The following is a 57671-nucleotide window of genomic DNA, read 5'->3' as shown; positions in this document are numbered from 1 at the left end:
CACCACTCGAACGGCGAATGCACGCACGCACCCCGGGCACGGTCTGACGACCGCGTTCTGAAGGGGTGCCCTGCGACGGGCTGGGACTTACAGTTTCCTGCTGATCGCACCAAGTCTAGGGCAGACAGACAGGGGGCCACGGCGCACAGCCGTCAGAAGCCGTGCCACCGCGGTCGGTTCCGTCGGGGTGGCGGGATTCGAACCCGCGGCCTCATGCTCCCAAAGCATGCGCGCTAACCAAGCTGCGCTACACCCCGCTGCGCCGGACCCAAGGATCGCATCCCCGGGATGAGTGTGCGAACACCACCCCGGAGACTGTACTCTGGTCTCCGTCGGCTCCACGAGTCTAGAGGAAACTCCACGGCTCCGGCGCCATGCGGGCGTAGTTCAATGGTAGAACCCCAGCCTTCCAAGCTGGTTATGCGAGTTCGATTCTCGTCGCCCGCTCCGCTCGCGGGGCGAGCTGCAGTGTGCTTCGTACACCGCAGCTCGCCCCGCGCTACTTTCGGTCCCCGAACCCCCAGATGCGCTCGTCGGCGCTCGCACCCCTGTGGCTCAGGTGGCGCACGGCCCTCCCACGTCTGTGGTCGGGGTTCGAACCCTCGGAGGGGGCCTGTCGGGCTTACTCGGCGCCGTTCTGTGCACCGATCGAGTTCTCGGCACTTCTTCCAGCGAGCTGACGGACGCTGAGGAACGCCTCTCCCCCGGCCGCTGACAGCTCCAGGGCCCGTACGTGGACGCCTGGCCGTGGAAGGCGCTCCACGTGGTGCGCGATCGTCGGCGACTGCATCACATGCGGGTCAGGGGCGGCCAGGAAACGTGAGCGCGACCTCGACCAGGGACGCGAATCCGCTTGGCGAGGGGGCGCCGGCCAGCGCTCGCGCGCCCTCGCCAAGCGTTCCAGGGGTGTTCCGGAGGTGCTCTGGGGCCGGATCCGGTCAGACTGGGGCACCCGTGCCGGGGGCGACGTTCTCTGCGACGGTCACACGGAAGTGGAAGTCGGCGGTCGCACCGACCACACGCACGACGTACTCACTCGGCGAGACCCGGAACGCGCTCCGGTCCCGCTCCGACCACGGATGATGGGGCCGGTAATCGCGCGTCAGCCGCAGTGCAGCATCCGCAGCGCCGTCGAAGTCGGGGAACGGCCCGGCCATGACACCGGTCAATCCCCAGCGCCACCGGTCCCGTCCCAGCCCCTCGGACTCCTCGACCAACACGACCCATGCCATGGGCTCTTCCTTTCCGGAGAGTCTCTGTACCGAAGTTGGGACGCAGGGAACAAGTGTCCGGTTCGGGCCCGCACCGTTGTGATCCCGGGCACCCTCGGGGCGGTTTCGCCCGACCCGTGCACCGGAATACCCACTTCGAAGGGGTACGTTGACCTGTCGTGAGGGCCCCTCGGATGCTTCGAGAACAGGTGACGGCATGACGGAGACGAACGCGCAGCACAAGGCGGTCAAGCCCCTGCGCGCGCACTGGTTCGACCGGCCCGAGCCCCTGGAGCGTCCGGTCGTGGTCACCGGGGTCTTCGACGTTCTGCACGTGGGGCACGTGCGTTTCCTGAGGTCCATCGCCGAACGTGGCCTCCCCCTGGTCGTGGGTATCGAGTCCGACCAGAGGGTGCGCGCCTGGAAGGGCCCGGGACGCCCTGTCAACCCGGCCGAGGAACGCGCCGAGACCATCGCAGCACTGGGCTGTGTGAGCGGCTCCTTCGTCATCGACGGCGCCCCCGAGGTCGCCGACTGGTCCGCCTACGCCGACATCCTCCGCCCTCTCTCCCCCACCGCCCTGGCCTTCACCGAGGGCGACCGGTACACCCACGCCAAGATCCGCGGCGCCGAGGCCCTCGGGGCGCAGGCGTGGGAGCTCCCCTTCACCCCCGGCCGTTCCACCACCGCCGCGTTGGGACGCCTGGCCCACTCGCTCTGACGGCCCCGTTCGGGAAGAGCCGTACCCGCTCCGGTGTTGATGGTCGGCGAATCCGCGAACACGAAGAGGCTGTCCATGATGTCAGGAAGGCCCTCCTACAGGGCCTTGGTCAATGACGGGAGCGCACGGGGACAGAGGCTGCCCCCGGGGATCACACGACGCATCCTGTCCTACGCCGTCCCGCACTGGCGTTCCATCCTCGTCTTCCTCTTGGTGACGGCGCTCGGTGCGGGCATCGTCGTCGCCAACCCCCTGCTGCTGCGCGCGATCATCGACGAAGGCATCATCCCCGGTGACACATCGGTCGTGGTGTGGCTGGCGGCCGCGGCGGGCGTGCTGGCGATCCTGGAGGGTGTCATCACCCTGACGGGGCGCTGGCTGTCCTCCCGCATCGGCGAGGGCGTCATCTACCTGCTGCGCACCCAGGTGTTCACACACGTGCAGCGCATGCCGATCTCGTTCTTCACCCGCACACAGACGGGGTCGTTGATCAGCCGGCTCAACACCGACGTCGTGGGCGCCCAGCGCGCCATCACCTCGGTGCTGCAGTCGGTGGTGACCAACATGGTGAGCCTGGTGGCGGTGCTCATCACCATGGTGGCGTTGTCGTGGCAGGTCACGCTGGCGGCGCTGGCGATGATCCCGCTGTTCATCGTTCCGGCGAAGGTCCTGGGCCGCAAGCTCGCGGTGATCTCCCGGGACGCGATGGACAACAACGCTCAGATGAGCTCTCTCATGACGGAGCGCTTCAACGTGGGCGGCGCAATGCTCGTCAAGCTCTACGGGCGTCCGTCGGAGGAGTCGGCCGGTTTCGCCGTGCGTGCCGAACGCGTGCGCGACCTCGGGGTGCGCCAGGCGGTCTACGGCGGGCTGCTGTTCACGATGCTGTCCACGATCACGGCGCTGGCCACCGCGATGGTCTACGGCGTCGGTGGTGTGCTGGCGGTGGACGGGGCTTTCGAGGTCGGGACCCTCGTGGCACTGACGGCGCTGCTCGCGCGTCTGTACGGTCCCATCACCACGCTCTCCAATGTGCACGTGGAGATCATGACGGCCCTGGTCTCCTTCGACCGCGTCTTCGAGGTTCTGGACCTCGAACCGGCGATCAAGGAGAGCCCGGACGCTCGCCCGCTCCCGCAGGGGGCGCTGTCGGTGGAATTCGACGGTGTCTCGTTCCGCTACCCGAGTGCGGAGGAGACCTCGGTGGCCTCCCTCGAGCTGACCCCGCAGGTTCAGAACAGCGACGACTCCCAGGTACTGAACGAGGTCTCGTTCCGTGCCGAACCGGGCCGCATGGTCGCGCTCGTGGGGCCGTCGGGCGCCGGCAAGACCACACTCACGCACCTGGTCTCGCGCCTGTACGACCCCACGGAGGGCACCGTGCGTGTGGGCGGGGTGGACCTGCGCGAGGCCACCGGCGACTCGTTGCGCGACTCGGTCGGTGTCGTCACCCAGGACCCGCAGCTCTTCCACGACACCGTGGGTGCCAACCTGCGGTACGCCGAACCCGGGGCCACCGACGGGGAGCTCGTGGAGGCCCTACGCATGGCCCGCCTGGGCGCCCTGCTGGACCAACTGCCCGACGGGCTGGACACCATGGTCGGCGACCGCGGGTACCGGCTCTCGGGCGGCGAGAAGCAGCGTCTGGCGATCGCGAGGCTACTGCTGAAGGCCCCGTCCGTCGTGGTGCTGGACGAGGCCACCGCCCACCTCGACTCGGAGTCGGAAGCGGCGGTGCAGGAAGCCCTGGCCGTGGCGCTGGCGGGCCGGACCTCCCTGGTGATCGCCCACCGGCTGGCGACGGTGCGCGAGGCCGACCAGATCCTGGTGCTCGAGGACGGTCGGATCCTGGAACGCGGCACCCACGACGAGCTGCTGGGGTCCGACGGCCTGTACACGGCGCTGTACCGCACGCAGTTCGCCACACAGGACCGCTGAGGAGCAGGGGGCCGCTCCGTACGGGAGCGCCCCCTCAGGCGGCGCGGATGCGCTCGCGTTCCCGTTCGCGCTCACGCTCGCGTTCGGCCTCCACCGCCTCTTTCCGAGCCTTCTTCTCGGCCTTCCTGCGCTTCTTCCTGCTCTTCTCGGCGCGGTCGTCCTTCTCCTTGCCCCCGGCGGCCTTCTCGGCCTCCTTCTTCTTCGCCTTCTTGGTCTTCTTGGCCTTCTTGGGCTTCTCGGCGTCCTTGGAGGTGACGTGGCCGCGGAGGGCATCGGGCAGGGGCGCCAGGCCGGGGCCGCCCTCGAAGATCCAGTCGTCGAGGGCCTCGACCAGATCGTCGTCGGTGATGCGGCCCAGCCACACCGGGCGCCCGCCGGCCGCGCGGCCCTTGGCGGAGGGCTGCACGACCACGACGTTCGCCTCGAAACAGATGTCCAGGCACTTGGAACGGCGCACGGGCACGGTGCGCCCGGTGTGGTCGTCGATGGTACTGAGGCGGGCGAACTGGGCCTCGTGGTCGACACCGGGGACCTTCTTGGTGGTGCCGCAGCAGCATCCCCGGCAGACCGTGAGACGGCACGGGGCGTCACCGGTGGAGCTCATGTGCACCCCCTGGAAGGACGATGGTTAGGTGTGCCTCACCTATCAGCATAGGTGCCACGGGCGACCGCGCGGTGCGTCCCGACACCGGCGCCCGGACCACCGGACAACTACTTGCGGTCGTCCGTGTCGCCCTTGTCGTCCTCGCCGGAGCCGTCCTGCTCCTGTGCGCGCTTGCGCAGGTAGTCCCCGGCCGCTCCGGCACCCTTGTCGATCTTGTCGTCGTGTGCGCCGCCCGTGGCCTTCTTCGCAGCATCGGCCGCCTTGCCGACCATCCCCTCGACCTTGTCGGCGTTGTCGTCGACAGCCTTGCGCAGCTTGTCGAACGCGTCCGAGACACCGGACATCGTGGATTCCCCCTTCGGTGCTTGACCTGTCCGAGCAGATACCCGCTCGCCGGGCAACCTACCGGGGCTCAGATCCCGAGAATCATCCGGGCGATGGAGAAGTAGATGATGAGCCCGGTCGCGTCGACGAGGGTGGCGACCATGGGCGAGGAGACCACCGCGGGGTCGACCCCGACCTTGTTGGCGAGCAGAGGCATCGCCGAACCGATGATCGCCGCCCAGGTACAGATCGCGATGACCGTGCACGCCACCACCAGCGCGATGACCGTGCCCACCAGGAGCGATCCGATACCCAGCGCCAGGGCGGCCAGCGTCAGGCCCAGCAGGAAGCCGACCCGGCACTCCTTCCACAGCACCTGGGGCAGGTCGCGTACCCGGACCTCGCCCACCGCCAGCGCGCGCACGATCGCGGTCGCCGACTGGGCGCCGACGTTGCCGCCGGTACCGATGAGCATGGGCACGAACAGCGCCAACGCGGTGACCTGTTCGAGGGTCGCCTCGTAGGCCTGCATGACGTTGACAGTGAGGGTGGCAGCCACCAGCAGCACGACCAGCCACACCGCGCGTGCGCCCACCAGGCGGAACACGCTCACGGACACGTAGTGGTCACCGACCGGGCTCGCACCGGACTGGCGTGCCATGTCCTCGGAGTCGGCCGCCTCGATGACCTCAAGGGCGTCGTCGAAGGTCAGCATGCCGACGAAGCGTTCCTCGGAGTCCACCACCGACAGGGCGACCAGATTGGCCTCCTGCATCAGGCGGGCGGCACTCTCCACCTCCTCGGTGGCGCGGACCCGGGGCGCGAACACGTCGACGACATCCTTGAGCAGGCGGTTGTCGTCGGAGATGACCAGGTCGCCCAGGGCCACCGTGCCGACCATCCTCCGCGCGTCGCTGACCACCGGCAGGGTGTAGATGTTCTCGGCGTCGGCGCCTTTGGCGCGCACGACCTCGAGGGCGCGCCCCACCGTGAGGTCCCGGTGCAGGATCACCGTCTCGGGTGTCATGTACCGGCCGACGGAGTTCTCCGGGTAGCCGAGAAGCGCAGCGGTCATCCGGCGTTCGGAGGGGCTCAGGCCGGCCAGGGCACGCGTGGCGATCTTCGCGGGGGCCTCCCCGATCAGACGGGCCCTGTCGTCGGGGTCCATCTGCTCGAGGATGTCGTGGAAGGCATGGTCCCGCAGGCCCAGGAGGATGCCCTGCTGCTGGCTGGGGTCGAGCTCCTCGAAGACCTCGAGCTCGCGGTCCTTGTCCAGCAGCCGGAAGGGGATGATCGCCTCCCCCTCGTCCATGCGGGAGAGTTCGTCGGCGATCTCGTAGGGCCGATGTTCCGCCAGCCAGAGTCGGATCCCCGTCAGGTCGTTGGACCCGATCAGATCGAGCAGTTCCTCAGCGCGTTCGCCTTCTGCCATGCGAAGCACCCCCTCGCGTCTCCTGCGCCCACCGGGGCACGGGGCACCGTGGACGATCCTCTGACTTGGCCCGGGCCTGTGGTGAGGGCCCCGCTCCGTGTCCCGGTGTCGTGGTGGGGTCGTGCTGAGTTGGCGCCCGGGGGCGGAAAGGGCGGGCACGACGTGCCGGGGACGGTGTACGGCCGGGCCGTACGTGGGACGGGGAGCACCCCGAGCTTACCCCCCTCGGGGGACGCGGACGTTCCTCTGCCCCGGTGCGGAGTGTGCGCTCGGACGTCAGTCGCGCCAGAGGACGACGAGCGCGCAGTCGTCGTTCTTGTCCTTGCTGAGGGTGTCGACGACGTCGTCGGCACCGCTGGAGAACCCGTGTGTCACGAGGGTCTCGGCCGCACCCAGGAGCCGGTCGATGCCGGCGTCCAGGTCCTCGCCCGGGGTCTCCACGAGCCCGTCGGTGCAGAGCATCAGGGCGTCGCCGGGGCGCAGGCGTCCGTCGACGGGGGTGTAGGTCATCTCCGGGATCACGCCCAGGACCACACCTTTGGCTTCGGTGGTGGACCACACGCCCTTGCCGCCGTCGTAGTGCACAGCGGGCGGGTGCCCGGCAGAGAAGACTTGGTACGCACCGGTGGACAGGTCCACGCTCAGGTGCACGGCGGTGACGAACCCCTCACCCTCGCTGTGGCGCATGAGGTAGTCGTTGCAGTGGGCGAGGAAGTCGCGGGTGGACACCGCTCCGATGAGGCCGCTGAAGGCACCGGAGAGCAGCAAGGCCCGGGTTCCGGCATCCACACCCTTGCCGGAGACGTCGACGACCGCGATGTCGAGCTGGTTGCCCTGGCGGTGGGAGACCACGAAGTCGCCGCCGAAGGAGGAACCCCCGGCCTGGCGCAGGACGGCCGTACGCCCCCACCCCTGCGGGACCTCGGGGAGCTTGCCCTGGAGGCGGAGGCGGTCGCGCAGGTCCAGCAGCATCATCTCGCCGCCCAGTCCCTGCACGCCGAGGCGTTCGCGCACCCCGGACAGCAGGTAGGACAGCACACCGGTGACGCCGATGGTCACCAGGAGGCCCGGCCCGACCTGTCCGAAGTCGAGCATGTACCCGACGAAGAGCAGAACGGCGGCGACCACCCCGAGCAGGAACGCCAGGCTCTTGCGCTTGAGCAGGAGCCCGCCTGCGAGCACCGTCAGGATGGTGGAGCTGGGCGGGAACCACTGGGTGGGGCCCCAGACGGCGCCGACGCCGATCCCGACCGCTATCGCACACAGGGTGATGAGCACCAGCCGGTAGCGGAACAGCACCTTGCGCCGCAGCACTGCGACGAGCCGCTGCGCGGTCGAGCGCATCAGCCGGGTCGCCTTGGCTGTCGGTGTGGCGTTCATGGATCCTCTGCTCGGCTCACCCGCGGACGGGTGGTCGGTTCGGTAGGGGCGCGGCACCGGGGTACGGACACGGCCGGGCGGCCCGGACAGGTCCACCGGAGCACTGTGGGGAGGCCCCGGACGTTGCGCTGCGGCCGGTGCCCGCGGGCGTGGCCGCGTCACGGCCATGAGGGGGCCGCGGTCGTGCACGAACTCTAGCGCGGGGGGTACCGGCCAAGCACGTGTGGCGGACCGGGTCGACCCCCGATACCCGGGTTAACGGTTCGGCCTAAACCCGAGTGCCCGGGAGAGTGCGGGGATCGCTCGGCCGCCGGGCCAGGCTCTCACGCGGGACCGGATCGGACCAGGGCCGGAGCACGAACGGTGGGGCGCGTCGCCCCGGGGTGGGAGGTCCTCATCTGCACGTCGCGCCCCGTACCGGCACGGGCACGGGGCGCGGGGCGGACGATCGGGTCAGGGAAGCGGCGGCAGCTCGCCGCTCTCCTCGTAGCGGGAGAGCATCTCGATGCGCCGGGTGTGGCGCTCCTCGTCGCTGTAGGGCGTGGCGAGGAAGACCTCCACGAAGCGGGTGGCCTCCTCCGAGGAGTGCATCCGCCCGCCGACACCGAGCACGTTCGCGTCGTTGTGCTCGCGCGCCAGCTTCGCGGTCTCCTCGCTCCAGGCCAGGGCCGCACGGACGCCCTCGACCTTGTTGGCGGCGATCTGCTCGCCGTTGCCGGAGCCGCCGATGACCACACCGAGGGAACCCGGGTCCTTCGCCACGCCCTCGGCGGCGCGCAGCACGAAGGGCGGGTAGTCGTCCACGGCGTCGAAGACCGCCGGACCGGCGTCCACGACCTCGTGGCCCTGCTCCTTCAGCCAGGAGACGAGGTGTTCTTTGAGCTCGAAGCCCGCATGATCTGATCCAAGGTAAACACGCACGCGTCCAGTCTTGCAGGTCGCGGGCGCACAACGCGCCGCGCCCCACCCCGGAGGTCCGGGGTGGGGCGCGGCGTGCGGTTCTTCTGGTCCTGCCCGCCTCAGGCGCCGGACGCGGCGGCGGCGACGCTCAGACCGAGGGCGGCGAAGCCGGCCATCGAGAACAGGGCGATCAGGTTGTAGTTCACGACGGACTTGATGTCCTTGCTGAGAGGACCAGCCTTGGAGACCTTGGGCTTGTTACTCAACTCACACCTCGATTGGGTTCGACCGGGAAGGACCAGTCCGGATTTTTCCATACCCGTGAACGCGGTTTGAACCGGGGCCGATTCCCCGGCCCACCACTGCGGGTGTGTGAGAACGAGCACGACCCCGGGCCCAGGTGGCTACATCTGCACGGCCTTGACCTCGCAGAACTCCTCCAGGCCCGGAAGGCCCCACTCACGGCCGTTGCCGGAGCGCTTGTACCCGCCGAAGGGGACCCGGGGGTTCATGGCACCGCCGTTGACCTCCACCTGCCCCGCCCGCAGGCGCCGGGCCACGGCCAGCCCCTCGTCGGAGTCACCGGACCACACTGCGGCGTTGAGGCCGTAGACGGTGTCGTTGGCGAGCTCGACCGCCTCCTCGACACTGTCGTAGGGGATCAGGGCCAGGACGGGACCGAAGATCTCCTCCTGGGCCACGCGCATGTCGTTGCGCACGTCCGCGAGGATCGTCGGCCTCACGTAGTACCCGGACCCCAGCCCCTCGACGGGCTCGGCGCCGCCGGTCACGACACGGGCGCCCTCGGTACCGGCGAGCTCGATGTAGGAGCGCACCTTCTCGAGCTGGGCGGCGGAGACCAGCGGGCCCATGCGGGTCGAGCCGTCGGTGGGGTCGCCCGGTGCGTACTTCTCGGCGGAGGCGGCGGCCAGTTCCACGGCCTCGTCGTAGGAGTCGCGCTGGACGAACATGCGGGTGAGGGCGTTGCAGCTCTGCCCGGTGTTGCGCATGACGTCGGCGACACCGCGCTTGACCGCCTGGGAGAGGTCGGCGTCGGGCAGGACCAGGTTCGGTGACTTGCCACCGAGCTCCAGGGCGACGCGCTTGACGGTCTCGGCGGCGACCTGCGAGACGCGGGTGCCGGCGCGGGTGGAGCCGGTGAAGGAGACCATGTCGACCTTCGGGTGGGCGGCGATGGCCTCGCCCACGACCGGTCCGGTGCCCGAGACGAGGTTGAACACACCGGCGGGGAGCCCGGCCTCGTCGAAGATCTCGGTGAGCGCGTAGGCGCCCAGCGGGGCGATCTCGGTCGGCTTCAGCACGACCGTGTTGCCGGCGAGCAGGGCCGGGACCACCTTGAGCACGATCTGGTGGAGCGGGTAGTTCCACGGGGTGATCGCACCGACCACGCCGACGGCCTCGTGCACCACGAGGGAATTGTCGACGCGCTCACCGGTGAAGTAGCGCTCGCCGTGCTCCTCGACGAGGTCGATGTAGGTCCTGAACATCATCTGGGGAAGGCCGGCCTGGACCTTGCGGGAGAAGCCGGCGGGCGCGCCCATGTCCCGGGTGAGCAGCGCGGCGATGTCCTCCGCGCGCTCGTCGAAGAGTTCCAGGGCCTTGGCCAGATGGGTGACGCGCTGTCCGTAGGGGCGCCGGGACCAGGCCGGGAAGGCGGCAGCGGCGGCCTCGACCGCGCTGTCGACGTCCTTGGCCGATCCCGCGGGAACGGTGTCGATGACCTGTTCGGTGGCCGGGTCGAGGACCTCCAGGCCCTCCTCGGAGGCTGAGTCCGTCCAGGCGCCGTCGATGTAGAGGGAACGCATGGTCCCACTGTCCCAGAGCATCTCGGGCTTTGGCCAGACGGAGAGGTCGGCACCGGTGGTCCCACGGATACGGGGATCCGGTGCTCGGAGCGGGCGCCGGCCGCACGTGGGGCGGGCCGTGCCGCCGGGCCCGGGACCGACCAACAGATTCCGGGGTCGGCCCGGGCCCGCTCGCAGAGCTCAGTCCCAGTGGGGAGGGCGGTCCTCGAGCAGCCGTGCAGTGCTGTCGTCGTCGGAGTCGCCCCAGCCCGACCCGCGTTCGTCGCTCGTGGTGTCGGGCAGGATGTCGAGGTCGTCGAGGAGTTCGACGACGCGGTCCTCATCGGGTCCGGACACGGCGGTGGTCCCTTCGGGTCGGCCTTCGGTCGGGTCAGTCGAAGACGGGGTCGCGGGTGCGGGTGCGCTTGAGCTCGAAGAAGCCGTCGGTGCCGGCCACGGCACGCACGCCGTCCCAGAGCTTTCCGGCCTCCTCGCCGCGGGGGGCCGGGCTGACGACCGGGCCGAAGAAGGAGACACCCTCGACCTGCACCACAGGGGTGCCGACGTCCTCGCCGACCAGCTTCATCGCCTCGGCGTGCGAAGCGCGCAGGGGCTCATCGTATTCGGTGCTGTCGGCGGCCCCGACGAGGTCCGCGGGCAGGCCCGCCTCGGTCAGGGCGGCCTCGAGGGTGGCGGTGTCCTGGGCCTCGCCGCGATTGTGGAACCGGGTTCCGATCGCGGTGTAGAGGGGGCCGAGCACCTCGGGCCCGAACCGCTGCCCTGCGGCCGTGCACACACGCACCGCAGCCCAGGAACGCTCCATGAGCTCCTGGTAACCCTCGGGCAGGTCGCGGCCGGCGTTCAGCACGGCCAGGCTCATCACACGCCATCGCACCGTCACCGGGCGCACCTTCTCGACCTCGACGAGCCACCGCGAGGTGATCCACGCCCAGGGGCACAGGGGGTCGAACCACATGTCGGCGACGGTGTTCCGCGGCTCGTGTGCCTCACTCATCACTCACTCCTCGGACGTCATGCACAGGGGTTTCCCCCGATGGCAACCCGACGGATCGGTTGCGCATTCCGCACCCGTGCGTGGCAGGATCGATCCGTTACCGACAACGATCTCCGGCCGGCACCGACGGCGGCCGTGGAAGGAGCGTGGCGTGGCGGGCAACCTCAAGCGGGACGAGGCTCAGGAACGGGCACGCGTCCTCGGCGTGGACTCCTACACCGTGGAGCTGGACCTGACCACCGGGGGCGAGACCTTCCGGTCCACCACGGTCGTGCGCTTCTCCAGCAGCGAACCCGGTGCGCGGACCTTCATCGAGCTGGCCGCCCCGCGGGTGCTGTCGGCGACGCTCAACGGCCAGGAGCTCGACCCGGCCGAACTGTTCGACGGCGAGCGCCTGACCCTTCCCTCGGTCGCCGCCGAGAACGAGCTCACGGTCGTGGCCGACGCCGCCTACATGCGCACCGGTGAGGGCCTGCACCGGTTCGTCGACCCGGTCGACGGGGCCGTGTACCTGTACAGCCAGTTCGAGACGGCCGACGCGCACCGCATGTACGCATGCTTCGACCAGCCCGACCTCAAGGCGACCTTCGAGCTGACCGTGCTCGCCCCGCCGGAGTGGGAGGTCGTCTCCAACAGCGCCCCCGACGCCGTGCGGGAGGACACCGGCAGCGAAGGGCGTGTGCGCTGGCACTTCCCCGCGACCGAGCCGATGTCGACGTACATCACCGCGCTCATCGCAGGGCCCTACCACGTGGTGCGCGACCACCACGACGGCATCGACCTGGGGCTGTTCTGCCGCGCGTCCCTGGCCGAGCACCTGGACTCCGCGGAGCTGTTCGACGTCACCAAGCGCGGCTTCGACTTCTTCCACGAGCTGTTCGGCGTGCGGTACGCGTTCGGCAAGTACGACCAGTTGTTCGTGCCCGAGTTCAACGCCGGCGCCATGGAGAACGCGGGCGCCGTCACCTTCCTGGAGGACTACGTCTTCCGCTCCCGTGTCACCGACGCGCGTTACGAGCGCCGCGCCGAGACCATCCTCCACGAGATGGCGCACATGTGGTTCGGCGACCTGGTGACAATGCGCTGGTGGGACGATCTGTGGCTCAACGAGTCCTTCGCCACCTACGCGAGCGTGTACGCGCAGGTGAACGCCACGCGTTGGAAGGAGGCCTGGACGACCTTCGCCAACGTCGAGAAGGCGTGGGCGCTGCGCCAGGACCAGCTTCCCTCGACCCACCCCATCGCCGCGGACATGACCGACATCCAGGCGGTGGAGGTCAACTTCGACGGCATCACCTACGCCAAGGGCGCCTCGGTGCTCAAGCAGCTGGCCGCCTACGTGGGTGTGGACTCCTTCTTCGCCGGTGTGCGCGCCTACTTCCAGGAGTTCGCCTTCGGCAACACCGAACTCAAGGACCTGCTCAAGCACCTGGAGGCCGCTTCGGGCCGCGACCTGTCGGGCTGGTCGCGCGAGTGGCTGGAGACCACCGGCGTCAACACGATGCGCGCGGACTTCGAGGTCGCCGACGACGGCACGTTCTCCTCGTTCGCGGTGCTGCAGGAGGCCGACCCCGAGCATCCGACCCTGCGCTCGCACCGGCTGGCGGTGGGCCTGTACGACCGCACCGACGAGGGCATCGTGCGTCGCGAGCGGGTGGAGCTCGACGTGAGCGGCGCACGGACCGAGGTTCCGGAGCTGATCGGCAAGGCCCGCCCGGACCTGGTGCTCGTCAACGACGACGACTTGACCTTCACCAAGATCCGACTGGATGAGCGGTCCCTGGCCACCGTCGTCGAGGGCGCCGGGCAGATCCGCGAGTCCCTGCCGCGTGCGTTGGTCTTCGGCGCCGCGTGGGACATGACCCGCGACGGTGAGATGGCCGCCCGCGACTACGTGCGCCTGGTCATCTCGGGTATCGACGGGGTCGACGACGTGATGGTCGCACAGACGCTGCTGCGCCAGGCCCACGGTGCACTGGTCAACTACGCGGACCAGGGCTGGCGTCGGATAGGACAGGAGCAGCTCGCCGACCGCCTGCAGCAGCTGGTCAACGACGCCGAGCCCGGCGGCGACCTGCAGCTGGCGTACGTGAACGCGCTCGCGGCCACCGCGGTGAGCGACGCGCACCTGTCCCTGCTGCGCGGCCTGCTCGACGGGGCGCTCACGGTGGAGGGCCTGAGCGTCGACACCGACCTGCGGTGGACGATCCTGCGCCGCCTGGTCTCCACGGGCAAGGCCGGCGAAGGCGAGATCGCCGCGGAGCTGGAGAAGGACCCCACCGCGACAGGCGCCCGCCACGCCGCGGGTGCGCGAGCGGCGATCCCCACCCCCGGGGCCAAGGCCGCGGCATGGGAGCGCATCGTGGGGTCGGAGCTGGCCAACGCCGAGTTCCGGGCCACGCTGCTGGGCTTCACGGAGCCGGACCACGCCGAGCTGCTGCGCCCGTACGTGGAGAAGTACTTCGCGCAGCTGCAGCCGGCGTGGAAGGGGTGGACCGGCGAGTTCGCACAGAGCTTCGCGGAGATGGTCTACCCCAGTTCCCTGGTGGAGGAGGCCACCGTGGAGCGCACTGACGCCTACATCGAGAAGGAGGACCCGGCCCCGGCGCTGCGGCGCCTGCTGATCGAGGGGCGTGCCGGTGTGGTGCGTGCCCTGCGGGCCCGCGAGACCGACACCGCGGCCGGGCGCGAGCGCGCCTGACACCCTGCTCAGCGGACCCTGTGGCAGACTTCGGGTTCCAGCGGTGGTCACAACATCCTGGCTCTCAGGAGGTTGCGGCCACCGTGTCGTTTCCCGAGGAAGAACGGGGCGTCAGCCATCACGTTCCTGGCACCGACGGCCCGGAGCGGCGACGTCATCGGGGCCGCCTCTCCGTGGACCCCCGGGGGTTCGGGGTCAGGCGGGAGCAGCGGGGCCTCGGTAGAACTCATGGAGCGCGGCGGCGAAGTCCGCTGGGCGGCCGACGTTGAGCTCGTGCCATCCGCCCGGCACGATCCGCAGCTGCGCTCGGGGCAGCCCCGCGGCCATGGTTCGCGCGGCGGGCAGGTTGACCACGTCCCAGGACCCGCACATCACCAGAGCCGCAACGCCGACCTCCGGCAGGCGCCCCCGGAAGTCCACACGCGCCACCTCCTCCAAAGCGGCGAGGAACCGGTGCTTGTCCATACCCCCTGGCACGACGAGGCGCCCCGGCAACGCCCGGAAGATGGTGGTCTGCACCGCCAGCGCCGTCGTGGGGGGCCGCACCTGCCCGCCGGACAGCACCAGGGACGCCACACGCTCCGGGTACTCCAGAGCGGTCCACAGCGCGAGCATCGCACCGATCGACAGCCCGCACAGGTGGGCCCGGACGATCCCGCGCCTGTCGAGCCCGTCCACGACCTCCGCTGCAGCGGTGGCGAACGTGAAGAGCCCGGCACCGTCGTCGGAGAGCCCGGAGATGCGCGGCGCAAGGCCGGCGAAACCGTCCGGCAGCGCAGCGAGCTCGGCGTCCCAGGAGTCCGGGCCCGCACCGAGACCGTGAAGGAAGACCACCTGTTCGGTACCCATGCCCCCAAGCTACAGCGCCCTCTCCGGGGTGTCCGGCGGCGCTGCTGACGGGTCAGAGGATCTGTCCGTCACCGCCGACGGGGCCGACCGTGCGCCGGATGCGGGCGACCATGCGCGGGTCGGCGAGAAGCTCGTCCACCAGCACCGGCTCACCTTCGGCACTGGTCAGCGGGATCCGCCAGTTGGGGTACTCAGTACTGGTCCCGGGCTGGTTCTGCATCCGGCGGTCGCCCACGACGTCGGTCAGCGCGACCCCGACCATGCGGGCCGGGGTTCGGGCGAGGTAGGCGTGCATGGCGGCCACGACCGCAGCAGGATCGGCGACGGGGTCGACGTCGCCGTCGAGCAGACCGAGCTCCACGAGCAGGGCACGCCAGCGTTCCACACGTTCCTCGGCGTCGGCGCGCTCCTCCTCGACGGGACGCTCGAGCAGGCCGAGCCGGTCGCGCAGCTCGACGTGCTCGGTGGACAGGAAGGAGGCCACCGGCGGCAGGTCGTGGGTGGCGACGGTGGCCAGGCAGTCGGTGCGCCAGCGGTCCGGGGGCAGGGGCCTGCCGTGGCGGTCCTGCTCGAACCACATCACCGACGTCCCGAGCACACCGCGGTCGTCGAGGTGGTCACGCACCCACGGTTCGACGGTGCCCAGGTCCTCACCGACCACGACGGCGTCGGAGCGGTGCGCGGCCAGCAACAGCGATCCGACGGTGCCCTCGTGGTCGTAGTGCACGTAGGTGCCCTGGTCGGGCGTTGCGCCCTCGGGCACGCACCAGACGCGGAACAAGCCCATGACGTGGTCCATGCGCACCCCGCCGGCGTGGGCCAGGGATTGCCCCAGTACCTGGCGCAGGGGTGCGTACCCGAGCTCGGCCAGGCGGCGCGGGTGCCAGGGCGGCTGGCCCCAGTCCTGTCCGCGCCGGTTGAACTCGTCCGGGGGCGCGCCCACGTGCAGCCCGGGCACGAGGGCGTCGCCGTACATCCACGCGTCGGCGCCCCCGGGCTGCACACCGAGGGCGAGGTCGTGCACCACCCCGACGGCCATCCCGGCATCGAGGGCCGAGTGCTGGGCGTGGGAGAGCTGCTCGTCGAGGATCCACTGGAGCCACCGGTGGAACTCCACGGTCGGCCACCGGCGCAGTGCTTCCTGGCCAACCGCGTGACGGCTCACGTCCCGCAGGTGTTCGGGCCAGACCCGGAAGTCGGTCCCGTACTCCTCGGCCAGGGCGCTCCAGGTCGCGAACTCGACGAGGGGCCGGCCCTCGCGCTCGAGGTAGGCGCGCAGGGCGGCCTCGCGTCCCGGGGCGCGCTGCACCTGGAAGAGCACCTCCAGGGCCTGGCGCTTGGCCTCCCACACGGCGTCGCGGTCGAGCAGGTCCGCGGTCCGGCCGCGCTCGCGCAGGGGACGGGCCAGGCGCTGGATCCCCTCGCGCTGGGCCGGGTCCAGGCGTGCGTACTCGGGCACGTCCTCGATGCGGATGTAGAGCGGGCTGGCGTAGCGGCGGCTGACCGGCAGGTAGGGGGAGGCCTCAACCGGGGGCAGGGGTTCGGTCGCATGGACCGGGTTGACGAGGGTGAAGTCGGCGCCGAGGTCGCGGGCGCTCCAATCGGTGAGTTCGGCCAGGTCGCGCAGGTCCCCGGTTCCCCACGATGCGCGCGACCGCACGCTGTAGATCTGCGTCATCAGGCCCCACAAGCGGCGCCGGCGGCGCAATGCGCTGGGCTCGATCCGGTCGGGCACCACGAGCAGGGGCGCCTGGTGTTCGTCGGCGGCGGCGGTCACCCTCAGGGTGTGCGCACCCAGGGGCAGCTCGGGGCCCAGGGGCAGCAAGGCGCCGTCGGCGGTCTCCACGGTTCCGTGAGCGCCGTCGGGCAGGGTGAGTTCCGGTGCCTTCCCCTCGCGTACGACGACGGCCGGGGGCAGCCTCCGGTCGCGTTCGCGCGCGGCCGCCGCCGGATCGGTGGTGTCCACGCCCAGAGCGGTGAGCACGGCGCGGACGGTCTCGGGGCTCACGGCGACCCGCTGCCCTCGCCAGTCCTCGTACTCGGTCGCGACACCGTACTGCTCGGCCAGGTGGGCCAGCTGAACGTCCCTCACAGCAATCGATCATGCCCCACTGCGCTGCGATCACACAGGAGGCGGACCCGGCGTGGGACGTGCCCGGCGGGCGCCCCTCGACCTGCGTGCGGTGTGAACCATGTGGTCGGATCACCGGAGGTCTGGGATCATGGCGAGCGTGTTGGACAACTACCGGCGCCTCTTCGGTGTCCCCCACGTCCTGTCCCTGTTGGCCTGGTCCCTCGCCGCGCGCTTCTACCTGCCCGGACAGATGATCGCGGTGACCTTCCTGGTCGTCGAGTGGACCGGCTCCTACAGTTACGCAGGGCTGGTCGCGGGGGCCTTCACGCTTGGTATGGCGCTGGTCGGGCCGTTGCGGGGCCGCATGGCCGACCGGGGCGCGAGCGACCGCCTGGTGCTGGTGTGCGGCGTGGTGTTCTCGGTCGGGCTCACCGCGATGGCGCTCATGCCGGGCTCACTGTGGTGGGCGGCGGTCCCCCTGGCCCTGGCCACGGGGGCTTTCGGCAGCCCCGCCAACCAGGTGGTACGGGGTCTCTGGCCCCGTCTGACCCGCGGCCCGGAACGCCAGGCCATCTACGCCGCCGAGGCCACCACCCAGGAGCTGCTGTTCGTCTTCTCCCCCATCGCGACCGCCGCCGTGGTCGCCTGGGCCGGCCCCCGGGAAGCGATGCTCGTGCTCGCGGCCCTGGCGCTGGCCGGTTCCGTCGGGTTCTGTCTCGCGCTGCGCCGGGCCGGCGTCACCGGGCCGGCGCCGGCCGAGGAGGCCCCGGAGGAGGCCGGGCGTCCGCGCCGGAGCCTGGTGCGCATCCCCGCACTGGCTCTGCTGTTCGTCATGGCGTTCCTGACGGTCGGCGGGGTCATCGGCATGGACCTGACCATCGTCGCCTGGGCCAACGAGCTCAACGCCCCTGAGTACGTCATGGTGCTGGCATCGGTGTGGGCACTGGGCTCGCTGGTCGGCGGTGCTGTCGCCGGAACCTTCCCGGGCCGCCCCCGGTTGTCGAGGCGTGCGCTCGCCGCTGCAGCAGGCCTGGTGCTGCTCGTACCGTTCGCGCCGCCGATCCTGTACCTGACCACACCACTGTGGGCCCTGCCGGTGCTGTTCCTGTCCGGTCTGACGCTGGCCCCGCTGCTGGCCGCGGTCATGGGGCACATCGGGGACCTGGCACCCTCCAACCGGCGGTCGGAGGCCTTCGGGTGGATGGCCAGCGCGTTCGGCGCAGGCGGTGCCCTGGCGAGCCCGATGGTGGGGGCGATGATCGACGGTTTCGGGATCGCCGGAGGGATGGCCGGTGCCGCCATGATGCTGTTGGTCTCGGCGGGCACGAGCCTGTTCGTGCCCCTGCCCGCCGAACCGGACGATCGGGTCACACGCCCGGCGGAACCCGGTGCTCCCACGGACGGGCCCGCTCCAGCTGGGCCGACAGGGACAACAGGGTCCCCTCGCCCCCGGCCGGAGCGCTGAGCATCGACCCGACGGGCAGGCCGTCCGGGCTCCAGGACAGGGGCACGTTGACCGAGGGCTGCCCGGTGACGTTGTAGAGCGAGGTGAAGGGCGAGAACTCGGTCATCAGCTCGAAGGTGCGCTCGGGGCCCTCCTCGGTGAAATGCCCGACCGGGACCGGCGGGCGGGCCAGGGTCGGGGTGAGCAGGGCGTCCAGGTGCGCGGTGGCGATCATGAAGGAGCGGACCCCCTGCTGGAGCCGGCCCAGCGCCTCAACCAGGCGGGGAGCGGAGGCGGCGCGGGCGCGTTCGCGCAGCCAGCGGTTGAGCTCGGTCAGTTCCCCCTCGTGCTCGGGCGGGACCGGCGCTGCAGAGGCCATGGCCGCCCACAGCACCCCGAAGTCCTCGGCGAAGAGCCCTTCGAAGTGGGTGTCGTAGGGGACGGGGACCTCTTCGATCTCGTGACCCAGCCCGGTGAGCAGGGCGATGCTCTCCTCATGGGCCGCGCGCACGTGGGGGTGGAGCTCCACGCCCGCCGATCCGGTCCCGGCACAAGTTCCGATGCGCAGGCTGCCGGGTTCCTCGTCCAGGTGGCGAAGGAAACTGCCCCGGTGTTCGGGGGCACGGAAGGGGTCGCCGGGGGCGCTGAAGGCCATGGTGTCCAGCAGCAGGGCGGCGTCGGCGACGGTGCGGGTCAGTGGACCGGAGGTGGACAGCCCGAGCAGGTCGGCACGGGCCGGGGCACCGGAGATCCGCCCACGCGTGGGTTTGAGACCGAAGAGTCCGCACGCACTCGCGGGAATGCGGATCGATCCTCCGCCGTCGCTGCCGTGCGCGACCGGAGCCAGGCGGGCGGCGACCGCGGCGCCCGCTCCCCCGCTCGAGCCTCCCGGCGTGAGCGCGGAGTCCCACGGGTTGCGGGTGGGCGGCGCGATCCTGTTCTCGGTGTAACAGCTCGAGCCGAACTCCGGGGTGTTGGTCTTGCCGGTGAACACCGCCCCGGCCGCGCGCAGCCGGGCGACGACGCCGCTGTCTGCGGGGGCGACGGTGTTGCGGTACAGGCGGGACCCGTGGGTCACGGGTGCGCCTGCGACTGGTTCGAGGTCTTTGACCGGAATCGGGACCCCGAGCAGGAGCGGAAGGCCGTCGGGCGCCTCGGACATGACCCGCTTCTCCGCATTCAGCGCCTGCTCCAAGGCCATTTCTGGCATGACCGAAATGAAAGACCCGAGAGCCGGGTCGTGCTGTTCCGTCCTCCGCAGAACATGCTCAGTGATCTCAACAGGGGACAGTTCACGACTGCGGACCAATGCAGCCAACCCCTGCGCCGTCTGGTCGTGGATCTGGGTCATGGTGCCTCAGGTTAGCGGGCACCAGAGGGGGCACCACTGGAGTTGGCGGCCGCTTCTCCAGAGAGACCGACGAAGAAACGATCATGCCCCGTTTCCTCGCACGCACACGCGTGCACACAGAAGAGCGAGGAAACAACTGTGTGAGATGTCAGGCACTAGGACTCGGATATGGATGGAACTAACCTGTCCGACGTGGAAACGGCAACGCGAGTGAACGGCCCCGAAGAGGCATCGGAGAACCGGAAGACGGACAACCCCGAGACCCTCTTTTTCCCCAACCAACGTAAGAACCAGGACGATTCGGGCGCATCGGTGTACGGCGCGCTCAAATCGAGTCAGTCCGCCCGCAAATGGGGCGTGCGTACCGGCGCGGCCGCGGGCATCATCGCTGTATTCGGCCTGCTCACCTCGGAATGGGCAGTCAGCGCGACACTGGGCATCATCGTCATGATCGCCTGGACCATCTACAGCTCCCGGCGCGAGTCGGAGATCCCCCACTGGCGCAAGCCCTCCGCTGCACAGCGGCGCACCGAGGTCCAGCTCAAAGTCATGAAGCAGCTCGGATACCGGGTACTGCACGCTCGTGCCGTCCCTGGCGGCAACGGGCAGATCGACCACTTCATCGTGGGGCGGCGCGGCGCCTTCTCCATCGACTCCGAGGCGTGGGACAAGCGCCTGCCCCTGCGTAACAAGCTGGAGAAGCTCTACCACGGCCGGTTCTCCAAGAACGAGCGCATCGACGAGGCCCTGGAGGAGGCCAAGCGCGCCGAGGAGCTCGTCAGCGCCGAGCTCGGCCGCGACATCAAGGTCCGGGCCTCGCTCGCCATCTACGGCCCCGGCATGCCCTGGGACAGCCACCGGCTGCGCGGGGTGGACATCATCCAGGGGACCAAGGTTCGCAAGTGGCTTCGCACCGGACGCGACCGCTTGACCGAGACTGAGATCGAGGAGATCTATCAGGCCGCACAGAAGGCCCTGCCGCCCCGTTACTGAGGGCCGCTCGAGAGCACGCAGGACACGGGCCCGGGACCGGCCACGACGCGGTGGCACCCGGGCCCTCAGTATGTCCGGGGCTGTGAACGGGGAGCGGCTCGTGCGCGGCTGTGCCACCCGGGTCGCCCTCGACCCAACACGACACAGCGTCTCATTATTCGGACAATCCGTCTTCATTCATGAGACCGAAGCGCCCCTCACGGGGGATTACCATCGATACACGCACACCCCGTAACGATGGGAGTCTCCCCGATGCCAGCCCTACGCTCACGCACCGTCACCCACGGCAGGAACATGGCCGGCGCGCGTGCCCTCATGCGCGCCACCGGTGTGGAGCGCGAGGACTTCGGCAAGCCCATCGTGGCCGTGGCCAACAGCTTCACCGAGTTCGTTCCCGGACACGTGCACCTGCGCGAGGTCGCCGAGGTGGTGGCGAACGCGATCCGCGAAGCAGGGGGCGTGCCCCGCGAGTTCAACTCCATCGCCGTGGACGACGGCATCGCCATGGGCCACGGCGGCATGCTCTACTCCCTGCCCAGCCGCGAGCTCATCGCAGACTCCCTCGAATACATGGTCAATGCGCACTGCGCCGACGCCCTGGTGTGCGTCTCCAACTGCGACAAGATCACCCCCGGGATGCTGCTGGCCGCCATGCGCCTCAACGTCCCCACCGTCTTCGTCTCCGGTGGGCCCATGGAGGCCGGCAAGGTCACCGTCGTCGACGGCACCGCGACCAAGGTCAAGAAGCTCGACCTCATCAATCCGATGATCGCCTCCGCCGACGAGAGCGTCTCCCAGGAGGAGCTCGACGAGATGGAGGAGAACGCGTGCCCGACCTGTGGTTCCTGCTCGGGCATGTTCACCGCCAACTCCATGAACTGCCTGACCGAGGCGATGGGTCTTGCGCTGCCGGGCAACGGCACCGTGCTCGCCACGCACACCGCCCGCCGCGCTCTGTACGAGCAGGCCGGACACCGCGTCGTGGAGGCCGCGCGCCGCTACTACCAGGACGACGACGACTCGGTCCTGCCGCTGTCGATCGCCACCCCGGCGGCCTTCGAGAACGCCATGGCGCTCGACGTGGCCATGGGCGGCTCGACCAACACGATCCTGCACCTGCTCGCCACCGCCACCGAGGCCGGCGTCGACTACGGGCTTCCGCAGATCGACGAGGTCTCGCGCAAGGTCCCGTGCCTGTGCAAGGTCGCGCCGAACACGGAGAAGTACCACATCGAGGACGTGCACCGGGCCGGCGGCATCCCCGGGATCCTCGGCGAACTGGCCCGCGGTGGCCTGCTCGACACCAGCTTGCCGACGGTGCACGGCAAGACCATCGGCGAGTTCATCGAGGAGTGGGACATCGCCGCCGAGTCCCCGCTTCCCGAGGCGGTCGAGCTGTTCCACGCCGCGCCGGGCGGCAGGCGCACCACCAAGGCCTACTCCCAGAGCACCCGGTGGGACAGCCTGGACACCGACCGGGAGCAGGGCTGCATCCGCTCCTACGAGCACGCCTATACCAAGGACGGCGGGCTCGCTGTGCTGTTCGGCAACCTCGCCCCGCAGGGCGCGATCGTCAAGACCGCCGGTGTGGAGGAGGAGCTGTGGACCTTCTCCGGGCCCGCGAAGGTCTTCGAGTCGCAGGAGGACGCCGTCGACGGGATCCTGCGCAAGGAGATCGAGCCAGGTGACGTCGTGGTGATCCGCTACGAGGGCCCCAAGGGGGGTCCGGGCATGCAGGAGATGCTGTACCCGACGAGTTTCCTCAAGGGCCGCGGCCTGGGCAAGGCGTGCGCGCTCATCACCGACGGCCGTTTCTCCGGCGGGACCTCCGGGCTCTCCATCGGGCACGCCTCCCCCGAGGCGGCCGCGGGCGGCGATATCGCGCTCGTGGAGGACGGCGACACGGTCAGCATCGACATCCCGAACAGGGGGATCGTGCTGGAGGTGCCCGAGGACGAACTCGACACCCGGCGCGAGCGGCTGCTCAAGGAGCTGGGCCGGTTCCGCCCGGTCGACCGCGAGCGCCCGGTGACGGCTGCTCTGCGCGCCTACGCCGCGATGGCCACCTCGGCCCACACCGGTGCGGCGCGGGACGTGAGCCAGATCGAGAAGTAGTCGGTGACGGGGCCAGGGTGCCCTCAGGAGGCCTCGGGGCCGGGGCCCGGTGTGAGAGGCCCCCGCCGGGCCGGCTCGGGACGGGCCCGGCGGGGGTGCGTACTCGGGCCGGCCGGGACGCAGGACGGGCCGGCCCCTGAAGCTCAGGCTGCCAGGTGCCCTGTGTAGGGCTCCCACTGGGGATCACCGTGCACGTCGCCGTTGATCAACCGCCAGTGCGGACCCTTGGGCACCTTCGGGGTGACGTTGAGTTGCCAGCCGATCTCGTCCAGGAACTTGTCGGCCTTTCGGTGATTGCAGGGCTTGCACGCAGCCACCACGTTCTCCCACACATGCGCGCCTCCGCGGCTGCGTGGAATGACGTGGTCGATGGTCTCCGCACGCTTTCCGCAGTAACCGCACGCGTGCCGGTCCCGCCGCATGAGCGCCACCCGTGTCAGCGGTACCCGCCGCCCGTGGGGGACGTTGATGTACCGCCGCAATCGGATCACCGAGGGTACTTCGTAGGCCCTGGTCGCCGAATGGAGCAGCGCCCCCGCCTCGTCCCTGTGCACGACCTCGGCCTTCTCGCGTAGAACGAGAAGGACCGCCCTGCGCAGCGGCAATGTCGTGAGCGGTTCGAAGCTGGCATTGAGCAGGAGCACATGCCTTCTGGCGGGTGCAGAGGCGTCCGCCCCGCCGTGCCGGGCACTCATCGTCCCACCCCGGCCGCCGGACGCGACGGCCGTGTCTCATCCCCGGCCAGCCGATCGGCCAGCCAGGAGACCTCCTTGTGCACCGACCCGAGGATCGGTGGTTCCGTTCGCCTTGCCACACGGACCTCCCGGTGGTTCCCGCCGAGTTGCGTCCCGCATTCAGTCTGCTTGTTGGGACCGTCCCGGCGCCACCCCAATTTACGCCGGACCATGCAGAAACCGTGTGTTCTCCGCATTCACCGGCCATTCCGTGTCGCTCAAAACCCTTTCCTGTTCGGTTCCGAGGACTGGATAGGCTTCGAGCATGCACGAACTCCGCTACCCCTCCGCCCAACGGCTGGACCTCACCGAGAACCTGCACGGCCACATCGTCTCCGACCCCTACCGGTGGTTGGAGGAGGCCGACTCCTCCGCGACCAAGGGGTGGGCCGAAGCGCAGGACTCCCTCTACGAGCGCGCGAGCGCCGAGTACAGCAGCCGGGACCGGTTCGCCCTCCACCTGCGCGCCCTCATGGGGTCGGGCGGAGTGGGCGCCCCCGTCCACGTCGGCGACCGGTCCTTCTACCTGCGGCGCGACCCCGATCAGGAACACGCTGTACTGATCATGTGCGAGGACGGGCAGGAGCGGGTGCTCGTCGACCCCGGCGCGCTCGACCCCGAGGGCCTGACCACGCTCGACGCCTGGAAGGTCGACCCGGGCGGGCGCCTGTTGGCCCACCAACTCTCCGAGGGCGGGGACGAGGAGTCCGTGCTCCGGGTCGTCGACATCGACACCGGCGAACTCGTGGACGGCCCCATCGACCGCGGCCGCTACTCCCCCGTCGCCTGGCTCCCCGACTCCTCGGCGTTCTACTACGTGCGCCGGCTGCCCTCCGAGGAGGTCCCCGACGGCGAGGAGCACTACCACCGGCGCGTGTACCTGCACCGTCTGGGCACCCCGGCCGAGGAGGACGATCTGGTCTTCGGCACGGGCCGGGACATGACCGACTTCCACATGCCCTCCCTCAGCCGGGACGGGCGCTGGCTGACGGTCACCACCTCGCGCGGCACCTCCGCCGCCACCGAGGTGCGCCTGGCCGACCTGAAGGTGTCGCCACCCCACGCCCCGGCGTTCGCGGTCGTGCAGGAGGGCGTGGACGCCGCACTGAGCCCGCACGTGGGCCGGGACGGGCGCCTGTACCTGTTCACCGACCGCGACGCCCCGCGCGGGCGCCTGTGTGTGGCCGACCCCGCGTCGCCCCGTGACTGGAACGAGCTGGTACCGGAGGACCCCGAGGCGGTCATGGAGGACTACGCGATCCTCGACGGCCCCGAGCTGGACCGTCCGGAGCTGCTGGTGGCCTGGGCGCGCCACGCGGTCAGCGAGATCACCCGTCACGACCTGGCCACCGGCGAACTCCTGGGCGCACTGGAAATGCCGGGGCTGGGCGCGATCAGCGGGATCGTGGAGCGCCGGGAGGGCGGGCACGAGGCCTGGTTCGGTTACACCGACACGACCCACCCGTCGTCGGTGTACCGATACGACGCTCTGGCCGGCGAGGTGACGGCGTGGGCGCACGCTCCGGGCGAGATCGAGGTCCCGGAGGTCTCGGTCGAGCAGGTGACCTACACGTCGCAGGACGGGACCCCGGTGCGCATGCTCGTGGTGGCGCCGGCCGACACGGGCGAGGGTCCGCGTCCGACCATCCTCTACGGCTACGGCGGGTTCCGGATCTCCCAGCCTCCGGCGTTCTCCCCGACGGCGCTGGCCTGGGTGCGTTCGGGCGGTGTGCACGTGGTCGCGAACCTGCGCGGCGGCCTGGAAGAGGGCGAGGAGTGGCACCGGGACGGAATGCTCGAGCGCAAGCAGAACGTCTTCGACGACTGCATCGCTGCGGGTGAGCACCTGGTCGCGACCGGCGTCACCACGCCCGGGCAACTGTCGGTGCTGGGCGGCAGCAACGGCGGACTACTGGTCGGTGCGATGGTCACACAGCGCCCGGACCTGTTCGCCGCCGCCGTGTGCTCGGCGCCCCTGCTGGACATGGTGCGTTACGAGCACTTCGGCCTGGGGCAGCTGTGGAACGTGGAGTACGGCACGGCCGACGACGCCGAGCAGCTGGGCTGGCTACTGGGGTACTCGCCGTACCACAACGTGCGCGAGGGGACCCGGTACCCGGCGACGCTGTTCACAGTCTTCGACAACGACACCCGCGTGGACCCGCTGCACGCCCGCAAGCTGTGCGCGCAGATGCAGTGGGCCACGTCTGCAGCGCCGGAGGAGAGCCCGGTGCTGCTTCGGCGCGAGTCCGAGGTCGGGCACAGTGCTCGTTCGGTGAGCCGGCGTGTGGCGCTCAGCTCCGAACAGCTGGCGTTCCTCGCGCATCACTCGGGGAAGGCGGCGGTCTGACCGGTAGGTCCATGGCGCCCGGGCCAGACCCTCTCACCACCCTGGCAGGCAACTGACCTGCAAGGCGGGTTCCCGAGAGGAACAACACAGCTTTGCTCTACTCGGGAGTAACAATCTCTCCAGGGGGTGTTGAGACAATCGGAACCGTCCGACACCCCCCGGAGAGCACCCACGAGAGGATCCCCGACGTGACACAGACCGAGGCCGGGTCGGCGGCGAGCGAGACACCGCAGCGCCACGTGCACCTGCAGCAGGTCCGCTACGCCGACCTCGACCCGCAGTTCCACGTCAACAACGTGCGCATGCTCACCTACCTGGAGGACGCCCGCATCTCGTTCCTCCACTTCGGTCAGGGCCACACGGAGCAGATCTTCGGGGCAATGGTCGTCGCACGCCAGGAGGCCGACTACCTCGCCCCGCTCCTCCCGCGTACCGAACCGGTCCGGGTCGAGCTGTGGGTCACCGAGGTGCGCAACTCCAGTTTCACCCTGGCCTACGAGGTCCTCGACGAGAACACGGTCTACCTGCGCGCCCGCACCGTGCTCGTCGGTTTCGACGTGGAACAGCAGAGCGCCCGGCGGCTCAACGCCACCGAGCGCGCCTTCCTCGCCGACTACACCTAGATCGTTGATGGGGTTTTGTGCCTGGTCAGTGCTCGTGAGCGATCAACGACCGCTCGACCGGGCCCACCATGCCCCCCGCGGGCGGGGATCTTGCTACCAGAGCAGGGTTCAGCGCCGATATTGGCTCTGGTAGCAAGATCCCCGACCCAGAACCGGACAGGCACATCCAGCCCCACGAGCAACAGCGAACAGGGCCCGGTCGCCCGCGGCCGACCTCGCCCGGGCCCTGCCCGGCCGGGCGTCACTTCAGGGAGATCGTGACGGTCTCGCCGCCGTCATCGTCGTCGCCGGAGCCGGGTTCGGCGGAGACCGACACCGAGGTCGGTTCGGACACCTGTGGGGCCATAGTCTCCTCGGGCACGTTCACCATGCTGTGCGCGGCCATGACCATGTACTCCCACAGCTGGCGCTCCAGCGGTTCGGGGAGCTCGACCGAGTCCACGGCGGCGCGCATGTGCTTGAGCCACAGGTCGCGCTCGTAGGCACCGATACGGAACGGGAAGTGCCGCATGCGCAGACGCGGGTGGCCGCGCTGTTCGTTGTAGGTGCGCGGCCCGCCCCAGTACTGGATGAGGAACAGGCGCAGCCGCTCCTCGGCCGGCCCGAGGTCCTCCTCCGGGTACATGGCCCGGAGCTCGTCGTCCTGGGCCACGCCCTCGTAGAAGCGTCCGACCAGACGGGTGAAGAACTCCTCCCCGCCCACGGCCTCGTAGAACGTCATGCTTACCGGCTGCTCGCCCTGGCTCTGGTGGTCATCACGCGCGGAAGTCATCGCCCCCAGCGTATGCGACGGCCTGTCGGCACAGGAGGGCCAAGGCCGCGGCGGTGGTCACCTCTGCGCGCGCCAGGGCACGCCCATGGGCCGTGCGCCTCCGTCCATACGTGGCCTGTACGGACCCTTCACCACAGAGGTGCCGGAACGTTCCCCGCACGCACGTCGGGGGCCCGGCCGCATCGGCCCGGCCCCCGAACGCTCAGCCGGAGGCCCGTTCCCGCCATGGCGGGAACGGGCGTTGCTGTGCCCGATGCAGCCGTCCCGGACTCCACGCCCGGGACGACCACCGGACCGTGTCAGCCGCGGGTGAGCTTGCGGTGCGTGACAGCGTGCGGACGGGCGGCCTCCTGGCCCAGGCGCTCGACCTTGTTCTGCTCGTAGGCCTCGAAGTTGCCCTCGAACCAGAACCAGTTCGCGTCACCCTCCCAGGCGAGGATGTGGGTGGCCACGCGGTCCAGGAACCACCGGTCGTGGGAGGTGATCACGGCGCAGCCCGGGAAGTCCAGGAGCGCGTTCTCCAGCGAACCCAGGGTCTCGACGTCGAGGTCGTTGGTGGGCTCGTCCAGAAGCAGCAGGTTGCCGCCCTGCTTGAGGGTCAGCGCCAGGTTCACACGGTTGCGCTCACCGCCGGAGAGGACCCCGGCCGGCTTCTGCTGGTCCGAACCCTTGAACCCGAACGCAGCCACATAGGCACGGCTGGGGATCTCGACCTTGCCGACCTCGATGAAGGTCTCGCCGTCGGAGATGGTCTCCCAGACGTTCTTGGTGTCGTCGATCCGGCCCCGGTACTGGTCGACGTAGGAGATGTCGACCGTGTTCCCGATGTTGATCTTGCCTTCGTCGGGCGTCTCCTCGCCCATGATCATCCGGAACAGCGTGGTCTTACCGACACCGTTGGGACCGATCACACCCACGATGCCGTTGGGCGGCAGGGAGAAGCTGAGGTCCTCGATGAGCACGCGGTCGCCGAAGCCCTTGGTCAGGTTGCTGACCTCGACGACGGTGTCGCCCAGGCGCGGACCCGGCGGGATCTGGATCTCCTCGAAGTCCAGCTTGCGGGTCTTGTCGGCCTCGGCCGCCATCTCCTCGTAGCGCTGGAGACGGGCCTTGGACTTGCTCTGGCGCGCCTTGGGGTTGGAGCGCACCCACTCCAGCTCCTCCTTGATGCGGCGCTGGCGCTTGACGTCCTTCTGCCCCTCGACCTTGAGGCGGGCCTCCTTGGTCTCGAGGTAGGTGCTGTAGTTGCCCTCGTAGGGGTAGAACTGGCCCCGGTCCAGCTCGAGGATCCAGGTGGCCACGTGGTCCAGGAAGTACCTGTCGTGAGTGATGGCCACGATGGTGCCCGGGTAGCTGGCCAGGTGGGATTCGAGCCAGTTCACGGACTCGGCGTCCAGGTGGTTGGTGGGCTCGTCGAGCAGCAGCAGGTCGGGCTGCTCGAGCAGCAGGCGGCACAGGGCCACGCGGCGCTTCTCCCCACCGGAGAGGCTGTCGACCGACGCGTCCTTGGGCGGGCAGCGCAGGGCGTCCATGGCCTGCTCGAGCTGGCTGTCGAGGTCCCAGGCGCCCCGGTGGTCGAGCTGCTCCTGCAGCTTGCCCATCTCCTCCATGAGATCGTCGGAGTAGTCCGTCGCCATCTTCTCGGCGATCTCGTTGAAGCGGGCCATCATGTCCTTGGTCTCGCGAACGCCGTCCTCGACGTTCTCGAGCACCGTCTTGTCCTCGTCCAGATGGGGCTCCTGGGCGAGCAGCCCGACGGTGAACCCGGGCATCAGCCGTGCTTCTCCGTTGGACGGCTGCTCGATGCCGGCCATGATCTTCAGAAGCGTCGACTTACCCGCCCCGTTGGGGCCCACGACGCCGATCTTGGCTCCGGGCAGGAACGACCCCGAAACGTTGTCCAGGACGACTTTGTCGCCGTGCGCCTTGCGCACGTTGTTCATGGTGTAGATGTACTCCGGCATGTCTCCAGCCTAGGGTGTCGGGGGCCGTGCCAGGGCCGCCCGTGAGCGCCGCCTCACACCGGTATCTCCCGGTGTGCGCGCACGCCGCGCCGTACGCAGCCGTGGGAGCCAGAGCCCGGGAGCCGCCCCGAGCGGCGCACTCACCGAGGTCCACTCATCAGCACCAGCATCAGCAATCGGGTTGCGACTGCAGGGTTATAGCTTAGAATCTTCGCATGAATGAAGATAATAAGGTTTGCAGGTTCGGGCTCGACAGTCCTTACGTCGACCTGGCCGTAGAGGTGTTCCGGCTGCTCTCGGACGCCACCCGGATCCGAATCGTCCTGGCTCTGCGTGAAGGGGAACGCTCGGTCAACGATCTGGCCGAAGCTGTGGGCAAGTCGCCCACCACCGTCTCCCAGCACCTGGCCAAGCTGCGCTGGGGCCGCGTGGTCGCCACCCGCCAGGACGGCACCCGCGTCTATTACCGGCTGCAGGACGAGCACGTGCGGGAGCTGGTCGCGCAGGCGGTCTTCCAGGCCGAGCACGCCTTGGACGAGACCCCTGCCCACCACCGCGCCGGCGTTCCCGCGGACCCCCGCAAGAGTTCCACCCGCCCCAACGGGGCCACCTCGGACGCCCCGGAAGAGCAGACATGACTCGGATGCAGGCCCCGCCCGCAACCCAGGACGGCCGCGTCCTGGCCCGGCCCCCGTCGATCTTCACGACCGCGCTCACCCTGTCCGAGGTGCGCTGGGCCCTGGGCGCCCTGGTCCTGTTCTTCCTGGGCTGGGGCCTGCAGCTGGGCGGAGCACCCGAGGTCCTGTGGTGGGCCGCCTACCTGGCCTGCTACGGCGTCGGAGGATGGCAGCAAGCGCTGTCGGGCCTGAACGCCCTGCGCGAGAAAACCCTCGACGTGGACCTGCTGATGATCGTCGCCGCCATCGCAGCGGCCTCCATCGGGCAGGTCTTCGACGGTGCGCTGCTCATCGTCATCTTCGCCACCTCCGGGGCGCTCGAGGTGATCGTCACCCGTCGCACCGCCGACTCGGTCAACTCATTGCTCGGGCTTGCCCCCGAACAGGCCGAGCTGCTCCACGAGGACGGCAGCACGTCCACGGCAGCCGGCCGGGACCTGGAACCCGGACACCGAATCATCGTGCGTCCGGGCGAACGCATCGGCGGTGACGGGATCGTCGCCGAAGGGGTCAGCGAGGTCGACCAGCAGGCCATCACCGGTGAATCGGTGCCGGTCACCCGGGAGGCAGGCGACGAGGTGCTCTCCGGAACCGTCAATGGCACCGGCACCCTCATTGTCGAGATCACCCGTCGGGCTTCGGAATCGGTCATCTCGCGCATCGTCACCCTCGTCGAAGAGGCCTCCGAGACCAAGGCGAAGACCCAGCTGTTCATCGAGAAGGTCGAGCAGCGTTACTCCCTCGGCGTCGTCGTGGGCACTCTGCTGGTGCTGACCGTGCCGATGATCTTCTTCGCCCACACCTTCGAAGAGGCCCTACTGCGCGCGATCGTGTTCATGATCGTCGCGTCCCCCTGCGCCGTGGTGCTCTCCACCATGCCGCCGCTCCTGGCCTCCATCGCCAACGCGGGCCGGCACGGCGTCCTGGTGAAGTCGGCGACCGTCATGGAGACCATCGGCCGCGCCGGCGTGGTCGCCTTCGACAAGACCGGGACACTCACCGAAGGCTCCCCCGAGGTCAGTACCGTCGAGCCCGGCGCCGGCCACGACGCGGACCAGGTCCTGGCCCTGGCCGCGGCCGTCGAACGCTACAGCGAGCACCCCCTGGGCCGGGCCGTCGTGCAAGCAGCCACGCAACAGGGGCTGCCTCTGCCCGAGGCCACCGGCTTCAAGGCGCTTCCCGGCCACGGGGTCACCGGCCGTGTCTCCGGACGAACGGTGACCGTCGAACGGGCCGAGAGTGGTTCCTCGACAACCGGCACCCGTGTGCAGGTGCGGTGGGGGGAGGAGGTCGTCGGGACCGTCCTGCTGGTGGACCGGTTGCGCGCCGACGCACCCGATGCCGTGCGCACGGTGTCCGGCCTGACCGGGAACCCTGCCGTGCTGCTCACAGGGGACAATGCGTCCACCGCGACGGCCGTGGCCCAGCGCACCGGGATCGGGACGGTGCACCACTCCCTGATGCCGCAGGACAAGGTCGGCATCGTCTGCGAGCTGTCCGCACGAGGTGAGCACGTCCTGCTGGTCGGGGACGGTATCAACGACGCCCCGGCCCTGGCAGCAGCCGGTACCGGGGTGGCCATGGGGCGCCGCGGTTCGGACCTGGCTCTGGACACCTCGGACGTGATCATCGTGCGGGACGAGCTCGGAGCGTTGGAGAACCTGGTTCGTCTGTCCCGGAAGGCACGTCGCTACGTCATCGCCAACCTGACCATCGCCGCGAGCTTCATCGTGACGCTGGTGACGCTGGATCTTGTGGCCACGCTGCCCCTGGGTCTGGCCGTGGCCGGCCACGAGGGGTCCACGGTCCTGGTCGCCCTCAACGGCGCCCGGCTGCTGCGGCGTTCGGCCTGGGAGAGGTGACCGGGTGTGCACGGTGCCCGGAGAAGCGGGTGCCGTGCACGATCCCAGCCTCTGCGGTGGTTCAGCACGGCCCGTTCCGGCACATCCACTCCCCGTGAGCCGGTCCGGCGGCCGATCCCAGGGGAGCCGGGCCTCAACCGGAGCGGTCGTGGAGGTGGTCGATCCACCGCTCCGCGGGCAACCCCACGTCGAGGGCCTGCTGCATCAACAGCGCCATGGAGTACTGCGGATCCGCTTCCAAGGAGGTCTCCAACGCCGCCCGGGCCAGGACGAGCTCCTCGAGTTGCCAGGCCGCGACGGCGACCAGCGCGGCAGGCGCGGCACGGTCGGTACGTGCGTGTCGGACCGGGGCGGCGCGGTCGGCGGCGGGGACGAACGCCGCATCGGCGCCGTGGTCGCGACCGCCGTGGTCGGGCGGTAGGGACGCCCGGGTGACGCGCGACCACAGGTCCAGGTGAGTACGTGCGGTCTCGGGGGTGATCGTCGCCCAGACGGTGTCCCGCACCGGACGTGCCCGCAGGAACACAGCGAGCCGGACCAACTCCTCCACCCCGTGGGGCCCTGCTCCGGTGCGTTCGGCCTCCACGGCGGATCGCAGGACCGCCGCTCCGCACCGCCGCAGAACCCGCTCTCCCGCCCGGAGCAGGCGCTCGGCCTCGGCCTCCGCACCGACGAGCGCCGCCCGGACCGTCTCGGCCCTGAGCGACCCGGGCGGGTCCAGGGTCCGGCGTGCCCGCGCGATCTCGTCCATGACGGTGCGCAACGGCGGACGCGGCGTCAGCCCGCGCAACACCGCCTCGGCGGGCCCGGTGGAACGGTCGGCGTCGAGCCCGCTCCCCTCCGGCGGGCAGCATCCGGGACGCACACACAACTGCGACCAGTACCGCCCGGCGTGCACCCTGAAGGCCTCCAGGACCTTGAGGCCCCTCCTCCTGGCCGACGTGGCAAGACCTCCCACATGCCCGGAGACCTGGTCCGCGGTTCCGTACCCGACCACGATGACGGCATCCGCCCCTTCGGTGACCGCGCTGTCCACGGGCGGTCCCGCACAGGCGAGCGGATCGGCGGCCTCGGTGCGCCCGAGATCGCGGCACAGGACCGAGCGCACGCTCCTGCCGCACAGGGTGAGTACCACCAGGCCGGGTACGGGCGGCTCCCCCACCAGGTAGGGCATGGTCGCCACGACGTCGTTGGGCGAGGACAGGCTGATGCGCTCGGGCGGGGTCCCGTTGGGGCGACCCGTACCGATCGGTCCGCTGTCGGTGGAACCGGTGATCGGTTCACCATGGGCCCGGTCGGCCTGCCCGTACTCGGGCTCATGTTCGACATGACGCTCACGCTCGTGGCGCTCGGGGTCGCGGTCGGAGTGGTCGTCGGGATCGCTCGGGTGAGGAATGTGATGTGAGGCCATGACCTCACGGTGAGTGACGCCGATTCGCCCCGCAATGGCGTTCCCACGGCCTGTGGACAACGCTGGTCGGCAGTCCGGCCCTCTGCGAGAGGAAGCCCGCCCGGTGCCACCGGTCCGACCGGGTCCGGCCCTCTGTCGCCCCGGAACTCCCGCAGGTGCTCCGGGGCGACAGTGACGACCCGGTCGGTGTGCTCCCGGTCAGGGGACCTGGACCCCGGAGGCACCTCCAGAAGGGCTTCCGGGCGGTTCTGCCGGCGATGCCCGCGGGTCCGGGGCATCGCCGGCGGGATCCCCAACCGACGGTTCCGACCCCCCTGATGCCGTGGACGCTCTGGACACGGGGGGATCTGCGCACTCCCCGACCGGGACGGGCGAATGCGGATCAGCCGTCACGGAATGCGTCGACGCCCCAGCGTCGGCAACGACCGACTCGGGCACACCGCCCTCACGTGGCCCAGGAATCCGCCCGACCGAACACGGGTGCTCCGCCGCACGGTGCACCGATGCGCCGTACCCGGGATCCCAGTGCGACGCCGGAGCGAGCCCCTCCTCAGGAGAGGCGTTCCCCGGCCGACCGGGCAGCTGCCCTCCGCACCCTGCGGGGCAGCTCTGCACCCCGCGTATCTCCACAGGAGCAGGGTTGTCGGCAGAGGCGTCCACGTCGTCGGATCCACGACCGTCCACAGGACCGGGATCGCCCGTGCCCTCGGGTTCACCCACGGCATCCGCGCCGGGCCCGGACCGCCCGGCAGGCAGGCACACCCGGTTGCGCCCGGTCTCCTTCGCGCGGTAAAGCGCCAGGTCGGCAGCGGTCAGCAACTCCACGAGGTCGTTCCCGTGCTCCCCCGTGACCGCCAGGCCGACCGAGACGGTGATCGCCACGGGTACATCGTCCACGGCGATCTCCATCCCGCCGACGCGGGCGCGCAGGCGCTCGGCGGCCCGGGAAGCCTCACCGACGTCAGCCCCGGGCAGCAGGACCACGAACTCTTCCCCGCCGAACCTTCCGAGCAGGTCGGACTGGCGCAGCTGTTGGGCGACGGTGGTGGCGACCCCGAGCAGCACCTGGTCGCCGAAGAGATGTCCGTGGCTGTCGTTGACCCGCTTGAAGTGGTCGATGTCGATGATGAGCACGGCTGCACGCCCCCTCGTGCTGCGTGCACGCGCGATCGCGTTCACGGCGGCCTGTTCCCACGTGGGGGCGTTGAGCAATCCGGTCTTGGGATCGGTGCGCGCCGCTGCCCGGAGCTGGTGGTACTGCAGGCTCCGCTGCAACAGAAGGATCGGCGGCAGAGCGATCACCAGCAGCAGCAGCGAGAGTTGGGCCAGGATGGCGACGGTGATCCCGACACATAATTCGACGGCGTCCACCATGACCGCCTCGCGGTCGGCGTTGGTACGCCGGACCCGCTCGGGGCCGTTGCTGATCCGGGCGGCGACAGCGACCAGCCCTGTGTTGAGCCCGGTGAAGGCCAGGCAGCACAGCACCGCCAGCAGGACCCCGCCGACCGTCAGGAGCGAGGCGGCCGAACCGGTGGAACCGCCCACCCCCGCGATCGGGTCCCCCGCGTGTACACCGTGCCAGAACACCGAGGCCAGGAACCCGCAGAGCGCGACCGAGCACGCGTTGAACACCCGCCGGTGCACCCACGCGCGCCGAACGCGGCACTGCAGCAGCATGAACACCGGGAGCGGCACGAGGAGGGCATAGACCGGCGGCAGCAACACGACCACGGGGAACCACCAGGCCCCCAGCAGGTCGTGCGAGAGCCCGCGCGGCTGTCCGAGGCGGCGCACGCCTTCCACGGAAACACCGGCGCACAGGGTGAGCGCGGCGAAGGTGACCACGTCCGATGTGGTGAGTGTTGTCAGGGCCGCGGCCACGCCGATGAGGAACAGCACGGCGCACACCAGCAGCCCCAGGTAGACCACGAACCCCGGGGGTTGCTGCAGGATCGGCCAGCCGGGGCGTTCACCGTGTTCCCGTTCCGCCGCCGGTTGCTCCGAGATACTCACGTCTCCCGCCTCCCTCCCGAACTCACTCCGTGTCGACTGCCCCATTCACCCCTGTGATGGGCCGACCCTCTCCAGAGGTTCTCCTTCAGACGGAACGTGATCGCACTGAGTCCCCCCGCAGTGCCGGAACGCCACCCCCCATGGCACCTCTGCTCCTGCGCGCCCTAGAGCATCATCCGCATCCTTGTCGACCACACACTACCCACTTTACATTACGTTGAGTAATTCATTTATTGCTCATTGTACTGCCAGCGCAGGCAGGAGCAAGGTTCCTCGGGCAGCTCCTCCGGGGAAGGGGTTGGGATCGCCCGCGAACTCGGGCATCCTGCGTGGAACGGACGCCCGACCGGGGAGCCGGAAGGCTGTCACTCACCGGTCGGCCGACCCCGCACGTGCCCACCCCACCGGACACGGAGAACGCTCATGAGCAAGGGTCTGACCTGGGTCTGAGGACCGGCGCAAGAAACCGGGGGCGGGCGGCATCCGCTGTGCCGCCCGCCCCCGGGCCGGTTCGAGCGCCCGGTCGGCCACCGGGCGCTCTCGTGTATCGCATTCTCTGGATCCGGGCCGGGCCTGGGCCTTCGGTCCCGGTTTCGGGTCCGGGCAGCATGGGGCCGCATCCGGCCGCTGCCCGGATCAGTCCCCGGAAGCGTGCTCGGAACCGTCCCCGGCGGGCCCCCGCGCGGTCTCGTAGGCCCGGCGGAAGGACCGGAACCGTTCCAGCTCGGCCTCCAACGGTCGCACGACACGTTCCCCTGCGGTCTCGCGCAGGCTCGCGTCCGCGGTTCGTTCGATCTCCTCCCGCCGCTGGACGGCCGCGACCTCCACGAGGTTCCCGCAACCGACCCCCGTGAGCCAGCCGACCACCAGCGAGGCGGCCACAACCGCGCCCGAGTAGGCGATGAAGACCGGGTCGTCGAACATCCGGAGGCCGGTGATGCCACCGCCCGTCCAGCTCACGGCCGACACCAGTGCCCAGGCCGCGCCCACGCCGGCAACGCCCAGCAGCACGTACTGCACCAACCGTGCGAAGCCCCACCAGGAGGGGGTCCGCTCCGATCCGCGCACCGCGGCGTCGACGGTCTCACCCAGCTCGGTGGGCAGCTCCCCCACGCCGGAACGAGCCGCCGCGCGCAGACGTCGGCGCCACATCGACGGCATGCCCTCGGAGACGCTGTCGGCAGCCTCCACCAGGGACTTCTCCAGCTCGGCCTCGTGCGCGTCGACCCGGCCGGACACCCCGTTCTCGGTGTCGCGGCGCACGAAGTCCAGCTGCACCGCGGCCAGGGGATCCTTGCGCAGCTTTGCGAGTCGGCGCGCCACCGGCCACCCGACCCGGCGTCGACCGCGACGCACGTCGTTGGCCTCGGTGACGTCGGCGACCGCGCTGACCCCAGCAGCGTTCGACAACCCGTTCTGCAGGGAGGATCGCACTTCGGCGGAGACGGTCGTGGGGATCTCCCCCTCGCCCCGGAACGGTTCGAAGTCCCCGATGACGACGTCGAGGTCGGCGTCGAGCCGGTCGACCAGGGCGCGGCGCTCGTGCACGGTCTCGACCAGGAAATCGCGCAGATCGTCCACGCCCTGGTCGATGGTGGTCGAGGTGGTGACGATGCGCGGGTGCACGCCCGACTCGCTCTCCAGCAGGCGCCGCAGGTCGGTGAGCAGCTCCTCGAGCTCGTCGTTGCCGACCCGGTCGACCTGGTTGAGCACGGCCACGGTCACCGCACCGTGCCCGGCCATCTTGGCCAGATAGCGATGGTGGACAGCGGCATCGGCGTACTTCTGCGGGTCGAGGACCCACACGAGCAGGTCGACGGAGCCGATGAGCCGGTCGGCCTCGGCGGTGTGCATGCTGCGCACCGAGTCGTGGTCGGGCAGGTCGAGCAGGACCAACCCGTTCATCTCGGAGTTGCCGGAGTCGAGCACACCCGTGCGCGAGTGGCGGTAGCGCTCCGGGACCCCCAGCCAGCCCAGGAGTTCGTCGGCGCCCTCGTGCCCCCACACGCAGGCGTGCGCCTTGGAGGTGGTGGGGCGGGTGATGCCGGTCTGCGACAGTTCCAGGCCGCACAAGGCGTTGAACAGGGAGGACTTGCCGCTGCCGGTGCCACCGGCCAGGGCGACGACGGTGTGGTCGCCGGACAGGTTCAGGCGCGCACCGGCGTGCTCCAGGAGCTGGGTCGAGCGTTCGGTCACGTGGGAGGGGAGTTCGCCCTCGCCGAGTTCGTGCAGGGAGCCGAGTGCGTCCAGGCGTTCGACCAGTTCCTCTCGGGTGGAGGTGCGGGCCGGGCGCCAGGTGTCGTGGTTGGTCGGGCGGTACTCGTGCTCGTCGGAGCCGGCGTCCGAGCGGTCGTCGGAATCGCCGTCGGGGTCAGAAGCGCTCTCGAGGTCACCGGTGGCGCTGTCGTCGGGGCTCACGGCCCGGAAGGCGCCCGACATCGGCGAGGTTCCCGGCACGCGGTGCGGCAACGGCTCGGGCTCGTCCGGACCGCGCTCCGCGCCGCCCGAGTCCTGCGCCGACGCGTCGGAGACCGCGGAAGCTGCAGACACAGCGGCACCGTCGGAGCCATCGGGGTCGTCGGCGAGCAGGTCACCCGCTGAGTCCCCCGAAGACCGTCCGCCCTCCGCGGCCAGTGAACCGGAGGCATCCCGGCCGGCCGCGCCGGTGGGTTCTGCGGGCTCCGCGGTCCCGTTGGCACCAGTGGGTCCGGTCGTCTCGTGGGCCCCGTTCGCAGCGACCGGGGTGTCCGGACGCCCAGCGGCCTGCCCACCCGTGGTCTCGGAAGTGTCCGAAGGAACAGGGGTTCCTGTGACGCCTGTGGCCCCTGCATCCCCACCCCCGGTTACCCAGGGCCCCTCGTGCACACCGTCGGAGCTGCCGGTCCCGGACATCGCCCCGGTTCCAGCAGCGCCCGTGGACCCGGCCGGCCCGGCACCGCCCGCTCTTGCGGCGGAGTCCTCGGGGCGGGCCGCCCAGGGGCGGACCGTCTCGGTCCAGGACCCCTCCGCGGGGGTCGAACCGGACCGGGACCGGGACCGGCCCTCGGGCCGAACCGTCTCGGTCCAGGAGTCCTCCGCCCCGGGCTGTGCCGCGGCCGCATCGCGACCGGACACCGCGGGGAACGACCCGGTCGACCGGCCCGCGATCCGGGCGTCGTCCGCAGCGTCCGTGAGACTGCCGACCCAACCCGCGAGACCGTCGGGATCGTCGTCGCCGCTCTCGGGACCGGGCCCTCCTCCCGGCCCCGCCGGACGTGCGTGACGGCCGGTGGAACGCGGCTGTGGCTGCTCCCCCGGACCACCGGGACCCGCAGGGGCCGGATAGCCGGTGATCCCGTCGTAGCCGGGTTCCTCGGACTCGGACTCCGTGCCCGTCTCACCACTGTGATCCGGGTGCTCGGGCACCGGCATCGTGTACACGCGCCAGGGGCCGGGGTCGGGTTCGGCATCGGCACGCTCGGGGGCCGGATCCGGGTCCGCCGCCGGAGACTGCGCGTCCGATCCGTGCTGGGCCACGCGGTCCGTGCCGGCGCCCGCGTCCTTCCCGTTGCCGTTGCCGTTGCCGTCCGCGCCGGGCTCGCCCTGGTGCCCCGCAGGGTTCCACTGAGTCGTCATCGTGTTATCTCAAGGTTGTACGTGGCCTGGTAGAGCTGGACAGCGGCGTCCTCCGACGGGACCCCCGCCGACGCGAGCGCGGTGTCGAAGGGCAGGCGCTCACGACGGAGCAGCCCCTCGATGCGCTCCCGGAGGTTGTCGCGTGCGGTCGCGCCCATGCTGCGCAGAGACGGCGCTCCGAACAACCCCTTGAGCAGGCGCTGCGGTGAGGGTCCGGAGGTCTCGGCGGCGTGGGCTCCGCCCCCCGACTGGCTGCGCTCGTAACCGAGCAGGTCGATGATCAGGACCAGGGCCACAACGTCGTGGTCGAAGGTGACGAACCGGGCCACGGAACGCTTGGTGGCGCCACTCGCCGCGGTCATCTCCGCGATCTCGCGCTGCCACTCGGCGATCTCCTGCCGGATCTGCTGCGTGAGCATCCCGGTCCCGGGCTGTTCGAGCGCCTTCGCCGCGAGGTCCCCGCCGCCGGAGACGGTGCGCCACTGTTCCCCGACCTCGTCGGAGGCGCGCTCGCTCGCCGAGACCACGAGGGCCTCCAGGGCGTCGCGCACCGCACGTTCCAGGGAAGCCACACGCTGCCCGCGTTCGGCCTGCTGCGCCTTGGCCTTGCGGCCGCGCTTGCTGCGCATCTTCAAGGTCTTGGCGAGCTCACCGCTGGCGGCGACCTCGTGCCAGCGCGCCAGCAGGGTTCCGCGTAGGAGGGAGCCGTCCCCCAGGCCGGAGTCAATGCGACGGGCGGCACCGGCGTAGGCCTCGTCCACGACCGTCTCCAACTGCCGGGAGAGCTCGATCTGCCCCTCCACGCAGCGGGCGAGCTCGGGCACGCGCTGGGCGAAGCTGTCGATGACGCCGATGAAGGTGCGGCGGGAGACGCGGTCGCGCTGCTCGGCCTCGCCCGCGACGTCGGCGAGGTAGTCGCGCACCGGGTCGGCGACGTTGGAGGTGAAGCGTTCCGCGGAGATCTGATCGGTCTCGGGGACGGCGAACCGGGTGGCGTTGCCCAGCCCGTTGGCCTCCAGCATCGCGCCGAAGTGGTCGAGGAGCTGGCGGCGGCCCTTGCGCGGAACCCGGGAGAGCACCACGGCCAAGGAGGTGTCGCGGTCCCGGGCCACCTGCAGGAACTCCCACACGCGGGCGTCGGCGTAGCGGGTGCTGGTGGTGACGAACACCCACAGGTCGGCGGCGTCCAGGAACTTGGACGCGAACTCGTGGTGGGCGGCGACGGCGGAGTCGACGTCCGGGGTGTCCAGCAACGCAACCCCGGGCGGCATGGCCTCGCTCGCGGCGAGCACGAGCATGCCGTCCTTACCGGGCATCGCCAGGCCCTGCTGGCGCACGCGCGGCAGGGTCGGGATGAAGTGCGACTCGCTGAACCAGTCGACGTCGGCCGGGTTGCAGGCCAGCACGGGGCTGTTGGTGGTGGGCCTGCGCACGCCCGTGGTCGTGACCTGCTCGCCCACCAGGCTGTTGACCAGGGTGGACTTGCCCGCGCCGGTGGACCCCGCCACGGCGATCAGCAGGGGGATGTCGGGGCGGCGCACACGCGGCAGCACGTAGTCGGAGAGCTGGGCCAGGACGTCGGCCTGGAGCTCGGCGCCCTCCTCGGCACCGGGCAGGCCCTCGGCGAAGCGGAGGTCCCGGATCTGGGTGCGCAGCGACTCCAGGACCTTTTCGAAGCGGCCGTCGTCGGCGGACGGAGCGCGGTGCTTGGCCGGCCCGGCGGGGATGGGGACGGTCGGCCCCCGGCGCCCGGCGGCGTGCGGGGGCCCCGCCTCGGGCACGTCGTGGTGCCCTTCGGTGGTCTGGTCGGAGGTGGCGGCCGGTCCTGGGTCGAACCGGTCCGAGGCACCGGAGCCGGTGGCGTTCGGTGCAGCCGACGGCCGGGTCATGATCGGTATGCCCTCCTCATCGGTACTGATCTGTCCCCACCGGCTCGGACGGACGCCGCCGGAGGGGTCTCACTGGAGATCGCGCCCGGTCGCCAGTCGACGGGTCTCGAACTGGGTTCCCGTGTGCAGTATGTCAAGTTCCCGCGCTGTTTTGACCACTTCTCCGATGATCACCACCGCCGGGGGCCGCACGTCGGCCGATCGGGCCTCGGCGGCGATGGTGGCCAGAGTACCCGTCACGGTTCGCTGCCCAGGCAGCGTTGCCTCCTGCACGACAGCGACGGCGGTTCCGGGGTCGCGACCGTGTGTGACCATCGCCTCGGCGACCTTGTCCAGGCGCTCCACACCCATGAGTACGACGACAGTACCGCCCGAAGCCGCGAGCCCGGCCCAGTCGACGGTCGAACGCGGATCGTCGGGCGCCACGTGGGCGGAGACGACGTGCGCGCTCTGTGAGACGCCGCGGTGGGTGGTGGGCACACCGGCAGCAGCAGGGGCTGCGAGTGCGCTGGTCACACCCGGCACGGCCAGGACCGGAACCCCGGCCTCGGCGCAGGCCGCGGCTTCCTCCCCGCCGCGGCCGAACAGGAAGGAGTCGCCGCCCTTGAGCCGCACCACGAACTTGCCCTGTTTCGCGCGGTCGACGAGGACCTCGTTGATGGCCTGCTGCGCCATGGAACGACCGTAGGGGATCTTGGCGGCGTCGACGATCTCCGCGTCGGCCGGGAGGCTGTCGAGCAGGGATGTGGGTGCGAGCCGGTCCACGACCACGACGTCGGCTTGGGAGAGCAGTTGCTGTCCGCGGACCGTGATCAGGCCCGGGTCGCCGGGGCCTCCACCGACCAAGGCCACACCGGAGTGGCGTTCACGGCCGCGGCGGGCGTCCAGAGTTCCGTCGGCGAGCTGTCCGGTGACGGCGTCGCGGAGCCCGGCCGCACGGCGGGGGTCACCGGAGGCGACCACACCCACGGTGACGTCGCCGACGCTGCCGCTGGCCGGGGTCCAGGCCGCGGAGGCGTGCCGGTCATCGGCGCGCACGCACCACAGGCGGGCGCTCTCTGCCTCCTCGGCGACGGCGGCGTTGACCGCGGGGTCGTCGGTGGCGGCGTGGACCAGCCAGTAGGCGGCGGCGTCCGGGCCCGCGACGTCGCCGGGTTCGTAGCCGCGCGCGTCCCACGTGAGGTGCCCGGCGGCGGCGAGGTCCTCCAGCACCGTTGACACGGCAGGCGAGATGAGGTGCACCCGGGCGCCCGACTCGATGAGGACGGGGATGCGACGCTGGGCGACCCTTCCCCCTCCGACCACGAGCACGTCGCGTCCGGCCATGCGCAAACCAAGGAGATAGGTCATGGGCGCTCCCCTTCGGTCGTCCGGCCGGCCCCCGGCGACGTCGGCGGGGTACGTGTGGGTCGGAGACCCACACCGCCGGCGCTGATACGGCGATTCCTATGTATCACCTTGTCAGAGAGGTGTAACACACAGGTAAATCGGGGCACTTCGGACGGTGTGACCCGCCCCGCACCCGGGGGCGGGCACGGGGCGGGACCGCACGTGCGGCCGGCCGCGCGGGGTCACTGGGCAGCGGTGATCCCGGAATCCTCGAAGGTGGCCACCGAACGCAGGGCGCGCGCCGAGGCCTGGAGCATCGGCAGAGCGAGCAGGGCGCCCGAGCCCTCCCCCAGCCGCATCTCCAGGTCGACCAGGGGGCGCAGGCCCAGGTGGTCGAGGGCGACGGCATGCCCGGGTTCGGAGGAACGGTGCCCGGCGAAGCAGGCGCTCACCGACTCCGGGGAGATCGCCGCGGCGGCCAGGGCGGCCGAGCCCGCGATGACACCGTCCAGGAGGACCGGAACGCGCGTGGCGGCACCGCCGAGCACGAACCCGGCCAGAGCGGCGTGCTCCAGTCCTCCGAGGGCAGCGAGGGTTCCGACCGGGTCGGAGGCGTCCACCGGGTTGGCCTCCAGGGCACGGCGGACCACGTCGACCTTGTGACGGTGGGCCGCCTCATCGGCACCGGTGCCCACGCCCGTGGCGTCCTCGGGCGAAGCGCCCGTGTAGGCGCACACCAGGGCGGCGGACGGGGTGGTGTTGGCGATGCCCATGTCGCCGGTGATCAGGCACCGGTGGCCCGCGGCGACCATGTCGCGGGCCACCTCGATCCCGGTCTCCAGGGCCTGGAGGACCTGCGGGCGGGTCATGGCCGGGCCCTGGGTGGGGTCGGCGGTGCCGCGGGCGACCTTGCGGGGCAGCAGTCCGGCGGACGGCGGGAGATCGGCGACCACCCCCACGTCCACGACGGTGACGTCCGCACCGACCTGCGCGGCGAAGGAGTTGACGACCGCTCCGCCCGACAGGAAGGTCTGCACCATCTGCGCGGTGACCTCCTGCGGCCACGGGGTGACCCCCTGGGCGTGCACGCCGTGGTCGCCCGCGAACACCGCAACAGCGGCGGGTTCGGGGATCGGCGGCGGGCACTCGCCGGAGAGGCCGGCCAGGCGCACGGAGACCTCCTCCAGGACACCGAGGGAGCCCGGGGGTTTGCTCATTCTGCTCTGACGGTCTCTGGCCTCCTCGACGGCGCGGGCGCTGAGCGCTCCGTTGGCGGCGATGGTCTCCTCCAGCAAGCTCGTGGGTTCCCGGCCCGGCAGGCCGCGGCGGCCGTAACGGTCGTGGTGGACCGCCCAGGACAGGGGACGTCCCTTCGCCCAGCCTCCGAGGCCGAGTTCGGGTTCGGTGGGGAACTCGTCGACGTGGCCCACGCACAGGTAGGCGACGACGTCGAGGTGAGGGGGCAGGTCGAGGGCGCGGGCGACGTCGCGTTCGTCGAGGAACGAGACCCAGCCGACCCCGAGGCCCTCCGCGCGGGCAGCGAGCCAGAGATTCTCCACGGCCAGTGCTGCGGAGTAGGGGGCGCTCATGGGCCGGGAGTCGCGGCCTGCGGAGGGCTGGGGCCCCCGCGTGGGGTCCACGGTGACGGCGATGTTGAGCGGGGCCTCGAGGATCGCCTCGACCTTGAGTCCGGAGAAGGCGTGCGCGCGGGTGCCCGGGAGGGAGCGCGCATGGCCTTCGCGTTCGGCGCGGGCGAGATCGTGTACGCGGGTGCGCAGGGCGCGGTCGTCCACGACGAGAAAGTCCCAGGGTTTGGCGTGGCCGACACTGGGTGCCTGGTGGGCGGCCTCGAGTACACGGGTGAGGAGGTCGTGGGCGACGGGGTCGGGGCGGAACCCGACCCGGACGTCGCGGCGTTCGCGGATCGTGCGGTAGACCGCCTCGCGCTCGGCGTCGGCGTAGGCCTGGCCGGCGGCGGTGCGGACGCGGTCTCCGGAACCGCGGTGGGGTGTTGGATCGGCGTGCGTTTCCCCGTCGCCATGCGGTGCTGCATCGGCACCCGGTTCGGCCGGGTTGCGCGGTGCCGCACAGGATCCGCTCCGCGCGCCCTGCCGCTCGTGCTCGCCGTGCGCTCCGTCCGCAGCGGGCGCGGCATGCGCGCCGGATGCGGGCGCAGGAGCCTCGGCCTCGTCCACTTCACCGGGCACGACAGGCCCGTGCTGCATCTCCGGGGCAGAAGGCACCGCAGCGGTCGCGAAGCGCTCAGCAGCCCCGGGGACCGCGGGCCGGTCAGGAGACTCCGGGGACGCAGAAACGTCGGAATCCTCAGGGGGCTCCGGAACGTCCGTCACCTCGGGCCGTCGAAGGGCGTCAGAGCTCCCCTGCGTTCCTGACGCGCCGCTGAGGTCGGCGCCGGCGTCCTGACCGTCGGCCGCAGAGGCGTCCTGCGCCGCACGGGGGCCGTACTCGGCGCCCGCGGCGGCCGACGGGTCATCCGCACCCTGCACGCCGCGGGTGGCCTGAGCTTCGTGCTCACCCTGCGCGTCACGCGCGCCATCCGCGACCTGTGCATCACGTGTGGCGTGTGTGTCATGTGCGGACCTCTCGGCGACACCGTAGGGCTCGACGTTGAGGTCGAAGCCGGTCGCGTGCCCGCCCGCGGCGGACGGAACCGTGTGTCCTCCTGCACCGGTCCTGCTTCCGGTACCGGTGTCGGCGCCTGCGTTCTCGTGGTCCACGCCGGTTCCCGCACCGGCCGCGTTCGCCGGCACCTGGCTGTGGGCGCCGGTGTCGCCCCCATCGGCACCCATGGCGGCGGCAGCGGCTTCACCGGTGCTGCCGGAGCCGGCCGAAGCACCGGCCACCGGGGCGTCCGTCCGGGCGTGTGCCCCCCGCGCACTGCCCGTTGCATCGGCACCGAGCGGTTCACGTGCGCCGAGGTCGTCGGGTGCACGGTCTTGCTCTCCGAGCGCCGGAGGCGCTTCCCGTGTTCCGAGCGGATCCGGCTCGGCGGACCTCCGGGGTTCCTCGGGAACGTGTCCGCCGGAGGCCGATGCCCCGGGGAGGGGTCTCTGCGGCCCCTCCGGGGCAGGAGAACCGGGTTCACCGGAGACCCCGTGCACAGCTCGGCCGGGCGCGGGGTTCTGCTCAGGCGCAGTACCGACGGACGAGTCGTCCTCGGGCGCCCGGGCTGCCGGAGCCTCCGGGGCTCCTTCGGATGCCGAGGGGCCCGGGGGGCCCGTGGCAGAGACCGGCCCCAAGGGGTCGGCGTCGGTACTCACCGGCGGACCGGTGGGCGGGGGTGCATCCGCCGGGGCCACGCCGGGCGGGGGATCTGCGGCACCCCGGGCGGCGTCGCGCGGAAGGCCCGAGCTGCCGGGCTCCTCCGCCTCGGCCTGCGGGCCCGGCTGTGCACCGGAGCCCGGATCCGGCGTCCGGAAGGGGTTGGCAGGGGCCGTCTCACCGACGTCCCCGATGCCGCGTCCGCTCTCGGGCAGTCCGTCCAACAGCCCGCCGAGGAGCGCTCCGGCCTCTCCCTCACCGTGAGCGACAGCCGGGGCGCCGTCCGAAGCGTTCGCCGACGCATCGGCGTCACCGGCCCCAGGATCCCCGGCAGCCCTCGCGCTCCCCGGAAACCCGGAGAACCCCGGCTCCGGACGGCTGCCATTGCGGTCGTCGTCGGTCATGTTTCGCTCCCCGGAGAGGTCGACCGCTGCCCGTCACACCCGTTCCGGCGCGGGGAAAAGATGGAGGAAGGAAACCCGCGCCCCGGGCAGCGCCACCCGGCCCGTCCGGGTGCCCAAGTCACCCACAACTGTGCCAGAGACCGCCCGCGCCCGTTCCTCCGAGACCACCACGAACGGGACGAAGCAGGCAGCGGGCGGCCGAGGAAAACCGGATGCGCTGCCCATTTCCGCCCCATAGCCTGACCCCCACCCCCACCGCCGGAACGAAGGGAACCCACCCGCCGTGAGCGATCTCCAGGAGAAGAAGATGCTGCCCTCGGTCGTGCTCGAGACGGACCGGCTCCTGCTCCGGGCCTTCATCGAGGACGACATCGATGACGTCCTGGCCACGTGCAGCGACCCCGAGCTGCAGAAGTGGATCCCGATCCCAGCGCCCGACACCCCCTACACCCGCAAGGACGCCGAGGAGTGGTGCCGTGAGGTCTCGCCGGGCATCCGCACGCGCGGCGAGGGCCAGCAGTGGGCAGCGACCGAGGCCGGCGGCGGCCGCCTGGTCGGGGCGATCGGCCTGATGCGCGTCAACTGGGCGGCCATGAACGCCGAGCTCGGGTACTGGACCTCACCGTGGGCGCGCAATCGGGGCTACATGACCGAGGCGGTCGTGGCGGTGTCACGGTGGGCGCTGGACCAGGGGTTCCGGCGCATCGAGATCAAGGCGGCAACAGCGAACACGCCGTCCCGCAGGATCCCGGAGCGCACAGGCTATTCGTTCGAGGGCGTGGAGCGCAGTGCGATGCCGGGCCACGGCGGGACCCGGCACGATCTGGCCGTCTACAGCCTGCTGCCGTCGGATCCGCGCCCTTGAACGACTGCTCCGGGATCGACGGATCTCGCGGCCCGACGCCGTCGGCCCCGCGAACGGCAATCGGCCCGAGCCCGCGTTCGGGGCCGCGGTCACCCTGAGCCACAAAACCGCGGGCCCACCGGAACCACCGGCTCCGCGCCGATCCACGCATCCCCGACCCGTGTTCCGGGTGTTCGGGGCAGGCCGGCACCCCGAGCCGGTTCCACCCTGCCCCATGCCACGGCCGCCCGGCCACCGTCAGTCCCACACCCGCGAGAGCGACCACTGCCCGCTGGCGGTGTCCTTGCGTAGTTCGTACACCCCCTGCGCCCGTACGGTTCCGGCCTCCACACGCCAGTGCCACCGCTCGGGCACACCGCCGCCGGGCACGGGCGCCCAGTCCATACGCACGTTGACCCAGTGGTCGATGATACGGCGTACCCCGTACACACGCCCGTCCCAGGTGAACCTGGCCGGCCGCCCGTCGTCCTCCACGACCGTGATCTGGGCCCCGTAGTACCGGCTCATGTCTCCCCCATGTCTTGCTGTCTCCGGATTTCGTCGGACTCCGGCCCGGGGCACGCTCGACGCACCCGGCAGGCCCGGCCGCGGGGAAGGACGACCGTTCGAACAGGTGTTCCCATGGTAGCGAAATCGGGTCGGCCTTGAAACTGTTTCCACAGGCTCGGCATCCTCCTTCTCGACACCGTCTTCTCCACGCACGCCCACACGCCTCCCCACATACGCCGAGACCAGCACCGATCCCGCGCGACCGCCGTCGCGCCCCATCCCGAACCGACCCCCGAGGTTGCAGCAGTGACGTCGAACAGCGCCGGTCCCCCGCCGGGGGGACCCCCCGGCTCCGCGGGTCCTCCCGGCCCCTACGGCACCCCTCCACACCCCGGACCCGACCCCCGGAACCCGCCACAAGGGCCGTCCGCCCACGCCCGTGCGCCCCGCCCACCGGCAACACCCGGGCGCCGGCGCCTGTGGGTCTTCGGCGCAGGAACAGCAGCGGTGGCCCTGCTCGGCGCCACCGCGTTCTTCGTGTTCTCCGGGGGCGAGGGACCTCCGGAAGACCTCACGAGCCTCTACGCGACCGACTTCGCCACGAACCCGCAGTGGAGCGACAGCGTGCACGAACCGGAGGAGGACCCCTACGCCTCAGGACACCTCCCGGGCGAGGGTCAGGTGATGGCCTACGACCCGGCCGAGGAGTCCGACCCGTGGTCCGGCGCCGTGTTCGGGGTCCCGAGCGTCGACGGCGGCGACCTCCCGCCTTCCCTACTGGTCGAGGCGGACGTGCGGATCCTCGAGGGGTACGAGTACCTCTCCTTCGGTGTGGAGTGCACCGACGAGTACCACGAGCCCGACACGGACCCGGAGGGCACCTCGGACGATCCCGTACACCACGCCACCTACCGGCTCTCGGTACGCGCCGACGGCGAACAGGCGGACCTGACCCGGAACACCCCCGACACAGACGGCTCGGAGGAGCTCGCGAACGGCCCCGTACCGGACTTCGAGCCCTACCCGACGGTGGCCGGCGGAGCAGACGAGGACGACGATCCGGCCTCGAACAACATCAAGCTCTCCTGCGACTCCGACACCCGCGACGGCGACCGCCCCGGCCGCACCACCGTGAAGGCGTGGGTCAACGACCGGCTCGTGGCGCAGGCGGTCGACGAGAACACGGCGCCGACCGACCACGGCGGCCACGAGCTGGTGCGCAAACAGCGCATAGCCTACGACCGGGGTCAGGGCGAGCAGCCGTTGCGGGTGCTTTTCGAGGACTACAGCCTGTACGAGGTCGGCGGCTGAGCACCTGCGCGCCCCGAAAGACGTTCCCATCCCCGGGGAACGCCCCGGCTCCGGGCTCCCGAGCATGCCGCAGCAACCGCCTCGGTACCCTGTTGACCGCGAACCCGATCGATGATGCGAGGAACCCCCCACCGTGATGTCCAACGGCCACAACAGCGGCAAGCCTCTGCGTGCCGGCGATCCGCACGAGCTGAACGGCTACCGCGTGGCGAGTCGGCTGGGGCGCGGCGGCATGGGCACCGTCTACCTCGCCGAGGACGGATCCGGGCAGAAGGTCGCGCTCAAGCTCATCCACCCCGACCTCGCCGACGACGAGGACTTCCGCCGCCGCTTCGCGCGCGAGGTCGAGTCGGCCCGGCGGGTGGCGCGCTTCTCCACTGCAGGGGTCATCGACGCCAGGCTGGAGGGTGAACCGCTCTACATCGTCTCGGAGTACGTACCGGGCCCTAACCTGGACGAAGCGGTGCGGGCCGACGGCGCGATGTCGGGCGGCACCCTGGAGAGCCTGGCGATGGGCGTGGCCGCGGCGCTGACGGCCATCCACGGTTCAGGGATCATCCACCGCGACCTCAAGCCCGCGAACGTGCTGTTGTCCCCGGTGGGCCCCAAGGTCATCGACTTCGGGATCGCGCGCGCCCTGGACGACTCCGCGGGTTCGGTGACCCGGTCCAGCCAACTCATGGGGACACCCTCGTACATGGCCCCGGAGTTGATCCTGGGCGAGCAGCCCACGGCGGCAGCGGACATCTTCGCCTGGGGCTGCCTGGTGGCCTTCGCAGGCATCGGTTCGGCGCCCTTCGACGCCCCGACGGTGCCGGCCGTGCTGCACAACATCTCCTCCGCGCCGCCGCGCCTGGACGGGCTCGACCAGGGCCTGTCGGAGCTGGTGGTCGCGGCCCTGGACAAGGATCCACGCAACCGGCCGACCTCCCAGCAGCTCCTGGCCAGGCTCACGGGGCAGCCGCAGCCGGAGGAGGCCGAGGTCAACAGGACCATCTCGACATCGTGGTCCCCGCCTGCCAGCGCACCGGTCCCGGGAACCCCTCCTCAGGAGACAGCCGCGCACGGGGCCGGGGCCCCGGCCGCACCCAGCGGGCCCCAGCACCCCCAGAGCGGGCCGAACCAACCGCCGAGCGGCCCGCACCAGCCGGTGACGGGGCTGCAGGGGCAGGAGACCACCCCGTATGCGACCCCGCCGACCCGGGCCTACACAGCGCAGCAGGGGTTCGCGCCGTCCGGCGCTCAGCCTCCGCACCATCCGCCGGGCGGGCCGCAACAGCCCCACCAGGTTCCGCATGGCCACCAGCCGCACGCCGGGCCCCACCCCCAACAGCACCCGTACGCGCACGCCTCGCCCGCGCACGGACAGCAGGCATTCGCTGCGCCGGCCGGCCCCGGAGGCCCCGGTGTCCCCGGTGCCCCCGGGCACCCGCAGCCCGGCCCGGGCGGCCCCTCCGGTGCCGAGCGCCGCAAGCGCATCACGCTGCTCGCCGGAGGTGCCGCGGTCCTGGTGATGGTGCTCGTCGCCGTGTTCGTGCTGACCCGGCCGCCGTCGGTTCCCGACAACACCCTGTCGCTGTACGACACCGATTTCTCCACGCAGCCGGACTGGATCCAGGGTTCGTTCGACAACGGCACCCCGGACGACGACGGTTACTGGCCACAGGAGCAGGCGGCCCTGCTGCACGTGGACCCCACCAACCAGGAGACACGGGGCGAATGGCTCACGCGGGAGGACGAGGCCCTGCCCGACCGCGTGCTGGTCACGACCGAGGCACACGTGTTGGAGGGCCCCGGCGAGTCCACGTTCGGTGTGCGCTGCTGGGGCAACGACGGCGAGGACGAGTTCACGCACTACGACGGCGTGGTCCGTGCCGACGGGCAGCAGGCCGAGATCCGGCGTTCCTCGGACGAGTCCGGGGACAACGCCCTGGCCTCCGCAACCGACGTGTCCGGGTTCGAGGAGTACGAGCACCTCGAGGAGCTCGGGACCACCGACCCCGACAGTGACGAGCGCGCCGGGATCGCGGCCTACGACGCCTCCGAAGCGGTGACCAACACGGTCGCGCTCGCCTGCGAGTACGACGACGAGGAGGACACCCTCGAGCTCAGCCTGTGGGTCAACGACGACTTCGCGGTGTCCGCGGTGGACGACAACCCGCTGCCCGACGACGCCGAGGACGAGGAGGACCGCCGCCGAGCCGGGATCACGGCGCGTGCCGCCCCGGGGCACGAGGCCACCAGCGACGTGCTGTTCCCTTCCTTCACGGTCCACGAGATCTCCGACGAGAACTGAGCGGACAGCGGCCGGGAGCCCCGCTGTCCCCGACGGGCTCCGGCGGTCCCGGCCTCCTCTGCCCGAGCCCCGGCCACCGGTGCCCGGAAACGGCCCGCCTGCCGGGGGACCGGGACCGCGTCCCGCCGACCGTGACCGCTACTCGCTGTCGCTGTCCCCGTTGCGGGGCGCGGGCGTCGGCCCGCCACGGGCGTCCCCGGCCCTGCGCACGTCGTCTCGGGCGTCGGCCACGGCCTTCTCCGCGGCCTCGGCGGCGTGCATCGCAGCCTGCGCAGCGGTCGAACGTCCCGGGTCGGCCGCGGTGATGCTCCGCTGACCGTGTTCCTCCGCTCCCTGTTCCTTCTCCGTGGAGGGCGTGGCCTGCGCGGCGTCCCCGGCGAAGGCATGGGTGACGTTCTTGACCGCCTCGGTGAACTCGCCCGGGATGACCCAGAACGTGTTGCCCTCGCCCTGTGCCAGCGCAGGCAGGGTCTCCAGGTACTTGTACGCCAGCATCTTGGCGTCGGCGTCGTTCTCGTGCACCGCCTGGAAGACGCGCTCGACGGCCTGGGCCTCACCGTCGGCGCGCAGGATCGCAGCCTGCTGGTCACCCTGGGCCTCCAGGATCGCCTGCTGCCGGGCACCCTCGGCCTTGAGGATGCGGGACTGCCGCTCACCCTCCGCGTGCAGGATCGCCGCCCGCTTGTCGCGGTCGGCCCGCATCTGCTTCTCCATCGCCTCCTTGATGGTGGGCGGCGGGTCGATCGCCTTGATCTCGACCCGGTTGATGCGGATCCCCCACTTGCCGGTGGTCTCGTCCAGAACTCCGCGCAGGCGTGTGTTGATCTCCTCGCGGGAGGTGAGCGTGCGTTCGAGGTCCATGGAACCGATGACGTTGCGCAGCGTCGTGACGGTGAGCTGGTCGATGGCCTGGATGTAGTTGGCGACCTCGTAGGCCGCTGCCTTCGGCGCGGTGATCTGGTAATAGAGCACCGTGTCGATGTTGACGACCAGGTTGTCCTCGGTGATGACGGGCTGCGGCCGCGAACTGAAGACCTGTTCGCGCAGGTCGAACTTGCTGTTGACCCTGTCCACACCCGGAACGATGAAGTTCAGTCCGGGGTTCATGGTTCGGATGTAGCGGCCGAATCTTTCGATGTTGTAGGCCCGCGCCTGCGGCACGATACGGATCGCCGACAGCGCCAATGCGACGAAGAGGACCGCGAGGATGATGAAAGGAATGGCCGGATCCATCGTGTGATCACCTGGCTTCGGTTGGCTTCGGTGCCGCTCTGGTCCGGCACCGCCCTGAGTGCGTCAGGCACGCCCCGACTGGTTGTTGTCGTCGGTCCCCTCGGGTGCGGGCCCTTCGGGAAGGGCCTCGCGCGGGTAGACAACGGCCGTGGCTCCGTCGATCTCGACGACGTCCACGTGGGCGCCGACCGGAATGACCAGGTCCTCATCGATGCAGCGGGCCGACCACTCCTCGCCGGACAGCTTGACGCGCCCCTGGTCACCGTCGACGGGCTGCAGGACCACGGCCGAGCGACCCACGAGCGCGTCCGCGCCGGAGCGTGCGTCCGGTGTGCGGTCCATCTGGCGTTTGATGAGGGGGCGGACGAAGACGAGTCCGGCCGCGGTGGCCGCGGCGAACCCGATGATCTGCACCGCGACGGGCAGGCCGATCGCACCGAGGAGCGCAGCGACCAGCGCCGCGGTGGCCATGAGCCCGAGGACGAAGGTCAGTGTGAAGAGTTCGGCCACGCCCAGGCCCGCGGCGAGGATGAGCCAGATCAACCAGGCCGGCATTGTCGTCTCGACCCTCCCGCCTTCTTGTCGGGTACTGGTGTGCCTACCCACGCAAGCCGGGCGTAGCACCCGATTGCGGGTCTCCGTTGCCTTCCCGGGACCGCGGGCGGAAAAACACGTGGCCCGCGGCACGCCGCCCGGTGCCGCGGGCCGGGCCCCGGGCGTCCCCGAGGCCCGCGTCCGTCCCTCTCCTGCGCCTCCTATCGTCCGCCGGAGAACTGGTAGACGAGCTGGAACGTGGGTCGGTTCTGCCAGTGCACGGGCCACATGTCGATGCCGCCCACGGACTGGTGGATCACCGTGTCCGCGCAGAGCTGGTCGCCCGCGTCGCAGTGGTCGTCGCCCGGGTAGACGTCCTCGGCCGGGGTCTCGGCTGCCGCGGCCAGGCTCTCCAGCAGGACGGTGCGGCAGGTGTCGACGTCGCCCTCGCCGCAGTAGGCCTCGGGCAGGGCGCCGTCGACGTCCTCCCCCAGCACCGTGCGCAGATCCTTGTCGACGTAGGACCACCAACCGTGTTGGAAGGACGATCCCTGGTGCGGTTGTGCCTGAGTGACGTTGTCCGGCTCTCCACCGCCGAGCTGCCCCGAAGGGGACTCGTCGACCGAGACGGACGAGGTGATCTCCTCGAAGAGATCCTCACCCAGCCCCGGTTCGAACTGTGCGCGCACCAGCAGCGGCCACCACGCGTCCAGGACACGGATCGCCTCGGCGTGGTCGTAGGAGCCGGCGTCGCGCTCGGGTTCCTGGCGCCGGGCCCCGTCGTCGACCCAGGCGCGCAGTCCCTCAACGGTCTCGGCCAGCTCGGGGTCATCGACCTCGACAGAGTCGATGACCTCCAGCAGCAGCGGAAGTACCTCCTGCGCCCGCAAGTCGCCCACCCCCGCTTCGATGGACAGCGCGGTGAGCGAGGCCGGGGTGAAGGAATGGCCCTCCTCCATCGCCGACTCCACGCGGGCCTCCAACAGGTCGTTGCGGTGCACCGACCCGTGTGCCCAGTCCGCGGTGTAGCCGTCAGCGGGTTTGTTGTTCCAGTTGAGCAGGTGGTCGGGGTTGATCTCCTGCGGGTGGTCCTCCGGCGGGTGGTAGTCGGCGAGGTTGGTCTCGGGGTCCCAACCCGACCATCCGGCCTCGGAAGACGCATCGATGGGCATGTTCGGGTTGGTGCCCTCGGTCCGCACCGGGTTGGCCCCGGAGTTGACGAACGCGATGTCCTCGCTGTCCACGTAGTGCCAGTTGAACGTGTACTCGATGTCGTAGGCGGCCTCGGTGAAGCTCTCCGCCGAGGTGATCTCGTCCGGGTCGTTGAAGCGCTGGAACCCGACGATCGAGTCGACCTCCCGCATATAGGTCGAGCGCAGGCTCGTGTGCGCAACGGGGGTGCCGTCGACGGTCGCGAAGGACTCCACGAGCCCGTACTCCGACCGCAGGGACGTGAGCGTGTAGCCACCCTCCGGTGTCTGGTCGGCGACGGTGGGCGACCACTCGTTGGTGACGCTGAGCTCCTCGAACTCGGTGCACTCGCCGGAGGTGTCGATGTAGGCGCGCGAGTCGGTGGTCGGGTCGGACCCGTCGGTCTCACACAGCGGGACCGCATAGGTGTCGGTGATGTCGTGGTGAGCGGAGGTCGCGCTCCACGCGTAGTCGGCGCCGCGGCCCATCTGGACGTAGAAGCTCACGCCGGCGAAGGAGGCGCCGCGGGCGCTGATCCCCGGGCCCTGCAGTTCCTGGAGCATGAGCAGCTGCGGGGAGAAGTAGCCGGTCTGCGGTCCCATGACGGCGACGGGGTTGCCGCTCTCGGTGTGCTCGGCCGAGACGAGGAGGGCGTTGGACATCCCACCCGGGTCGAGGAAGTCCTCGGGCAGGACACCGTCGTTGAACAGGCCCTCGGCGACGGAGAGGTCGTCCTCCTCGATCATGCGGTCGAGCTCGTCGCGCTGCTCGTCGGTGAGGTCGCCGACGGTGCCTGCGCCGGCTCCGGCCTCCTCCGCGCCGGCAGGCGCAGGCGGATCGGCCGTCTCACCGCTCTCCGCGGAACCGTGCTCGTCGTGCACGATGTCGTACTCCTCGACCGAACCGCTGTCGGGCACGGATTCGCCCACGGCCTCGTCGGGGGTCTGGCTGTAGGGGAACTCACCGTCGACCGTGGCAGGGGCTTCGGGGTCGTTCTCCATGCGCCAGGCGTCGTAGGCGGCGAGGCCCTCCTCGGCCCCGTACTGGTCCTGGAACCCGGCGCGGGTCAGGGCGGACTGGACCTCGCCGCCTCCCCCACCGCCGAAGATGCCGCCGACCATCGCGGCGATGCCGACCACGTCGGTGGCGGTGAACGGCTCGATCTCGCCCTCGTTGGTGATGGCGTCCTTGTGGCCGGTGAGCACGTACTCTCCGGGGAAGCTGCGGTCGGAGTCGGCTTCGTCGATGTAGGTGTTGATGCCTACGAGGTAGTCCTCGACATCGTCCAGGGCCTGCTCCCCGCGTTCGCCCGAGGAGGCGACCCGGTCGATCTGTTCCTGCTTGTCCTCCTCGGTGTAGGGGGCGGTGCGCCACAGATCCTGTTCGAGGCCGCGGTTGTCCTCGGCCCCGCCGGCGAAGGAGGTCAGCTCACCGCGGCCGACCCGGCGCAGCACGTCCATGAGGAAGAGGCGATCCTCGGCGGCGGCGTACCCGGCGCCGTACATCGTGCCCTCGCGGGTGTCCCCGTGGATGTGCGGGATGCCGTGTGAGGCGTCGCGGGTGATCGTGACGTCCTCGCGCGGCTGATACTCCTCTCCGATGTCGTCGGAGTCGGCACCGAACCCTGCATCGAGGAAGTACTCGTCCAGTTCGTCGTCGGTGAGCCCTTCGTAGTTGTGAACGATGTCGTCGTACATGTCCAGCTGGCCGGAGGAGTGCTCCGGGCGGGTGCCGAACGCCTGGTGGGCGAGGATCTCCACGAGGGTGGCGTCGCCGTTCTGCCCGGGCGGCAGGATGTCGTGGCATCCGTCGGGAGCGCAGTAGTCCTCGAGTTCCTGGGCGGCGGGGAGCACGGGGGCATGTGGGGACTCGGGTGCCTGAGCNCGTGGCTGCTGCCACGGCCAACGCCACGCCCGAGGCGGTCGCGCCCAGGCGTCGCCTGCGGGAGGGAAGCATGTGCTGTTGTCACCACCTGGGGGGTGAGGGGCGATGGATCAGCGGCATGCTACCCAGCAGTAACCGAAACGCGAAAGAGTTTCATGTTTTTCGAGGAGCACGAATGAGCGTGGACACGAGGACCTGCACATTCACAGGTTTGACGTGATCGTGCTCGCACGCAGCGCCCACAGCCCGGCCGGTCGCACGGAAGCCTGACCCGGAACCTGGCCACATCCGGCCATGTGGGAACCCCGTACCTGCCGAGACCAGGACAAAAGCCGCGACGCCTCATCGACCCCCTGCAGAACCGCTCCCTCGCTGCCACAATCGAGCCATGTACCAGCAACCGGACCCCCACTCNGGCCTGCCGCCCAGCGCGGACGGCGGCGCCCTCCAGCCGTACGGCGCCGGCGACCCAGGCCCGCAGCTGCTCACACTCGGCGACATCTCCGTCTCCCAACACATGGTGGTGACGCCGGGTGGCCGTTTTCCGCTCCGGGGCAGCGTCTGGACCGTGACCGACATGAGCCGGACCGAACGCACCACCCCGGCCTGGGCGATCGTGGTCGCCATCCTGACCTTCCTGTGGACCTGCCTGCTCGGCCTGTTGTTCCTGCTCGTCAAGGAGACAAGGACGACGGGGCACATCCAGGTGACGGTGCAGCGGGAGGGCCACTTCCACGCAGCGACACTGCCCGCGAACTCGCCGATGGATGCGCAGCGCGTCCAGCAACAGGTGAACTACGTGCGCTCCCTCAGCGGCTGAACGGCCGGCGCGGACCAGCCCCCGATCAGGCGGCCACCACCGGCGCGCCAAGCACACCGTGCCCAGGGGCAACTCACACTCGGCCGCCACCCAAGGCCCCGCAAACCCGCGTTTGCTACTCAACGCGTTCGCCCATACACGTAGGGCATCCTAGAGTCGAGCGCGAAGAAGGCACGAGCATGCTGTCCACCCTGGCTCACCTACTGGTGATCGCAGGCCAGTGGTGGGTCTTCTGACCCGCCCGGGGCCGCCCGCGCGGGCGGCCCCGTCGACTTCACGAAACGCCGCAGGGGCAGCACGCCCGCCTGTGTTAATCACCGGTAACGTGGTGCGCGAGGCCCATAGCGACCGATTTGGTGGAACACACGTGGTAACGAGACGCAACTACGAATGACGGTAGTTGAGAGGCTTTGCCCTCCCGTGGGCGACATCTACGGAATACCCTAGAATGTCTGCCTGGTAGCCCTGGCACCGCGGAACGGACCCCGACCGCAGGACCGCCACCGGCTCCTCACCACCCGGCGCACGGCATCCACCCCGAGCCGACGAAGCGGCCCAGCCGGCCCGCCTCGCCCGCCGCCGCTGTGGAGACAACTTCAAGCGAGCACCCGTAGCTCAGTGGATAGAGCACCGGACTTCTAATCCGATGGTCGCAGGTTCGAACCCTGCCGGGTGCGCCAGTCCGGACATTGCGCGAACCTCCCTCCCCCTGGCGGAAGGGGGTTCCGCTTCGTCCTCGATCGGGACTCGGAAGACGGGCTGGATGCGCCTCGACCCAGTGACCCGGACCTCAGCAACCAGGTTCTGCACAAAGCTCTTCCTGGCCGAAGGGTTACCCTGAGTAAGCGCATCCCTTATCTGCGTACGCATCGCCATGGCTTCCTCCTCAGTCGGCTCCTGCTGCGGCGCCTCGCACGACTCGTTCAGTTCGCTCTCCCGATGACGCAGCTGCCCCACCGTGTCAGCTAGCTCCTTCAGCCGCGTACCGCACACCGACTCAAGCATGCTTCCTTCTTCGAACGATCGCAGGTACTTCTCGGTCGAGGCCTCAGTGGCCAGCTCGGTACGCACGCTTGCCAGCTCAGCGACGTGCTGCTCGACCACGATGGCATCGTCCCCCTCGGCGACCCGCAGCACAGCATCGACCGGAGGAGACTGCGTGCGCACGACACTCACCTCGTCGGTCACTGCCACCCGACGAAGTACCACGCGGTCCGGTCCTCGCCCGGCTCGTAGACCGCGCGCCTGTCCGAATCCGGGCGC

Annotated in this window: 39 protein-coding genes, 3 tRNA genes and 1 pseudogene; 16 read left to right on the top strand and 27 right to left on the bottom strand. The window is 70.5% G+C overall.

What is annotated here, in order from left to right; all coding sequences use genetic code 11:
- Window positions 1-182: 182 nt before the first annotated feature.
- Window positions 183-257 (bottom strand) — tRNA-Pro (locus tag D474_RS0104835).
- Between the two features lie 119 nt (window positions 258-376).
- On the opposite strand from D474_RS0104835, the gene D474_RS0104830 reads away from it, so the two are divergent.
- Window positions 377-447 (top strand) — tRNA-Gly (locus D474_RS0104830).
- A gap of 491 nt (window positions 448-938) precedes the next feature.
- Here D474_RS0104830 and D474_RS0104820 read toward each other — a convergent pair.
- Window positions 939-1232 carry a hypothetical protein gene (locus D474_RS0104820; RefSeq protein WP_017612467.1) on the bottom strand — a complete coding sequence of 98 codons (294 nt, stop codon included), beginning with the start codon at window positions 1230-1232 and terminating at the stop codon, window positions 939-941.
- 196 nt (window positions 1233-1428) lie between these two features.
- Between D474_RS0104820 and D474_RS0104815 the strand changes: the two genes are divergently transcribed.
- Together D474_RS0104815 and D474_RS0104810 are read left to right on the top strand one after the other, a co-directional pair.
- On the top strand, window positions 1429-1932 hold the full coding sequence (locus D474_RS0104815) for an adenylyltransferase/cytidyltransferase family protein (protein WP_017612466.1): 504 nt from the start codon (window positions 1429-1431) through the stop codon (window positions 1930-1932).
- 75 nt (window positions 1933-2007) lie between these two features.
- A complete protein-coding gene (locus D474_RS0104810; RefSeq protein WP_026118174.1) occupies window positions 2008-3870 on the top strand; it encodes an ABC transporter ATP-binding protein in 1863 nt (620 codons plus the stop codon).
- A 34-nt stretch (window positions 3871-3904) separates the two neighbouring features.
- On the opposite strand, the gene D474_RS0104805 is transcribed toward D474_RS0104810, so the two are convergent.
- From D474_RS0104805 to D474_RS0104765, 9 genes are all read right to left on the bottom strand, one after another.
- Entirely contained in the window at window positions 3905-4474 is a 570-nt protein-coding gene (locus D474_RS0104805) for a hypothetical protein (protein WP_040703087.1), read from the bottom strand.
- 107 nt (window positions 4475-4581) lie between these two features.
- Complete coding sequence (locus D474_RS0104800) at window positions 4582-4818, bottom strand: Rv0909 family putative TA system antitoxin (RefSeq protein WP_017612463.1); 237 nt, start codon at window positions 4816-4818, stop codon at window positions 4582-4584.
- A gap of 68 nt (window positions 4819-4886) precedes the next feature.
- Entirely contained in the window at window positions 4887-6230 is a 1344-nt protein-coding gene (mgtE, locus tag D474_RS0104795) for a magnesium transporter (protein WP_017612462.1), read from the bottom strand.
- A 276-nt stretch (window positions 6231-6506) separates the two neighbouring features.
- Window positions 6507-7610 (bottom strand): PP2C family protein-serine/threonine phosphatase, encoded by a 1104-nt coding sequence (locus D474_RS0104790; protein WP_017612461.1) that lies wholly within the window; start codon window positions 7608-7610, stop codon window positions 6507-6509.
- A gap of 453 nt (window positions 7611-8063) precedes the next feature.
- Complete coding sequence (locus D474_RS0104785) at window positions 8064-8531, bottom strand: ribose-5-phosphate isomerase (RefSeq protein WP_026118173.1); 468 nt, start codon at window positions 8529-8531, stop codon at window positions 8064-8066.
- Between the two features lie 98 nt (window positions 8532-8629).
- Entirely contained in the window at window positions 8630-8776 is a 147-nt protein-coding gene (locus D474_RS32590; protein ID WP_017612459.1) for a hypothetical protein, read from the bottom strand.
- A 138-nt stretch (window positions 8777-8914) separates the two neighbouring features.
- On the bottom strand, window positions 8915-10336 hold the full coding sequence (locus D474_RS0104775) for an aldehyde dehydrogenase family protein (protein WP_026118172.1): 1422 nt from the start codon (window positions 10334-10336) through the stop codon (window positions 8915-8917).
- A gap of 180 nt (window positions 10337-10516) precedes the next feature.
- On the bottom strand, window positions 10517-10672 hold the full coding sequence (locus tag D474_RS32585; protein ID WP_017612457.1) for a hypothetical protein: 156 nt from the start codon (window positions 10670-10672) through the stop codon (window positions 10517-10519).
- Window positions 10673-10706: 34 nt separating this feature from the next.
- Entirely contained in the window at window positions 10707-11330 is a 624-nt protein-coding gene (locus tag D474_RS0104765; RefSeq protein ID WP_017612456.1) for a mycothiol-dependent nitroreductase Rv2466c family protein, read from the bottom strand.
- Between the two features lie 151 nt (window positions 11331-11481).
- Between D474_RS0104765 and pepN the strand changes: the two genes are divergently transcribed.
- Window positions 11482-14031: an aminopeptidase N gene (gene pepN / locus D474_RS0104760; protein WP_017612455.1), complete on the top strand. Its 2550-nt coding sequence runs from the start codon at window positions 11482-11484 to the stop codon at window positions 14029-14031.
- 195 nt (window positions 14032-14226) lie between these two features.
- Here the strand turns inward: pepN and D474_RS0104755 are convergent, their stop codons facing one another.
- Entirely contained in the window at window positions 14227-14880 is a 654-nt protein-coding gene (locus tag D474_RS0104755; RefSeq protein WP_017612454.1) for an alpha/beta fold hydrolase, read from the bottom strand.
- A gap of 52 nt (window positions 14881-14932) precedes the next feature.
- Window positions 14933-16972, bottom strand: coding sequence for a 4-alpha-glucanotransferase (gene malQ, locus D474_RS0104750; protein WP_017612453.1), 2040 nt, complete (start codon window positions 16970-16972; stop codon window positions 14933-14935).
- A gap of 139 nt (window positions 16973-17111) precedes the next feature.
- On the opposite strand from malQ, the gene D474_RS0104745 reads away from it, so the two are divergent.
- Complete coding sequence (locus D474_RS0104745) at window positions 17112-18419, top strand: MFS transporter (RefSeq protein WP_026118171.1); 1308 nt, start codon at window positions 17112-17114, stop codon at window positions 18417-18419.
- On the opposite strand, the gene D474_RS0104740 is transcribed toward D474_RS0104745, so the two are convergent.
- Window positions 18322-19749 carry an amidase gene (locus D474_RS0104740; RefSeq protein ID WP_026118170.1) on the bottom strand — a complete coding sequence of 476 codons (1428 nt, stop codon included), beginning with the start codon at window positions 19747-19749 and terminating at the stop codon, window positions 18322-18324. The genes D474_RS0104745 and D474_RS0104740 overlap by 98 nt on opposite strands.
- Window positions 19750-19959: 210 nt before the next feature.
- Here D474_RS0104740 and D474_RS0104735 point away from each other — a divergent pair, with 210 nt between their 5' ends.
- Complete coding sequence (locus D474_RS0104735; RefSeq protein ID WP_017612450.1) at window positions 19960-20742, top strand: nuclease-related domain-containing protein; 783 nt, start codon at window positions 19960-19962, stop codon at window positions 20740-20742.
- 252 nt (window positions 20743-20994) lie between these two features.
- A complete protein-coding gene (gene ilvD / locus D474_RS0104730; protein ID WP_083931738.1) occupies window positions 20995-22857 on the top strand; it encodes a dihydroxy-acid dehydratase in 1863 nt (620 codons plus the stop codon).
- Window positions 22858-23000: 143 nt separating this feature from the next.
- On the opposite strand, the gene D474_RS0104725 is transcribed toward ilvD, so the two are convergent.
- Window positions 23001-23501, bottom strand: a complete 501-nt coding sequence (locus D474_RS0104725) for an HNH endonuclease (protein WP_017612448.1) — start codon at window positions 23499-23501, stop codon at window positions 23001-23003.
- 355 nt (window positions 23502-23856) lie between these two features.
- Between D474_RS0104725 and D474_RS0104720 the strand changes: the two genes are divergently transcribed.
- Both D474_RS0104720 and D474_RS0104715 read left to right on the top strand, forming a co-directional pair.
- The gene (locus D474_RS0104720) at window positions 23857-25941 is read left to right on the top strand and encodes a prolyl oligopeptidase family serine peptidase (RefSeq protein ID WP_017612447.1); all 2085 of its coding nucleotides are present in this window, start codon (window positions 23857-23859) and stop codon (window positions 25939-25941) included.
- Window positions 25942-26129: 188 nt separating this feature from the next.
- The gene (locus tag D474_RS0104715) at window positions 26130-26564 is read left to right on the top strand and encodes an acyl-CoA thioesterase (protein ID WP_017612446.1); all 435 of its coding nucleotides are present in this window, start codon (window positions 26130-26132) and stop codon (window positions 26562-26564) included.
- 241 nt (window positions 26565-26805) lie between these two features.
- Here the strand turns inward: D474_RS0104715 and D474_RS0104710 are convergent, their stop codons facing one another.
- Both D474_RS0104710 and ettA read right to left on the bottom strand, forming a co-directional pair.
- A complete protein-coding gene (locus D474_RS0104710; RefSeq protein WP_083931737.1) occupies window positions 26806-27336 on the bottom strand; it encodes a globin in 531 nt (176 codons plus the stop codon).
- Between the two features lie 299 nt (window positions 27337-27635).
- Window positions 27636-29300, bottom strand: coding sequence for an energy-dependent translational throttle protein EttA (gene ettA, locus D474_RS0104705; protein WP_017612444.1), 1665 nt, complete (start codon window positions 29298-29300; stop codon window positions 27636-27638).
- Window positions 29301-29515: 215 nt separating this feature from the next.
- Between ettA and D474_RS0104700 the strand changes: the two genes are divergently transcribed.
- On the top strand, window positions 29516-29938 hold the full coding sequence (locus D474_RS0104700) for an ArsR/SmtB family transcription factor (protein ID WP_040703080.1): 423 nt from the start codon (window positions 29516-29518) through the stop codon (window positions 29936-29938).
- Window positions 29935-31839, top strand: a complete 1905-nt coding sequence (locus D474_RS0104695; RefSeq protein WP_026118168.1) for a heavy metal translocating P-type ATPase — start codon at window positions 29935-29937, stop codon at window positions 31837-31839. Before D474_RS0104700 ends, D474_RS0104695 begins: the two co-directional genes overlap by 4 nt.
- A 133-nt stretch (window positions 31840-31972) precedes the next feature.
- Here D474_RS0104695 and D474_RS0104690 read toward each other — a convergent pair whose 3' ends face one another.
- The 6 genes and pseudogenes from D474_RS0104690 to cobT form a co-directional block, all read right to left on the bottom strand.
- Window positions 31973-33250 carry a DUF4192 domain-containing protein gene (locus tag D474_RS0104690; RefSeq protein ID WP_017612441.1) on the bottom strand — a complete coding sequence of 426 codons (1278 nt, stop codon included), beginning with the start codon at window positions 33248-33250 and terminating at the stop codon, window positions 31973-31975.
- Between the two features lie 675 nt (window positions 33251-33925).
- A pseudogene (locus D474_RS27690) lies at window positions 33926-35266 on the bottom strand (GGDEF domain-containing protein); the annotation flags it as partial.
- A 636-nt stretch (window positions 35267-35902) separates the two neighbouring features.
- Window positions 35903-38881, bottom strand: a complete 2979-nt coding sequence (locus D474_RS0104680; RefSeq protein WP_017612439.1) for a GTPase — start codon at window positions 38879-38881, stop codon at window positions 35903-35905.
- Complete coding sequence (locus tag D474_RS0104675) at window positions 38878-40770, bottom strand: dynamin family protein (RefSeq protein ID WP_017612438.1); 1893 nt, start codon at window positions 40768-40770, stop codon at window positions 38878-38880. The genes D474_RS0104680 and D474_RS0104675 overlap by 4 nt, the downstream gene beginning before the upstream one ends.
- 69 nt (window positions 40771-40839) lie before the next feature.
- The gene (gene cobA / locus D474_RS0104670; protein WP_040703079.1) at window positions 40840-42120 is read right to left on the bottom strand and encodes a uroporphyrinogen-III C-methyltransferase; all 1281 of its coding nucleotides are present in this window, start codon (window positions 42118-42120) and stop codon (window positions 40840-40842) included.
- 221 nt (window positions 42121-42341) lie between these two features.
- Window positions 42342-44324: a nicotinate-nucleotide--dimethylbenzimidazole phosphoribosyltransferase gene (cobT, locus tag D474_RS30875; protein ID WP_449289340.1), complete on the bottom strand. Its 1983-nt coding sequence runs from the start codon at window positions 44322-44324 to the stop codon at window positions 42342-42344.
- 1744 nt (window positions 44325-46068) lie between these two features.
- Between cobT and D474_RS0104660 the strand changes: the two genes are divergently transcribed.
- Window positions 46069-46650, top strand: coding sequence for a GNAT family N-acetyltransferase (locus D474_RS0104660; protein ID WP_017612436.1), 582 nt, complete (start codon window positions 46069-46071; stop codon window positions 46648-46650).
- A gap of 237 nt (window positions 46651-46887) precedes the next feature.
- On the opposite strand, the gene D474_RS0104655 is transcribed toward D474_RS0104660, so the two are convergent.
- Window positions 46888-47157, bottom strand: coding sequence for a DUF6504 family protein (locus tag D474_RS0104655; RefSeq protein ID WP_017612435.1), 270 nt, complete (start codon window positions 47155-47157; stop codon window positions 46888-46890).
- A gap of 489 nt (window positions 47158-47646) precedes the next feature.
- Between D474_RS0104655 and D474_RS0104650 the strand changes: the two genes are divergently transcribed.
- Together D474_RS0104650 and D474_RS0104645 are read left to right on the top strand one after the other, a co-directional pair.
- Entirely contained in the window at window positions 47647-48450 is an 804-nt protein-coding gene (locus D474_RS0104650) for a hypothetical protein (protein ID WP_017612434.1), read from the top strand.
- 136 nt (window positions 48451-48586) lie between these two features.
- Complete coding sequence (locus D474_RS0104645; protein ID WP_017612433.1) at window positions 48587-50746, top strand: serine/threonine-protein kinase; 2160 nt, start codon at window positions 48587-48589, stop codon at window positions 50744-50746.
- A gap of 138 nt (window positions 50747-50884) precedes the next feature.
- Here the strand turns inward: D474_RS0104645 and D474_RS0104640 are convergent, their stop codons facing one another.
- The 3 genes from D474_RS0104640 to D474_RS0104630 form a co-directional block, all read right to left on the bottom strand.
- Window positions 50885-51979 carry an SPFH domain-containing protein gene (locus tag D474_RS0104640; protein ID WP_017612432.1) on the bottom strand — a complete coding sequence of 365 codons (1095 nt, stop codon included), beginning with the start codon at window positions 51977-51979 and terminating at the stop codon, window positions 50885-50887.
- 63 nt (window positions 51980-52042) lie between these two features.
- The gene (locus tag D474_RS0104635; protein ID WP_017612431.1) at window positions 52043-52534 is read right to left on the bottom strand and encodes an NfeD family protein; all 492 of its coding nucleotides are present in this window, start codon (window positions 52532-52534) and stop codon (window positions 52043-52045) included.
- Window positions 52535-52734: 200 nt separating this feature from the next.
- Window positions 52735-55557 (bottom strand): penicillin acylase family protein, encoded by a 2823-nt coding sequence (locus D474_RS0104630; RefSeq protein WP_017612430.1) that lies wholly within the window; start codon window positions 55555-55557, stop codon window positions 52735-52737.
- Window positions 55558-55976: 419 nt separating this feature from the next.
- On the opposite strand from D474_RS0104630, the gene D474_RS0104625 reads away from it, so the two are divergent.
- Window positions 55977-56408: a hypothetical protein gene (locus tag D474_RS0104625; protein ID WP_017612429.1), complete on the top strand. Its 432-nt coding sequence runs from the start codon at window positions 55977-55979 to the stop codon at window positions 56406-56408.
- A 604-nt stretch (window positions 56409-57012) separates the two neighbouring features.
- A tRNA-Arg gene (locus D474_RS0104620) sits at window positions 57013-57088 on the top strand.
- The last annotated feature ends 583 nt before the right edge of the window (window positions 57089-57671 follow it).

It is taken from the genome of Nocardiopsis salina YIM 90010 (genome assembly GCF_000341025.1).
GTDB lineage: Bacteria > Actinomycetota > Actinomycetes > Streptosporangiales > Streptosporangiaceae > Nocardiopsis > Nocardiopsis salina.
Note: the sequence above shows the minus strand (reverse complement) of the source record. Positions and strands in the feature narration are given on the sequence as shown.

Coding starts and splice junctions, on each gene's coding strand:
- D474_RS0104790 (WP_017612461.1), bottom strand. CDS start 7,610: ATGAACGCCACACCGACAGCCAAGGCGACCCGGCTGATGCGCTCGACC.
- ettA (WP_017612444.1), bottom strand. CDS start 29,300: ATGCCGGAGTACATCTACACCATGAACAACGTGCGCAAGGCGCACGGC.
- cobA (WP_040703079.1), bottom strand. CDS start 42,120: ATGACCTATCTCCTTGGTTTGCGCATGGCCGGACGCGACGTGCTCGTG.
- cobT (WP_449289340.1), bottom strand. CDS start 44,324: ATGCAGCACGGGCCTGTCGTGCCCGGTGAAGTGGACGAGGCCGAGGCT.
- ilvD (WP_083931738.1), top strand. CDS start 20,995: ATGCCAGCCCTACGCTCACGCACCGTCACCCACGGCAGGAACATGGCC.
- D474_RS0104765 (WP_017612456.1), bottom strand. CDS start 11,330: ATGAGTGAGGCACACGAGCCGCGGAACACCGTCGCCGACATGTGGTTC.
- D474_RS0104775 (WP_026118172.1), bottom strand. CDS start 10,336: ATGCGTTCCCTCTACATCGACGGCGCCTGGACGGACTCAGCCTCCGAG.
- D474_RS0104675 (WP_017612438.1), bottom strand. CDS start 40,770: ATGACCCGGCCGTCGGCTGCACCGAACGCCACCGGCTCCGGTGCCTCG.
- D474_RS0104645 (WP_017612433.1), top strand. CDS start 48,587: ATGTCCAACGGCCACAACAGCGGCAAGCCTCTGCGTGCCGGCGATCCG.
- D474_RS0104680 (WP_017612439.1), bottom strand. CDS start 38,881: ATGACGACTCAGTGGAACCCTGCGGGGCACCAGGGCGAGCCCGGCGCG.
- D474_RS0104805 (WP_040703087.1), bottom strand. CDS start 4,474: ATGAGCTCCACCGGTGACGCCCCGTGCCGTCTCACGGTCTGCCGGGGA.
- D474_RS0104755 (WP_017612454.1), bottom strand. CDS start 14,880: ATGGGTACCGAACAGGTGGTCTTCCTTCACGGTCTCGGTGCGGGCCCG.
- D474_RS0104690 (WP_017612441.1), bottom strand. CDS start 33,250: ATGGCCTCACATCACATTCCTCACCCGAGCGATCCCGACGACCACTCC.
- D474_RS0104710 (WP_083931737.1), bottom strand. CDS start 27,336: ATGACTTCCGCGCGTGATGACCACCAGAGCCAGGGCGAGCAGCCGGTA.
- D474_RS0104655 (WP_017612435.1), bottom strand. CDS start 47,157: ATGAGCCGGTACTACGGGGCCCAGATCACGGTCGTGGAGGACGACGGG.
- D474_RS0104815 (WP_017612466.1), top strand. CDS start 1,429: ATGACGGAGACGAACGCGCAGCACAAGGCGGTCAAGCCCCTGCGCGCG.
- mgtE (WP_017612462.1), bottom strand. CDS start 6,230: ATGGCAGAAGGCGAACGCGCTGAGGAACTGCTCGATCTGATCGGGTCC.
- D474_RS0104820 (WP_017612467.1), bottom strand. CDS start 1,232: ATGGCATGGGTCGTGTTGGTCGAGGAGTCCGAGGGGCTGGGACGGGAC.
- D474_RS0104800 (WP_017612463.1), bottom strand. CDS start 4,818: ATGTCCGGTGTCTCGGACGCGTTCGACAAGCTGCGCAAGGCTGTCGAC.
- D474_RS0104740 (WP_026118170.1), bottom strand. CDS start 19,749: ATGACCCAGATCCACGACCAGACGGCGCAGGGGTTGGCTGCATTGGTC.
- D474_RS0104635 (WP_017612431.1), bottom strand. CDS start 52,534: ATGCCGGCCTGGTTGATCTGGCTCATCCTCGCCGCGGGCCTGGGCGTG.
- D474_RS0104720 (WP_017612447.1), top strand. CDS start 23,857: ATGCACGAACTCCGCTACCCCTCCGCCCAACGGCTGGACCTCACCGAG.
- D474_RS0104695 (WP_026118168.1), top strand. CDS start 29,935: ATGACTCGGATGCAGGCCCCGCCCGCAACCCAGGACGGCCGCGTCCTG.
- D474_RS0104810 (WP_026118174.1), top strand. CDS start 2,008: ATGATGTCAGGAAGGCCCTCCTACAGGGCCTTGGTCAATGACGGGAGC.
- D474_RS0104640 (WP_017612432.1), bottom strand. CDS start 51,979: ATGGATCCGGCCATTCCTTTCATCATCCTCGCGGTCCTCTTCGTCGCA.
- D474_RS0104700 (WP_040703080.1), top strand. CDS start 29,516: ATGAATGAAGATAATAAGGTTTGCAGGTTCGGGCTCGACAGTCCTTAC.